The organism is Alsobacter sp. R-9, from assembly GCF_054612375.1.
This window is the reverse complement of record NZ_JBTSWJ010000023.1, coordinates 1-44,131: the sequence shown is the minus strand read 5'-3', so window position 1 is coordinate 44,131 and position 44,131 is coordinate 1. Positions and strand designations below refer to the sequence as shown.

40 protein-coding genes are annotated in these 44,131 nt (G+C 68.6%); 23 read left to right on the top strand and 17 right to left on the bottom strand.

The window, feature by feature from the left end; translation table 11 throughout:
* Positions 1–2,042: hypothetical protein (locus ACX9GQ_RS24000; RefSeq protein ID WP_459632142.1), on the top strand; the 2,042-nt coding region annotated here is incomplete at its 5' end.
* A 163-nt stretch (positions 2,043–2,205) separates the two neighbouring features.
* Here the strand turns inward: ACX9GQ_RS24000 and ACX9GQ_RS23995 are convergent.
* The 5 genes from ACX9GQ_RS23995 to ACX9GQ_RS23975 form a co-directional block, all read right to left on the bottom strand.
* Entirely contained in the window at positions 2,206–2,910 is a 705-nt protein-coding gene (locus ACX9GQ_RS23995) for a fumarylacetoacetate hydrolase family protein (RefSeq protein WP_459632141.1), read from the bottom strand.
* Positions 2,911–2,946: 36 nt separating this feature from the next.
* Complete coding sequence (locus ACX9GQ_RS23990; protein ID WP_459632140.1) at positions 2,947–3,699, bottom strand: ABC transporter permease; 753 nt, start codon at positions 3,697–3,699, stop codon at positions 2,947–2,949.
* A 9-nt stretch (positions 3,700–3,708) separates the two neighbouring features.
* On the bottom strand, positions 3,709–4,530 hold the full coding sequence (locus ACX9GQ_RS23985; protein ID WP_459632143.1) for an ABC transporter ATP-binding protein: 822 nt from the start codon (positions 4,528–4,530) through the stop codon (positions 3,709–3,711).
* A complete protein-coding gene (locus ACX9GQ_RS23980; protein WP_459632139.1) occupies positions 4,530–5,351 on the bottom strand; it encodes an ABC transporter permease in 822 nt (273 codons plus the stop codon). The genes ACX9GQ_RS23985 and ACX9GQ_RS23980 overlap by 1 nt, the downstream gene beginning before the upstream one ends.
* A gap of 76 nt (positions 5,352–5,427) precedes the next feature.
* On the bottom strand, positions 5,428–6,414 hold the full coding sequence (locus ACX9GQ_RS23975; RefSeq protein ID WP_459632138.1) for an ABC transporter substrate-binding protein: 987 nt from the start codon (positions 6,412–6,414) through the stop codon (positions 5,428–5,430).
* Between the two features lie 213 nt (positions 6,415–6,627).
* On the opposite strand from ACX9GQ_RS23975, the gene ACX9GQ_RS23970 reads away from it, so the two are divergent.
* From ACX9GQ_RS23970 to ACX9GQ_RS23935, 8 genes are all read left to right on the top strand, one after another.
* Complete coding sequence (locus ACX9GQ_RS23970) at positions 6,628–7,323, top strand: FadR/GntR family transcriptional regulator (RefSeq protein ID WP_459632137.1); 696 nt, start codon at positions 6,628–6,630, stop codon at positions 7,321–7,323.
* Between the two features lie 111 nt (positions 7,324–7,434).
* Complete coding sequence (locus tag ACX9GQ_RS23965; RefSeq protein WP_459632136.1) at positions 7,435–8,331, top strand: alpha/beta fold hydrolase; 897 nt, start codon at positions 7,435–7,437, stop codon at positions 8,329–8,331.
* 136 nt (positions 8,332–8,467) lie between these two features.
* The gene (locus tag ACX9GQ_RS23960) at positions 8,468–10,087 is read left to right on the top strand and encodes an ABC-F family ATP-binding cassette domain-containing protein (protein WP_459632135.1); all 1,620 of its coding nucleotides are present in this window, start codon (positions 8,468–8,470) and stop codon (positions 10,085–10,087) included.
* A 184-nt stretch (positions 10,088–10,271) separates the two neighbouring features.
* Positions 10,272–11,360, top strand: coding sequence for a class I SAM-dependent methyltransferase (locus ACX9GQ_RS23955; RefSeq protein WP_459632134.1), 1,089 nt, complete (start codon positions 10,272–10,274; stop codon positions 11,358–11,360).
* Positions 11,361–11,466: 106 nt separating this feature from the next.
* Positions 11,467–11,781: a GYD domain-containing protein gene (locus ACX9GQ_RS23950; protein ID WP_459632133.1), complete on the top strand. Its 315-nt coding sequence runs from the start codon at positions 11,467–11,469 to the stop codon at positions 11,779–11,781.
* A 40-nt stretch (positions 11,782–11,821) separates the two neighbouring features.
* On the top strand, positions 11,822–12,205 hold the full coding sequence (locus ACX9GQ_RS23945; protein WP_459632132.1) for a hypothetical protein: 384 nt from the start codon (positions 11,822–11,824) through the stop codon (positions 12,203–12,205).
* Positions 12,206–12,306: 101 nt separating this feature from the next.
* Entirely contained in the window at positions 12,307–13,182 is an 876-nt protein-coding gene (locus ACX9GQ_RS23940) for an MBL fold metallo-hydrolase (protein WP_459632131.1), read from the top strand.
* Positions 13,172–13,924 carry an ankyrin repeat domain-containing protein gene (locus ACX9GQ_RS23935; protein ID WP_459632130.1) on the top strand — a complete coding sequence of 251 codons (753 nt, stop codon included), beginning with the start codon at positions 13,172–13,174 and terminating at the stop codon, positions 13,922–13,924. Before ACX9GQ_RS23940 ends, ACX9GQ_RS23935 begins: the two co-directional genes overlap by 11 nt.
* Positions 13,925–13,945: 21 nt before the next feature.
* Here ACX9GQ_RS23935 and ACX9GQ_RS23930 read toward each other — a convergent pair whose 3' ends face one another.
* Positions 13,946–14,338: a hypothetical protein gene (locus ACX9GQ_RS23930; protein WP_459632129.1), complete on the bottom strand. Its 393-nt coding sequence runs from the start codon at positions 14,336–14,338 to the stop codon at positions 13,946–13,948.
* A 230-nt stretch (positions 14,339–14,568) separates the two neighbouring features.
* Here ACX9GQ_RS23930 and ACX9GQ_RS23925 point away from each other — a divergent pair, with 230 nt between their 5' ends.
* The 7 genes from ACX9GQ_RS23925 to ACX9GQ_RS23895 all read left to right on the top strand — a co-directional run bounded on the left by ACX9GQ_RS23925 (position 14,569) and on the right by ACX9GQ_RS23895 (position 21,566).
* Positions 14,569–15,720 carry a M24 family metallopeptidase gene (locus tag ACX9GQ_RS23925; protein ID WP_459632128.1) on the top strand — a complete coding sequence of 384 codons (1,152 nt, stop codon included), beginning with the start codon at positions 14,569–14,571 and terminating at the stop codon, positions 15,718–15,720.
* Between the two features lie 169 nt (positions 15,721–15,889).
* Entirely contained in the window at positions 15,890–16,420 is a 531-nt protein-coding gene (locus ACX9GQ_RS23920) for a GAF domain-containing protein (protein WP_459632127.1), read from the top strand.
* Positions 16,417–18,006: an ABC transporter substrate-binding protein gene (locus ACX9GQ_RS23915; RefSeq protein WP_459632126.1), complete on the top strand. Its 1,590-nt coding sequence runs from the start codon at positions 16,417–16,419 to the stop codon at positions 18,004–18,006. The genes ACX9GQ_RS23920 and ACX9GQ_RS23915 overlap by 4 nt, the downstream gene beginning before the upstream one ends.
* Positions 18,007–18,013: 7 nt before the next feature.
* Entirely contained in the window at positions 18,014–19,039 is a 1,026-nt protein-coding gene (locus ACX9GQ_RS23910) for an ABC transporter permease (RefSeq protein ID WP_459632125.1), read from the top strand.
* Positions 19,039–19,968, top strand: coding sequence for an ABC transporter permease (locus ACX9GQ_RS23905; RefSeq protein ID WP_459632124.1), 930 nt, complete (start codon positions 19,039–19,041; stop codon positions 19,966–19,968). The genes ACX9GQ_RS23910 and ACX9GQ_RS23905 overlap by 1 nt, the downstream gene beginning before the upstream one ends.
* Entirely contained in the window at positions 19,961–20,809 is an 849-nt protein-coding gene (locus tag ACX9GQ_RS23900; protein WP_459632123.1) for an ABC transporter ATP-binding protein, read from the top strand. Before ACX9GQ_RS23905 ends, ACX9GQ_RS23900 begins: the two co-directional genes overlap by 8 nt.
* Positions 20,802–21,566 carry an ABC transporter ATP-binding protein gene (locus ACX9GQ_RS23895; RefSeq protein WP_459632122.1) on the top strand — a complete coding sequence of 255 codons (765 nt, stop codon included), beginning with the start codon at positions 20,802–20,804 and terminating at the stop codon, positions 21,564–21,566. Before ACX9GQ_RS23900 ends, ACX9GQ_RS23895 begins: the two co-directional genes overlap by 8 nt.
* A 37-nt stretch (positions 21,567–21,603) precedes the next feature.
* On the opposite strand, the gene ACX9GQ_RS23890 is transcribed toward ACX9GQ_RS23895, so the two are convergent.
* From ACX9GQ_RS23890 to ACX9GQ_RS23855, 8 genes are all read right to left on the bottom strand, one after another.
* Entirely contained in the window at positions 21,604–21,888 is a 285-nt protein-coding gene (locus ACX9GQ_RS23890) for a hypothetical protein (RefSeq protein WP_459632121.1), read from the bottom strand.
* A gap of 65 nt (positions 21,889–21,953) precedes the next feature.
* On the bottom strand, positions 21,954–22,967 hold the full coding sequence (locus ACX9GQ_RS23885; protein ID WP_459632120.1) for a hypothetical protein: 1,014 nt from the start codon (positions 22,965–22,967) through the stop codon (positions 21,954–21,956).
* Between the two features lie 101 nt (positions 22,968–23,068).
* The gene (locus tag ACX9GQ_RS23880; RefSeq protein ID WP_459632119.1) at positions 23,069–23,731 is read right to left on the bottom strand and encodes an aspartate/glutamate racemase family protein; all 663 of its coding nucleotides are present in this window, start codon (positions 23,729–23,731) and stop codon (positions 23,069–23,071) included.
* On the bottom strand, positions 23,712–24,716 hold the full coding sequence (locus ACX9GQ_RS23875; protein WP_459632118.1) for an ABC transporter ATP-binding protein: 1,005 nt from the start codon (positions 24,714–24,716) through the stop codon (positions 23,712–23,714). Before ACX9GQ_RS23875 ends, ACX9GQ_RS23880 begins: the two co-directional genes overlap by 20 nt.
* Entirely contained in the window at positions 24,713–25,765 is a 1,053-nt protein-coding gene (locus tag ACX9GQ_RS23870; RefSeq protein WP_459632117.1) for an ABC transporter ATP-binding protein, read from the bottom strand. The genes ACX9GQ_RS23875 and ACX9GQ_RS23870 overlap by 4 nt, the downstream gene beginning before the upstream one ends.
* Positions 25,762–26,649 carry an ABC transporter permease gene (locus ACX9GQ_RS23865; RefSeq protein WP_459632116.1) on the bottom strand — a complete coding sequence of 296 codons (888 nt, stop codon included), beginning with the start codon at positions 26,647–26,649 and terminating at the stop codon, positions 25,762–25,764. Before ACX9GQ_RS23865 ends, ACX9GQ_RS23870 begins: the two co-directional genes overlap by 4 nt.
* Before the next feature lie 2 nt (positions 26,650–26,651).
* Positions 26,652–27,605 carry an ABC transporter permease gene (locus tag ACX9GQ_RS23860; protein ID WP_459632115.1) on the bottom strand — a complete coding sequence of 318 codons (954 nt, stop codon included), beginning with the start codon at positions 27,603–27,605 and terminating at the stop codon, positions 26,652–26,654.
* Positions 27,606–27,681: 76 nt separating this feature from the next.
* Complete coding sequence (locus ACX9GQ_RS23855) at positions 27,682–29,280, bottom strand: ABC transporter substrate-binding protein (RefSeq protein ID WP_459632114.1); 1,599 nt, start codon at positions 29,278–29,280, stop codon at positions 27,682–27,684.
* 195 nt (positions 29,281–29,475) lie between these two features.
* On the opposite strand from ACX9GQ_RS23855, the gene ACX9GQ_RS23850 reads away from it, so the two are divergent.
* The 3 genes from ACX9GQ_RS23850 (at position 29,476) to ACX9GQ_RS23840 (ending at position 34,121) form a co-directional block, all read left to right on the top strand.
* On the top strand, positions 29,476–30,660 hold the full coding sequence (locus ACX9GQ_RS23850) for a multidrug effflux MFS transporter (protein WP_459632113.1): 1,185 nt from the start codon (positions 29,476–29,478) through the stop codon (positions 30,658–30,660).
* 298 nt (positions 30,661–30,958) lie between these two features.
* On the top strand, positions 30,959–33,217 hold the full coding sequence (locus ACX9GQ_RS23845; protein WP_459632112.1) for a methyl-accepting chemotaxis protein: 2,259 nt from the start codon (positions 30,959–30,961) through the stop codon (positions 33,215–33,217).
* A gap of 79 nt (positions 33,218–33,296) precedes the next feature.
* The gene (locus tag ACX9GQ_RS23840) at positions 33,297–34,121 is read left to right on the top strand and encodes a universal stress protein (protein ID WP_459632111.1); all 825 of its coding nucleotides are present in this window, start codon (positions 33,297–33,299) and stop codon (positions 34,119–34,121) included.
* Between the two features lie 16 nt (positions 34,122–34,137).
* Here the strand turns inward: ACX9GQ_RS23840 and ACX9GQ_RS23835 are convergent, their stop codons facing one another.
* Entirely contained in the window at positions 34,138–35,202 is a 1,065-nt protein-coding gene (locus ACX9GQ_RS23835) for a histone deacetylase family protein (protein ID WP_459632110.1), read from the bottom strand.
* A gap of 123 nt (positions 35,203–35,325) precedes the next feature.
* On the opposite strand from ACX9GQ_RS23835, the gene ACX9GQ_RS23830 reads away from it, so the two are divergent.
* A complete protein-coding gene (locus tag ACX9GQ_RS23830; protein WP_459632109.1) occupies positions 35,326–36,231 on the top strand; it encodes a dihydrodipicolinate synthase family protein in 906 nt (301 codons plus the stop codon).
* Positions 36,232–36,297: 66 nt separating this feature from the next.
* Here the strand turns inward: ACX9GQ_RS23830 and ACX9GQ_RS23825 are convergent, their stop codons facing one another.
* Complete coding sequence (locus ACX9GQ_RS23825) at positions 36,298–37,644, bottom strand: dicarboxylate/amino acid:cation symporter (RefSeq protein ID WP_459632108.1); 1,347 nt, start codon at positions 37,642–37,644, stop codon at positions 36,298–36,300.
* 371 nt (positions 37,645–38,015) lie between these two features.
* Here ACX9GQ_RS23825 and ACX9GQ_RS23820 point away from each other — a divergent pair, with 371 nt between their 5' ends.
* Positions 38,016–39,818 (top strand): sensor histidine kinase, encoded by a 1,803-nt coding sequence (locus ACX9GQ_RS23820; protein ID WP_459632107.1) that lies wholly within the window; start codon positions 38,016–38,018, stop codon positions 39,816–39,818.
* Positions 39,815–41,170 carry a sigma-54-dependent transcriptional regulator gene (locus ACX9GQ_RS23815; RefSeq protein ID WP_459632106.1) on the top strand — a complete coding sequence of 452 codons (1,356 nt, stop codon included), beginning with the start codon at positions 39,815–39,817 and terminating at the stop codon, positions 41,168–41,170. Before ACX9GQ_RS23820 ends, ACX9GQ_RS23815 begins: the two co-directional genes overlap by 4 nt.
* An 18-nt stretch (positions 41,171–41,188) precedes the next feature.
* Here ACX9GQ_RS23815 and ACX9GQ_RS23810 read toward each other — a convergent pair whose 3' ends face one another.
* Positions 41,189–42,148: an acetamidase/formamidase family protein gene (locus ACX9GQ_RS23810; RefSeq protein ID WP_459632105.1), complete on the bottom strand. Its 960-nt coding sequence runs from the start codon at positions 42,146–42,148 to the stop codon at positions 41,189–41,191.
* A 157-nt stretch (positions 42,149–42,305) separates the two neighbouring features.
* Between ACX9GQ_RS23810 and ACX9GQ_RS23805 the strand changes: the two genes are divergently transcribed.
* Positions 42,306–43,463: a zinc-binding dehydrogenase gene (locus tag ACX9GQ_RS23805; RefSeq protein ID WP_459632104.1), complete on the top strand. Its 1,158-nt coding sequence runs from the start codon at positions 42,306–42,308 to the stop codon at positions 43,461–43,463.
* The last annotated feature ends 668 nt before the right edge of the window (positions 43,464–44,131 follow it).

Sequence of the window (44,131 nt, the reverse complement as noted above, 5' to 3'; positions counted from 1 at the left end):
TCCGGAGCGGCGCGACGTGGCTCGGGCAGGTCTATGCCGGCGCCGTGATGGATGAGGTGGGGTGGCCGGCGCAGGGATCGACGGGGGAGGGTATGTTCGGCGGACCATCGCCCACTTCCTCCCTGTCTCCGCCGCCGGAGCTGCTGGCGCCCTGCATCGCCTACGTCGAGGCCGACTGGATGTTGCGCCGCATCCAGGCACTGAGGGCACTCGTGCTCAAGGCCACACGCTCCGCCCTCGACGCAGTCGGCGTTTTCGAGGACGCCTGGCGCGAGATCGTTGGTCTCGCGACCCGTCTCAACGACGAGGCGCGGGCAAGTGGCGGGGCGCTGCCCTTCTGCGACATCGCGCTCGGCCTCGTGCTCGAGGCCGAGGCTCTGGACGCCGTCGGGATGCTCGCGCGAGCCGCCCGTGCCGGACCACGCCGTGGCCTCCTGCTCGTTCGGATGCCAGTAGCGGAAACGGTCTCGCCGGGTCCGGTGAAAGGGCCGGACCCGGCGTCGATCGCCATGGCCGCCGCCGCCGACCTCGCCACGCTCTCGGGCTATGAGCAGCGCACCGCCTCCCGCGCCCGCCGTGCGCGGCGCGCCATCGAGGCCTGGCGTCGCGATCACCGGACGAGCGCTCCTCTCCGCCAGGAACCGGCGGCGCCGCGCAGGACGCCCGAAGGCCTTGTCGCCGCCATCGCTTCGGCTCTCGGGGAGCCCGCCAAGGGCGACATGGCGTCTCGCCGGCGCCAGCAGGAGCGCAATCGGCAGGAGCGCGCCCGACAGGAGCGCTGCCTGCGTGACCTCGCGCCCGCCAAGGACCGCACCGGGCTCGCTGTGCGGGCGCTGGTGTGGGACGGTCTCCTGGAGGATGCGGGTTGGGCGCTGATCGCCGCCGCGCAGGAGGCCGTCCTCCTCGACCACGGCACGCTGTCCCGCCGCTTCATCCGCCTCGCCAGCATCGCGGTGGCGCGCCACGCCGCCTGGCGCGCAATGGTGTTCACGCTGGCCGACATCCAGAACTTTTGCGAACTGCAGGAGATCATGCGCAAGCGCCGCCAGGGGGAAGAGCTTATCCGCCAGGCGTTGGAGGCGTTCCAAGACATCGAACCGACGGTGCGTCGCCGCATTGAGGCAGAGCGCCGCCGCGAAAAAATCCGTGCAAACGAACCTGGGGGGGAGGGGGTGGACTCGGACGACGCCGGCACGACGGAGCAGCGCGCAGAGAAAACTGCGACGAACGAACCTGACTTGGAAGAGGGGGCGGCGATTGCGATCGAGGCCCTGTCAGGGTGGAGCGGCGACCTCTCGGCTGCGGTGATCACGCAGGACCGGGTAGAGTCGTTTGGCCTACAGGCTGCTGCCGCAGATCATTCCGTGAAAAAATCGCCGGTCGGAGAGAGCGATGCGGTTTCGTCGACGAGGGCGCCGCTCTCGCGCGAGGAACTCACGATCCTCGGATTCTGGCACCGGCCACACACGGCCCAGGAGATCGCCACGCTCCAGCACGCTCGCGAAGCGTGGGAGCGCGTTCGAGGTCCCTTGGACAATCGCATCGGAGGAGCGGGTGGGCAGGGGCTGGCTCTTGCCGTGGAGCGTGACAGACCTGATCTTGGCTTCCGTCCAGGCTCGGGAGAAAGTATGCGGACGAACGAACCTGGGGACGAGCCCGGGACGGAGGCCCTCGTTACTGACGGGCGCCTCAGCGGTCCGGCGACCCACCGCGGCCCCGACCCGCACGCGCCGGCCAGCAAGTCTCACCCCTGGGACGGCATCGTCCCGCCCGAGCGACGCGGGGCAGGGACCATGACCGACCCGCTCATCCGGCCCGAGCCCATACAGTGGGTGAGCGTTCCCTCCCGGATCCTGCCGGGCGCCAATCCCGTCGCCGCCGACAACTGGCGCGTGCGAGATCGCCAGCCCGCCCCACAGCGCCTGGCGTCCAGCCTTGGACCCACCGCGCACGATCACGCTGACGACGACGAGGATCACGAATGGGTCCCTCGGAGTGGCGATCGTCTCGGCTTCATTCGCGTCCCAAGGCGACGGAGATGAACTAAGTCTCTATGAATAAGACGAACACAACCTCAGCGTCGCCGTTCGCAGAAGGGGGGGTGCTGTTCGCCCAGCGGACGCAAAAATGCTTCGCGCCGGCTGAGGGCCGGCGCGACTGTATACGTGTGCCGCCAGTCTTGGGGCAGCGGTGCTTCGAGGTCGATCAGGACACGCGGGTGACGAGCGAGCCGAGCCCCTCGACGAAGCCCTCCATCACGTCGCCGCGCTGCACGGCGCCGACGCCCGAGGGCGTGCCCGACATGATGAGGTCGCCGGGGTGCAGCTCGAACAGGCCGGAGAGGTAGGAGATCATCTCCGGCACCTTCCAGATCATCTGGTTGAGGTCGCCCTGCTGGCGAATCTCGCCGTTGACCTTCAGCCAGATGGCGCCCTGCGTGAGGTGGCCGACGCTCGAGGCCGGGACGATGTCACCCATGGGAGCCGAGTGCTCGAACGCCTTGGCGATCTCCCACGGACGGCCGGCCTTCTTGCACTCGTCCTGCAGGTCGCGCCGCGTCATGTCGAGGCCGACGGCATAGCCGTAGACGTGGTCCATCGCCTTCTCGAGCGGGATGTCCTTGCCGCCCTTCGAGAGCGCCACGACCAACTCGATCTCGTGGTGCACGTTCTGGCTGCGCGGCGGGTAGGGGAAGTCGCCGCCCTCGGTGACCACGGTGTTCGGATTCTTCTGGAAGAAGAACGGCGCCTCGCGGTTGGGATCGCCGCCCATCTCGATGGCGTGCGCGGCGTAGTTGCGGCCCACGCAGTAGATCCGGTGCACCGGGAACCGGGAGGTCGTCCCGCGGACCGGCACCGAGACCGTCTGGGGCGCGGGCACGACATAGGCATGGGTCGTGGCGATGTTCATTGTGCGATGTCCTTGTTCTGCACGGTTCGAAAGGCGTCAGCGCGAGGCTGCGAAATAGCTGAACCGCTTCTCCAGCCGGGCCAGCATCTCGTTCAGGGTGAATGCGAAGGCGAAGAGCACGAGCAGCAGCGCCCAGAAGTGCTCCATCAGGAAGTGCGACTGGTAAACTTCGAACAGCGTGCCGAAGCCGACGACGGACACGAGCAGCTGGCCGATGATCACGCCCTTGACGGCGCGGATCATGCCGAGCCGCACGCCGGCCAGGATTTCGGGAAGGGCGGCCCACACGTAGATCTTCGTGAAGGCCTGCCAGCCGCTCGCGCCGAAGCTGCGCGCCATCTCCACGAGCGAGGGCGAGATCGCCCGCACGCCCGCCCGGGTGTTGAGCACGATGATCCACATCGCGAACAGGACGACGGTGAGGATGATCGTCGTCTCGCCGAGCCCGAACACCACCATGATGACCGGGACGAGGGCGCTGAGCGGCGCGGACAGGAACAGGTTGACCCACGGCAGCAGCAGGCGGTCCGCGATGACGTTGCGGCCCATGAGGATCCCGAGCGGAATGCCGACGACGAGCGCGATGGCGTTGCCGACGACGAAGGCCTTCCCGGTGATGTACAGCGCCTCGCCGAACGAGGCCGTCGGGACGATCTCGACGACGCGCCCGGCGATGGCCGAGAGGGGCGGCAGGATGAAGCCCGCCTCCGTGTGCCCGACAATTTCCCAAACGACGGCCCAGACGATCAGGGCCGCCATCATCGGGAGCTGGTATCCTGCCACGACCATGGGACGTCCTCAGTCCAGATAGCGCTTGAGCTGCTGCCAGATGTCCTCGACGGCGTCGAGGTAGGCGCTGTCGCGGCGGATCTTCTCGGGATCGTCGCCGCGCGCGATCTTCGGCTCGATGATCGCCGAGACGCGGCTCGGTCGGCGCGACAGCAGCACGATCCGGTCGGAGACGTAGACCGCCTCCTCGATGCTGTGCGTGACGAAGAGGAAGGTCTTTCCTTCGCGCGCCACGAGGTCGAGGAGCTCCTCCTGGAACTTGCGGCGGGTCTGCTCGTCGACGGCCGAGAACGGCTCGTCCATCATCACCACCTTGGCATCGACGGCGAGCGCGCGGGCGAGGCCGACGCGCTGGCGCATGCCGCCCGAGAGCTCGTGCGGGTACTTGTGCTCGAAGCCCTTCAGGCCGACGCGGGCGATGTGGCGCTCGGCGATGGCCTCGCGCTCCGAGCGCGCCATGCCGCGCAGCTCGAGCCCGAAGGCGACGTTGCGCAGCACGCTCGCCCACGGCATCAGCGCGAAGTCCTGGAACACGAAGGCCCGCTCCGGCCCGGGGCCGGTGACCTGCCGGCCGTCGACGATCACCGTGCCGCTGGTGGCGGGGATGAGCCCGGCGATGATCTTGAGGAGGGTGGTCTTGCCGCAGCCCGAGGGGCCGAGCAGGGTCGTCAGGCGTCCCTCGGGGAAGTCCAGCGTGATGCCGGACAGGGCCTCGATGCCCCCGGCATAGGTCTTGGTGATCCCCTTCACCTCGACGATCGCGCGCGGCGACGTCGCCGCGACGGCGGGGGAGGGCGGGGCCGGCTGCGCGGCGGCGAGCGAGGACGACATCATGAACGCTTCTCCGGCCGGAACAGGGTCACCTCGACCCGCTCCAGCAGCTCGATGAACAGGACGGCAAAGACGATGATGGACAGGATCGCCGCGTACATCTTCGGGTAGTCGGCGACGGACTGGTTGTAGGAGATGACGTCGCCGATGCCCGTGGGCGTGATCAGCAGTTCGGCCAGGATCACGCCGATGAACGCGGCGGCGCTGCCGAGCCGCAGCCCGGAAAAGATCATCGGGCTCGCCGACGGCAGGATGACGAGGCGGATCGACTGCGAGCGCGTCGCGAGGAAAGAGCGCGACATCTCGAGCAGCGACTGGGGCGTGTTGCGCACCGCGCCGAGCGTGTTCAGCACGATCACCGGCATCGCCATGATGCACACCGTCAGCACCTTGGCGGTGAGCCCGATCCCGTAGGCGAAGGTCAGCACCGGAATGAGCGCGGCGAGCGGAGCCGCCTGCGCGACGATGAAGATCGGCGCGATCAGCCACTCGGACGGTCGGTGCAGCCCCATGAGCACGCCGAGGCCCACGCCGATGAAGACGGACGCGGCCAGGCCGATGGCGAGAGGCTTCAGCGTCACCGCGAAGGCCTTCACGAGCGTCCCGTCGGCGATCAGCTCGCGGAGCGCCGCGAGCGTGTCGAGGAAGGTCGGAAACGCAGCACTGAGCGGGATGCGCCCTGCGTACTCCCACAGCCCCAGGACGGCCGCGAACGAGACGAACCGCAGAAGCAGCGGGTGCGTGGCGATGTCGAGCCAGCGGGTGCGGTCCGCCGGTGACGGAAGGGACGGGACGGCCGTTGCGACGTCGGTGGATTGCACGGGTTCGGGCCTGTTCACGGAGAGGGCCGGGGCGTGCGACCGGGGCAGGGCCCCGGTCGCCGATGTCGGGAAGGGCTCAGCTGCCGACGGCCTTGCGGGCGCGGTCGAGCGGCGCGAGGTACCAGAAGTCCTCGACCTTGAGCTCGCCGGCCGGGCCCTGCATCTGGCCGGCCTCGACGTAGAACTCGAAGTCCGCCTTGGCGACGTCCGCGTTGCCGCCGGCCGGCGAGTACACGCCTTCCTTGGTCGCCATCGTGTAGAACTTCGTGATGTTCTCCAGCACTTCCTTGGGCTGGTCGGCCATCAGCTTGCGCTTGGCGCGCTCCTGTTCGATCACCGTCGGATCCTTCGCCATCTCGGTCCACAGGCGCAGGAACTCGGTGACGATGATGTCGACCTGCTTCTCGTTCTTCTGGATCCACTCGATGTTGCCGAACAGCGTCTCGTCGGACGCCGGCTGGCTCACGCCCGGCAGCACGTGGAAGCGGTCGCCCGCCTTTTCCATGAGGAGGTTCTTGTTGGCGAGGTCGACGATGGTGGCGTTGATCTGCCCCTTCATCATGCCGATCACGCGGTTCTCCGAGCCCGGCACGTAGCTGCGCTCGCCGAACTGGATGCCCTCGCGCTTGGCGATGATGTTGCCGATGGCCTCCGTGCCCGTGGCGCGGGCGTGGAACGTGATCGGCTGGCCGTTCATGTCCTTCCAGGTCTTGTACTTCTTGTCGGCGACCGGGAAGAACACGAGGCGCGTGCCCTGGAACAGGATGCGCAGCGGCGCCTTCGACTTCTGCACCACGGCGTAGGGCGTGCCGACGCCGAGGTCGGCCTGGCCGTTGATGACGGCCTGGATCGCGAGATCCTCCTTCGAGAAGTGCGTGACCTGGTAGTCGACGCCCTTCTCCTTGGCGCGGTCGAGGGCGATCACCATCGCCAGGGTCTCGGTCGACAGCACGTCGCCGAGCGCCACCCTCACCTTCGTCTGGGCTTCGGCGGCGCCCACCGTGACAGCCACGATGCCCGCCGCTCCGCAGAACGCAGACAGCAATCCTCCATGCCAGGCCATGCGATCTCCTCCCGAATGGCGCCGATCGAATGCCCGATCGGTCGCAACCAATTCTGTTTTGGTTATGATGGAGAGCATGATTGGTCTGTCAAGGGGATCATTTCGGGGAATTTCAACGACGAGCTTCAGCGGAACGGCAACCAATCCGGAAATGGTTGAATTCATCCCGCGGCTGTGGCATGGGATGCCAAAGTAGAAGACCTGACCTTCGCCATGGATGACCGCGTCGATTCGCAGACGGAGTACGCCTTCTCGGGCGTCCTCGCCCAGCTGAGAGGCTACCTGGCCGCGGCCTCGCTGCCGGAGGACGGTCGCCTGCCGCCCGAGCGGGAGCTGGCGGACGCGCTGGGCGTCACGCGGACCGAGGTGCGCAAGGCCCTGGCGGTGCTGGAACGGGAAGGGCAGATCTGGCGGCATGTCGGCAAGGGCACCTTCCTGGGCAGCCGGCCGCCGCAACTCGTCGATATCGCCGACCTCGCCCAGCGCTCGAACCCGCTGCAGGTGATGAAGGCGCGCATCGCGCTCGAGCCTGAACTTGCGCGCCTGGCCGCGGTCAACGGAACGCCGGCGGACCTCGCTGCGCTTGCCGAACTCGCGGTCGCCTGCCGCGACGCGGAGACGTGGCGCGAGTACGAGGCCTTCGACTCCAAGTTCCACCACCAGGTCGCCGAGGCGGCGCACAACCCCATCCTGCTTGCGCTGCTCGAGACGCTGAATGCCGTGCGTCGTGCGGTGACGTGGGGACGCAGCCGCCCCGACCACGCGCGCCCCGCCGCCGACCACCACAGCTTCGACGACCATGACCGGATCGTCGCCGCGCTCAACGACCGGCAGCCGGGCCTCGCCGCCGACGCCATGCGCCGGCACCTGCAGAACGTCGAGGACCGTCTGGTCGGCCGGATCGGCTGAAGGCTCTCCGCCCGCGACACAGCCGGCCGCGCGCTCAGCCTCGACGCAAGCTCGTCACGAACCGCCGCAACGGGCACAATCAGGCTGTTGAACCAGCCTCCGGAGGTCGACATGACCCTGCCGCCCGTCCGCCATTCCGACGTCGTCGCGAACGGCGTCCGCCACCACGTCGCGGAGTGCGGCGAGGGGCCGCCGGTGCTTCTCCTGCACGGCTGGCCGGAGTTCTGGGCTGCATGGGAGCCGCTCTTCGCCCGGCTCTCCCATCGCTACCGGCTGATCGCGCCGGACTTCCGCGGTTTCGGCCTCTCCGAGAACCCCCATCCGGAGCCGACCGACACGGTCAACGCGCACTCGCTCGCCGACGACGTCGCCGCCCTCATGGATACCCTCGAGCTCAAGCAGGCCGGAATCGTCGGCCATGACGTCGGCGCCAACGTCATGCTGAGCTTCGGCGTTCGCCATGCGGCACGGGCGACGGGGCTCGTCTTCTTCAACTGCCCGACGCACGGCGTCGGCGCCCGCTGGCGCGCCCCCTCGCACATCAACGAGATCTGGTACCAGACCTTCCACCAGCAGCCCTGGGCGGCGGCGATGGTGACGTCGTCGCGAGAGAACTGCCGCCGCCACATCGGCCACTTCCTCCATCACTGGGCGCACCGGAAGGACGCGTTCGACGCCGTGCTGGAGCGGTGGGTGGACAACTTCATGCGCCCGGGAAACATGCAGGGCGGCTTCAATTGGTACATCGGCCAGAACGCCGGGCGCCTCGCCGTGATGGCGGAGACCGCGCCGAAGCCGCCGAAGATCACGGTTCCGTCGCGCGTGCACTGGGGTCGGCACGACCCCATCCTGCGGTCCGACTGGGCCGACGTCCTGCCCGCTTATTTCGAGAACGTCGAACTCTCCTTCGCCGAGGAAGCCGGCCACTTCGTGCATTACGAGCAGCCGGACGAGGCGGCGGCCGTGATCGACGGTTTCTTCAGGCGGCTCGCCGCCGCGCGGGACTGAGATGCCGGGTGGATCTGCGCCGTCGTCGCTGCACGCAGCTTGCGCGGAGGCTTCCCATCGAAACCCTGCCGCCCAGGCCTGACCGGACGCCTCACATCGTGCATAAGGGCGCCCGCAGCGACACGGCCGGGGTTCCATGATTCGACTCGAGAACATCAGCAAGCAGAACGGACACCAGATCCTCTTCATCGAGGCCGCCGCCGCCGTGCAGCAGGGCGAGAAGGTGGGCCTCGTCGGCCCCAACGGCGCCGGCAAGTCGACCCTGTTCCGCATGATCATCGGCACGGACGTCCCGGATGAAGGGCAGGTGATCGTCGAGCGCGGCGTCAGCATCGGCTACTTCAGCCAGGATGTGGGCGAGATGTCCGGCCGCAGCGCCGTCGCCGAGGTGATGGACGGGGCCGGGCCGGTCAGCGAGGTCGCAGCCGAGCTGCGCGAACTCGAGGCGGCGATGACCGATCCTGACCGCGCCGACGAGATCGAGGCGCTGGTCGAGCGCTACGGCGAGGTGCAGAGCCGCTACGACGAACTTGGCGGATACACGCTGGAAGGGCGCGCCCGTGAGGTGCTGGCGGGCCTCAGCTTCAGCCAGGAGATGATGGACGCCGATGTCGGTGCTCTCTCCGGCGGCTGGAAGATGCGCGTCGCCCTCGCCCGCATCCTGCTGATGCGCCCCGACGTGATGCTGCTCGACGAGCCGAGCAACCATCTCGACATCGAGAGCCTGATCTGGCTGGAGAACTTCCTCAAGGGCTACGAGGGCGCCCTGCTCATGACCTCGCACGACCGCGAGTTCATGAACCGCATCGTCCGCAAGGTGATCGAGATCGATGGGGGATCGCTGACCACCTATGCCGGCGACTACGTCTTCTATGAGCAGCAGCGGGCGTTGAACGAGCGGCAGCAGCAGGCGCAGTTCGAGCGCCAGCAGGCCATGCTCGCCAAGGAGCTGCGCTTCATCGAGCGGTTCAAGGCGCGCGCCTCGCATGCCGCTCAGGTTCAGAGCCGTGTGAAGAAGCTCGACAAGATCGAGCGTGTGGAGCCGCCGCGCCGGCGGCAGGTCGTATCCTTCGACTTCCCGCCCGCGCCCCGCTCGGGAGACGACGTGGTCAGCCTGCGCAACGTGCACAAGGCCTATGGCAGCCGCCGCATCTACGAGGGCCTGGACTTCCAGGTCCAGCGCCGCGAGCGCTGGTGCATCATGGGCGTCAACGGGGCGGGCAAGTCGACGCTGCTCAAGCTCGTGGCCGGCGCAACGGAACCGGACGACGGCACCGTCACCATCGGCAGCAGCGTGAAGATGGGCTACTTCGCCCAGCACGCGATGGACCTGCTCGACGGCGAGCGCACCGTCTTCGAGACTCTGGAGGGCACCTTCCCGCAGGCGAACCAGGGGTCGCTTCGGACCCTGGCCGGATGCTTCGGCTTCTCGGGCGACGACGTGGAGAAACGGTGCCGCGTCCTGTCCGGGGGCGAGAAGGCACGGCTCGTGATGGCGCTGATGCTCTACGACCCGCCGAACCTGCTGGTGCTCGACGAGCCGACGAACCACCTCGACATGGCGACGAAGGACATGCTCGTGCAGGCGCTGTCCGAGTACGAGGGCACGATGCTGTTCGTCTCGCACGACAGGCACTTCCTCGCCTCGCTGTCGAACCGCGTGCTCGAGATCACGCCGGACGCCGTGCACCAGTACGGGGGCGGCTACCTCGAATACGTCGCGCGGACGGGGCACGAGGCGCCGGGCGTAGGCTGAATTTCCCGTCGAGCTTGAGCTGCCCCGACTGCGGCGACACTGCCCGTCGGCGAGTACGCTTTCACGCATTCACATTTTGGTGATCGGACCGAACCGAGCCGTGGCGGGCGTACAATGAACGGCAAGGCGGCCCAGACGGGATCGTCCGGCCGGCATATCGCTCCAACCCGCGTGGAGGTTCGCCGTGTCCGCTTCCCCCGAACCGTCTTCCAACGTTTCACCCGTCGACGAAACCAGGCTGAACGCCTTCGTCGGACGCATCCTCGACGACCTCGGCGGCGCCACGTCCGCCGCGCTGGCGCTCGTCGGTGACCACCTCGGTCTCTTCAAGGCGCTGGCGGAGGGGGCCTGCGGCTCGCAGCAACTCGCGCTTCGGACGGGTACGTCCGAGCGGATGGTCCGTGAATGGCTCGCCGCCATGGGTGCGAGCGGCTATCTCCACTACGATCCCGCCACGCTTCAGTACGGCCTCTCGCCAGAGGCGGCGATGGTCTTCGCCGACGAGTCGAGCCCCGTCTTCATGGGCGGTTTCTTCGAGTGCATCGCCGACATGTATGTCAGCGAGCCCAGGGTCGAGGCCGCGTTCCGGTCGGGCCGTGGCATGGGCTGGCACGAGCATCACGAGTGCCTGTTCAGGGGCACGGAGCGCTTCTTCCGGACGAGCTACAACCATCATCTGATCGACGAATGGCTGCCTGCTCTGGACGGCGCGGTCGAGCGCCTCGACAAGGGCGCGCTCATTGCCGACGTCGGCTGCGGCCACGGCGCCTCCACGATCCTGATGGCGCGGCGCTTTCCTCGCTCGCGCTTCTTCGGCTTCGACTATCACGCGGCTTCTGTGGAGGCGGCGCGTCGCGCGGCCGAGAAGGCAGGGGTCTCCGACCGGGTGACCTTCAAGGTCGCTGCCGCCAAGGACTATCCCGGCCGGGGCTACGACCTCGTGACCTTCTTCGATTGCCTGCACGACATGGGCGACCCTGCGGGCGCGGCGCGGCACGTGCATCAGACACTGGCGCCGGACGGCTCCTGGATGATCGTCGAGCCCATGGCCGGCGACGCGGTGGAACAGAACTTCAACCCCGTGGGGCGCGTCTACTACGCCGCCTCGACGATGATCTGCACACCCGCCTCCATGGCCCAGGAGGGAGCGGTCGCCCTCGGTGCCCAGGCAGGCCCCGCGAAACTCGGGGCCGTGATCCGGGACGGAGGCTTCCGCGACGTCCGCATCGCGGCCAGCACTCCGTTCAACCTCGTGCTGGAAGCGCGACCGTAGAACGACTCCGCGTCGACCCCGTCGATTCCTGCATTCATTTCATCCCGGTTCCGATTCTCGCTCCGCATGGCCTGCGTCTGTGATCAAGCAAACGGGAGGAACGGCAATGCGCGTGATGTATCTCGCCACCTACGGACCCAACGCCATGAAGGGCGTGATGAACGGCGCCGACCGCGAGCAGGTGATGCGCTCGACCTTCGAGGCGGCCGGCGGGAGGTTCGACGGCATCGCCTTTACCCGGGGTGCGTACGACGTGGTGGTCTTCGGCGATGTTCCGGACCGGACGGCGAGCATGGGGATCGCCATGGCCGTCCGGGCCACGGGTTCGGTTTCCGACCTGTGCGTCCTGGAGGAACTGGACCTTCCCGCCGTCGCGAAGGTGGCCGGCAACGTGGCGAGGGCCTATCGGCCCGCGGGGTGACACCCCGGGCGCAGCGAGAGGATGGTCGCGGAGCACAAGGATGACCTGCGGCGGCATTCGAAGCGGGGTCACCGTCCTGGTCGTCTTGCTGGCCACTTGTGCCCCGGCGTGGCCATGCGAACCGCCGTGCCCCTCGCGGGCGGAGTTCCAGCATCGGCTCGCGCTGGCCGAGGAACATCGCGGTTGGGTGGAGTTCTGGATCGACCTCGACGACCCGGAGGCACGAGCCGAGCTGGGCTTCTTTGCCCATGAAATGCGGCAGGCGGCGGAGGTCCTTTCCGCCGCCCTGCTCGTCGAGGGCCGCCAATGGGAGGTTCAGCGCTCGCGCGTCGCCGTGGAATGGGCATGGTACGAGCGCAAGCGGCGGCAGTTGTCGACGACAGGTGCCAGCGTCACCGGAGTGGTCCGGCGCGGAGGTCGTTAGCGCACAGGCGCTCGTTCGCCGAGGCGCGACCCTGCGAGTGGCGGCGTTGTCCTGCATGCGCTACCGTTTCCGACGCCGGCAAGGCTGCAGGGGGGATACGCATGCCGCTCATCGACGCCTTCTTCGACGATGCCACCAACACCATCAGCTATCTCGTCGCCGACCCGAAGACCGGAAAGGCAGCCATCATCGACCCGGTGCTCGACTACGACATGCGGGCGGGGACCGTCGACATCCGCTCGGTCGAGACGATCCTCTCGGCGGCAAGGGAGAAGGGATACGAGATCGTCTGGACGCTCGAGACGCACGCGCACGCCGACCACCTGTCGGGCTCGCCCTACGTGAAGGCGAAGACCGGCGCGAAGATCGGGATCGGCGACCACATCAAGGACGTCCAGCGGATCTTCCGTCCGATCTTCAATGCCACCGACCTCAGGACGGACGGCAGCGACTTCGACCACCTGTTCAAGGATGGCGAACACTTCTCGATCGGCGACCTCGACGTCGAGTGCATCTACACGCCCGGCCACACGCCGGCCTGCCTCTCGTACCGGATCGGCGACGCGGTGTTCGTCGGCGACACGATGTTCATGCCCGACTACGGCACCGCCCGTGCCGATTTCCCCGGCGGGGATGCGCGAAAGTTGTACGAGTCGATCCGCAGGCTCCTCTCCCTGCCGCCCGAGACGCGCCTCTTCATGTGCCACGACTACAAGGCTCCGGGCCGCGACCACTATGCGTGGGAGACGACGGTTGCCGAGCAGCGGGAACGCAACGTCCACGTGAAGGACGGCGTCACGGCCGACGACTTCGTCGCCATGCGCACCGCACGCGACGCGAAACTCTCGACGCCGGCGCTGCTGCTGCCGTCCATCCAGACCAACATCCGCGCCGGCCGTTTCCCGGCGGCCCAGTCCAACGGGGTCCGGTACCTGATGATCCCGGTGACCTTCAAGGCGGGAGCCGATGCGTTCTGAGCCGGGCGGAACCCGGAGACGCACGACGCTGGCCGGCTTCCTCCGTGGCGCCCTCGCTGTGGCCTGCGGGACGATCCTCGCGTCAGGCTGGTCGCCGCCGGCGGGCGCGCAGACGCCGCCGACTGCGGCCGAGTTACGCGCCTATTCGGGCCTGTTCGCGGCTGCAGCCAGCGGCGACGCCCCCGGCATCGCGCGCCTGATTGCGCAGGGCGCGCCGGTCGACGCCCGCGATGGGCACGGACGCACGGCCCTGCACGTCGCCGCCCATGGCGGTCACCAGGATGCGGTCAGGGCGCTGGTCAAGGGCGGCGCGGACCCGAAGGCGCTCGACTCCCGCCGCTACGACATCGTCACCATCGCCGCGGTGCGGGATGACGAGGCCATGGTACGCCTCGCCATCGCGCTCGGCGCGGACCCGCGGGCGATCACCAGCCCTTATGACGGTACGGCGCTGATCGCCGCGGCGCATCTCGGTCATGACGGTGTCGTCAGGGCGCTCGTCGAGGCTGGTGCACCCCTCGACCATGTCAACAACCTCGGCTGGACCGCGGTGATCGAGTCGATCGTCCTCGGCGACGGCGGCCGGCGCCATGCGGCGACGTTGAAGATTCTCCTCGATGCCGGTGCCGACCCCAACCTGGCGGACCGGCAGGGCGCCACGCCGCTGACGCTCGCCCGCTCGCGCGGATACGACGCCATGGTCGTGATGCTCCAGGACAGGCTTGCGAAGGGCAGGCCCTGACGGGGCGGCGCGGCTCGAAAGTCAGCGGACGGTGACGGTCACCTTGATCGCCTCGAGCACCTCGCCGTTCGAGACGTAGAGCGTGAACTTGTCCTCGCCCGGGGTCGGCCCGGCCTTGTACAGCACGCCGCTGAAGGGAATCTTCGCGGTCTTGCAGCCGAGTTCGGGGTGATTTTCCTCTCCCTCCACGAACTCGAGCCGGCCGAGCCTGGGATCGGGCCGAACGGCGATCCGACCGATGTAGAGCGGCTGGCAGAACGGCCCGTACAGGATCATCTTCATCAGGCCGGTCGTCTTGTTCCGCGGGACCGTGACGCTGATGCTCTCTCGCCAGGCCAGCGACGGGCTGCTGCCCTGGGCAACGAGGACCAGGGCGGCCAGAAGGCTCAGGGCGGCTCTGCGCAAGGCTTTCATGAAGGCCTCCCGTGCTGGCTTGGGCTCGGCATCTTCCGCCCGCCGGCCTGGCGGGCGTTGATCGCTGTCAACGTGGGATCGCGGAAGTTGAATGAACCGAGCCCTATGCAGGACGCGCACTCACGACATGGACGAGCGCCGGCTTCTGAAGGAGGATCGGAATCGATGCCGCCGGCGTCAGGCTCTCCTCCCAGAGGCCCGCGGGCGGTCGAAACAGCGTGAGGCTCAGCATGGCATCAGATCCCTCGAGGCTGCGGCGTTTCCAGGCGCTGCTGGCGGGGAAGGCCGACCTGGCGTTTGTCCCGGTCTGCACCGATCTCGACTATCTCGCGGGCATCCCGCGCGACATTCCCAACTACGGGGTGACGCTCCATCCGGGTGGGTGGCTGGAAGGGGCGTGGCTCACGCCGACGCACGCGCCGGTGCTGGCGCTGCCGCGGATGTCCGCGGAGTACGGAGGCCTCGGGGCCGCGCAGGGCATCGACATCCGCGTGCTGGGCGACTGGGACGATCCCGAGCAGCTGGCGCGGGACATCCTGCAGGGGTTCGACCTCCCGGCGCGTCCGCGGATCGCGGTCAGCGACAAGGCCGAGGGCGAATCGCTGATCCACCTGCAGCGGATGTTGCCGGACGCCGTGTTCGTGTCCGCGACGCAGATCCTGCGAACGCTGCGCACCGTGAAGAGCCCCGAGGAGATCGCGTTGATGAAGGAGGCCGGCCGCATGACGGAGGCTGCCTTCGCCGAGGTCCTGCCGAAGCTCAAGCTGGGCATGACGGAGCTCGACGTCATCGCGGAGGTCGACTTCCAGATGAAGCGCCAGGGATCCCTCGGCGCGACCTTCACCACGTCCCTCTACAACACGGGCCCCAACCATCCCCTGCTGCTGGGGAACCGTCTCGAATCCTGGAAGAGACGCCTCGACCCGCCGGTCTCCGTGCTGTTCGACTTCGGCGCCTCGCACAAGGGCCTCTGCTACGACTATGGGCGGACGGTCTCCTTCGGCGAGCCCTCCGCCGAGCAGGTGCGGGTGCATCGCCTGATCATGGACGCGCAGCGCGCGGGCATTGCGGCCCTGAAGGCCGGCGCCGCGACCTGTGAGCAGGTGGACCAGGCCGCGCGGCAGGTCATCGCGGACGCCGGCTACGGCGGGTTCTTCCGCCACCGGCTCGGCCACGGCATCGGATGGGACGTACACGAGCCGCCCTTCCTCACCAAGGGCGACGCGACGCCGGTGAGCGAGGGCATGATGTTCACGATCGAGCCGTCGATTCTCCAGGCGACGGGCGCCAGCGCACGGGTCGAGGACGTCATCGTCGCCCGGCCGGGCGGCGGCGAGCCGCTCACCGGCGGCTTCCAGGACCTCTACGTCGTCGACCGCTGAGCCGGTCTGCGCACGCGGCCCTGATGACCGGCGTCCTCATCATGCACGCGGCTGAGGCCTGCGGCACGGCGAAGCCTGTGCGCATCCCCGGTTGCAGTCTACGCTGCGCCGGCGATGATGCGGCTGCGGTGCAGGTGCGTCCGTCCGAACCGCCATGGAGCCTTCCGGGATGAGTCCCCCGCTGACCCTGAGCCTTGCCCGCGTCGCCCGCGCGTGGCGTGACGCGTCCCAGCCAGCCGCGACCTTCGAGGCCGCGGGAGAGGCGTTCCGTGAGCAGGTCGGGTTCGGCCTCTACACGGTCACGCACATCCTTCCGGGAGGACGCGAGGTCGAGCGGCTGCATTCGACCAACCCGGCTGCCTACGCCGTGGGAGGGCGCAAGCCGGTGATCCCGAACGCCTTCCGCGAGCAGATGTTCGGGACGGGGCAGCCCTTTCTCGGGCGGACCCCGGTCGACTTCAGCCCCTATTTCCCCGATCACGCGTTCATCGTCAGCCTCGGCCTCGGCTGCGTGATCAACCTTCCGCTGTTTTTCGCCGGCGCCCCGCTCGGCTCGGTCAACCTGCTCGACCGCGAGGGCGCCTACGACACGGAACACGTCGAACCCGCGCTCGCCATCGCGCAGATGGTGGTGCCGGCGCTGATCGCCCGCGGCCTCGCGGTCGCGGAACCTACGTCTGTGGAGGGAGAAAGCCCATGAAAAGACTTGGAAGCCTGCTCGGCGCCGCGGCCCTGATGCTGGGCGCCGCCGTCACCCCCCTGATGGCCAAGACGCCGCCGGGCGTGCTCGTCGTCGCCAAGAACATCGACGACATCGTCAGCCTCGACCCGGGGCAGGCCTACGAGTTCACGGGCGGCGAGATCGTCTCCCAGATCTACGAGCGGCTGGTGGAGTACAACCCGGCCAAGATCGAGGAGCTGAAGCCGGGCCTCGCCTCCGCCTGGAAGATCTCCGACGACGGCAAGAGCATCGCCTTCACGCTGCGCGAGGGCGCGAAGTTCGCGTCAGGAAATCCGGTGCGGCCAGAGGACGTCGTGTTCTCGTTCCGCCGCGTCATCGTGCTGAACAAGCCGCCGGCGTTCATCCTCAAGCAGTTCGGCTGGACGCCGGAGAATGTCGAGCAACTCGTCCGCAAGACCGCGCCCAACGAGGTGACGATCACCGTCAACGGCAGCTTCGCGCCGTCCTTCGTGCTCAACGCGCTCGGCGCCCGGGTCGGCTCGATCGTCGACGCCGAGACGGCAATGAAGAACGCGAAGGACGGAGATCTCGGCAACGCCTGGCTGTCCCGCAACTCGGCCGGCTCGAACTCCTACCGTCTGGAGACCTGGCGTCCGAACGAGACGGTCGTGCTCGTCGCCAATCCCAACGCGAACCAGAAGCCGAAGACCCCTCAGGTCGTCTTCGCCCACGTGGCGGAGGCGGCGACACAGCGCCTGATGCTCGAGGCCGGCGACGCCGACATGGCCCGCAACCTCGGCCCTGACCAGATCGCGGCCGTCTCGGGCAAGCCCGGCATCGTCGTGGAGACGTATCCGCAGGCCGCGGTCCACTTCCTCTCCCTCAACGTGAAGCACGAGAAGCTGAACAAGCCCGCGCTTTGGGAGGCGATGCGCTACATGATCGACTACGACGGCATGGCCGACAAGCTGCTCAAGGGGCAGATGAAGGTCCACCAGACCTTCTGGCCGGTCGGCTTCCCCGGCGCCGTCGAGGACCGTCCCTACAAGCTCGACATCGAGAAGGCGAAGTCGATCCTCGAAAAGGCTGGCATCAAGGACCTGTCGATCGCCGTCGACATGATCTCCTCCTCGCCGTTCACCGAGATCGGCCAGTCGATCCAGGCCACCTTCGGGCAGGCCGGCGTGAAGGTGACGCTGGTGCCCGGGGCCTCGACGCAGGTCATTACCCGCTATCGCGCCCGCCAGCAGGAGGCCGCGATCCTCTACTGGGGTCCGGACTTCATGGATCCCCATTCGAACGCCAAGGCCTTCGCCTACAACGTCGACAACTCCGACGGCGCCTACCAGAGCACCACGACGTGGCGCAACTCGTGGATGCCGGCTCCGGAGGTGTCTGCGAAGACCATGGCCGCGCTCGTCGAGCGGGACCCGGCGAAGCGCCTCGAAATGTATCGGGAGCTGCAGCGGGAGATCCTGCGCAACTCGCCGTGGGCCATGACCTTCCAGGCCCAGGCGCAGGTCGCGCTCCGCGACAACGTGAAGGGCTTCGTCCACGGCGCGACGAACGACCTCATCGTTTATCGCGACGTCGAGAAGAAGTGACGGACGGATGAGCGGTCCCGCCCGCGTCCTGCCCGTCCTGCTGCGAACCGGCTTCGGCCTGGTCAGCACGCTGGCGGGACTGCTCCTCGTCACCTTCGTGATCGGCCGCGTGATGCCGATCGATCCCGTCGTGGCCGTGGTTGGCGACAAGGCCTCGGCCCAGACCTACGCCGCCGCGCGCGAGCAACTGGGCCTCGACCAGCCGCTCCACGTCCAGTTCCTGCGCTACATCGGCGGCGTGGCGCGCGGCGACCTCGGCACCTCGACGGTATCGAACCGCCCCGTCGCCGAGGACATCGCGCGGGTCTTCCCCGCCACCATCGAGCTCGCGACGCTGGGAATCCTGATCGGCGTCCTGTTCGGCGTGCCGCTCGGCGTCTACGCGGCCTACCGGCTCAACCAGTGGCCGGACCACGTGATCCGGGTCCTGGCCCTGTTCGGCTTCTCGACGCCGGTGTTCTGGCTCGGCCTGCTCGGCCTGCTCGTGTTCTATTCCTGGCTCGGATGGATCGGCGGCCCCGGTCGCATCGGCATCGCCTACCGCTTCACCGTGCCCTCGCGGACGGGCTTCATGCTCGTCGACACGCTGCTGGCGGGAAGGCCGGACGCGTTCCTCAACGCCCTTTCCCACATCGTGCTGCCCGCGACCCTGATCGGGTACTACGCGATGGCCTACATCGCCCGCATGACCCGCGGTTTCATGATCGAGGAACTGAACAAGGAGTACGTCACCACCGCGCGGATCAAGGGAGCCAGCGAGGCGCGTGTCCTGTGGCGGCATGCCTTTCCCAACATCCTCGTTCCACTGGTGACGGTGATCGCCCTGTCCTACGGGCTGCTGCTCGAGGGGACGGTGCTGATCGAGACGGTGTTCTCGTGGCCGGGCCTCGGCCTCTACATCACCAACGGGCTGTTTACGGCCGACATGCCGGCCGTCCTCGGCGGGACGCTCGTTGTCGGCCTCGTCTTCGTGGTCCTCAACAAGGCGAGCGAGTTCAGCTACGCCTTCCTCGACCCGCGGACGAGCCGCTGATGTCGGCCCCCGCAGCCTCCGCCTCGCCGTCGCCCGCCGAGCAGCAGGGGATCGCCGCGTCCGTGCCGACCTCGCGGCGCGAGGCCGGGATCGCGCTGGCGCGACAGCGCTTCCGCCGCGTGATCGCAAACCCGTCGTCCCTGACGGGGCTCGTCATCGTCGTCCTGTTCGTGCTGGTCGCGGTGTTCGCGCCGCTGCTCGCCCCTTACGATCCGGACGCACAGGACTTCGCCGTGCGGTTGAGCCCGCCCTCGGCGGCGCACTGGCTCGGGACCGACCAGTTCGGGCGCGACGTCTTCAGCCGGCTCGTCTACGGCGCGCGCCCGACGCTCCTGATCGTGCTGATGGTCGTGCTGCTATCCGCTCCGTTCGGGTTCGTCCTCGGCCTGGTGGCAGGGTATGCGGGCGGCTACCTGGAAGCGGTGCTGATGCGGGTGACGGACATCGTCATGGCCTTCCCGCGGCTCGTGCTCGCCCTGGCGCTCGTGGCGGTGCTCAAGCCCGGCCTGATCAACGCGGTGATCGCCATCGCCATCACGGCCTGGCCGCCCTATGCGCGCCTGGCGCGCGCCGAGGCGCTGGCCCTGCGCCATGCCGACTTCGTCGAGGCGGCGCGGGGGCTGGGCATGAGCGCCAGGGGCATCGTGTTCGGGCAGATCATGCCGCTGTGCATGGGCTCCGTCTCCATCCGCGCCACGCTCGACATGGCCGGCATCATCCTCACCGCGGCCGGGCTCGGCTTCCTCGGCCTGGGCGCCCAGCCCCCTCTGGCCGAGTGGGGCGCGATGATCGCGCAGGGGCGCGACCAGGTGTTCGACGCGTGGTGGGTCGCCGCCGCCCCGGGCCTCGCCATCGTCGTCGTCAGCCTCGGCTTCAACCTGCTGGGCGACGGCCTGCGGGACGTCCTGGACCCGAAGCATCATGGCTGAGGCTCCGCTGCTCGACGTCGAGGGGCTCAACGTCGACTTCCCGTCGGCGCAGGGCGACGTGCGCGTGGTCCGCGACGTTTCGATCCGGATGGGACGCGAGAAGGTCGGGATCGTCGGGGAGTCCGGCTCTGGCAAGTCGATGACGGCGCGCGCGCTCGTCGGCCTCGTCCGGCAGCCGGGGCGGGTGACGTCGCGGCGCATGCGGCTCGCCGACGTAGACCTCGCCGCGCTGGACGAGAAGGGCTTCCGCGCCATCCGAGGCAAGCGGATCGCGATGATCCTGCAGGACCCGAAGTTCTCCCTCAACCCGGTCCAGACGGTCGGCCGCCAGATCGAGGAGACGCTTCTGCTCCACGCCACGATGAGCGCGGCCGAACGACGGGACCGTGCCCTCGACATGCTGGCCGAGGTGGGGCTCGATGACCCGCCGCGCGTCTATCGCGCCTATCCCCACGAACTCTCCGGCGGCATGGGCCAGCGCGCCATGATCGCCGCCATGCTGGTGGGAAGCCCCGACCTTCTCATCGCCGACGAGCCGACGAGCGCGCTCGACGTCATGATCCGCGACCAGGTGCTCGCGCTCATGGAACGGCTGGCGGCTGAACGAGGCTTCGGCCTGGTCATCATCAGCCACGACCTCAACATGGTGGCCCGCTTCTGCGACCGCATCGTCGTGATGTACCGCGGTCGCGTCGTGGAGACGCTGGGGGCGGGCGAACTGCACGCAGCGCAGCATCCCTACACGCAGGGGCTCGTCGCCTGCCTGCCCAGCCGGCACACGCGCCACCGCGACCTGCCGGTGCTCTCCCGCGATGCCTCCTGGGAGGCCGGCCTTGGCTGAACCGGCAATCACGGTCGAGAACGTCGACGTCTGGTACACGGGCCGTGAAGGCCGCTTCCAGGCCGTGGCCGGCGCCGGCTTCGACGTCGAGGCGGGCAGCGTGTTCGGGCTCGTGGGCGGCTCGGGATCCGGCAAGTCCACCTTGCTGCGGACGCTGGCCGGACTGTGGTCCGGGTTCTCCGGCCGGGTCCGCATTGCGGGCTACGACCTCGTTCCCGGACGTCGGCCGCCGAGGTCCTTCCACGCCAGCACCCAAATGGTCTTCCAGGATCCGTTCGCGTCGCTGAATCCGCGTCATACGGTCGATCGCACGCTCGCCGACGCGATGCTGCTGCACGGCTTCGGTGACATCGATGTCCGGGTGCCGAGGTTGCTCGACCAGGTCGGCCTCGGCCCGGCCTTCCGCTTCCGATACCCGCACGAGTTGTCGGGAGGTCAGCGCCAGCGCGTCGCCATCGCCCGGGCACTGGCCGTCGAGCCGGCGATCCTGCTGCTGGACGAGCCGACGTCCGCGCTCGACACGTCCGTGCAGGCGGAGATCCTCAACCTGCTGGTCGCCATCAGGCGCGACCGCGGCCTGACGATCGTGCTCGTCACCCACGACCTGGGCGTCGTCGAGCACATGAGCGACCGCATCGCGGTGATGCGGAAGGGTCGCATCGTCCGGCAGCTCGACGTCGAGGCATGGCTGGCGGCGGGCGACGGGGACGGCGAAGGACTGGGGGCCCTCATCGAGGGAAACGAGGCCGTCGTCTAGTCCACCTGGACAGGGTCTTTCATCCGGTCCCGTGCGCTCACGAGGCGACCGCAAGCCTGTGCGGCGCCAGCCAGAAGGGGGGCAGGCACGCCGGCGTGTTGGACAGTGGCAGCACGCTGTCGCGCAAAGGGATGCCGATGACGGAGCGCACGAAGTCCCGTCGCGCGTCGATCCGAGCGGCGACACCGGGATGTCGCGCGGCGAGCTCGGCGCGCAGACCCTCGTCGGCGAAGACGATCCCGTCCTCGCAGTTCAGCGCCCAGCCGTTCGGCATCGGCACCGGGATGACGTCCACCTGGAAGGGCATCCCCGAGCGGATCACCTCGTCTGATCCCGTGCGGATCGGACTGTGGATCCACTCGTCGTGGCCGGTGAGATGCCCCGGATTCAGCGCCGAACGCAGGCGTCCCCGCGCCAGCGCGCCGCTGACCCGCTCGTGAACCGTTCCGCCCGCGACGCCGATGTCGGCGGCGTCGTACCATTCGGCGAGGGCGGACGCGTAGGTGAGGGCGACGGTGAAGAAGGCGTCGTCGTGCTCCGCCAGAAGCCCGGCCCTCGACGAGAGCCCGCCCAATACCCGACGGCGGTCGAGACGCCGTCGCCGCGCTTGAGGAGCCGGCCGGATGGGCTCGACAGACCGACGACGGGCCCGCCGGCGTCGCTCGCCGTCATCATCACGTGGCAGGTGAGCGGCTCGCCGGCGTAGGCCATGCGGGCCGCTGCGGCCAGTTCGCTGTCCCCCGGCCGTGCGCCGGTCACGATCCGCCAGACGGCCGCGGACGCTCGCGCCATTCCCCATTCGTGGAGGGCGATCTGGTCGGCGTCGATGACGGCGCGCAGGCCGTCCGCAGGGTGCATCAGCACGGTCGTGGCGTCGCTAACGCCTGCCGTGTCCCCGACGAGGCGAGCAAGGCCTCCGACGAGCCAGGCGGGGGCATGAAATCCCGAGGCAGGATCGTCCCACTCCTCGGGCTCGAAATACTTCCACCCGACCAGCCCGACCGTCTGCCCCTTGGCGAGGCCCGCCTCGCGGACGATGTCCATCACCCGCGGCCGGCGGCTCCTGTCCTGTGCCATCAGGCTGAGCGACTGCGCGAGCGCGACATCGAGGCCGGGAAGCCCCGCGACACAGGCGTAGCTCTCGTCCTCGTTGCCCACGACGAGGATCCGGCGGCCTCCCGGCCCGAGCAGCAGGAGCGCCTCCTCGAAGCGCGGCTCGAAGCCGGACAGGAATGCCATGTTGGCGTTGTGCTCGCGGTCCGCATAGACGACGAGCCAGTCAGTCCCGGCCCGTGCCAAGGCTTCGGTGCACCGCTCGGCAAAGGTCGTGGCCGGAATGGAAGGTGGACCCAGCGGCAGGCCGAAATCGGGCAGGGTGATGTCGGCGAGGCGAAAGCGCATGGCGGTCATCCGGCGTGATCGGGTGCACAGCCTGGATCGCGGCACCCTGGCCACGTCATGGTGCCCGCGGACCGGTTAACGCCTCGCGCGGGAGGCGGCCTTCAGGTGCGTGCAGCCTTGTCCCGGGCCCGCCGGATGGCGAACCGGACTGCCGCCGGCACCGGCGCGACAATGGGCACGTCGAGTTCGTCCTGGAGCGCGCGTGCTGCCGTGGCCAGCGGCCCGCCTCCGATCACGACGGCTTCCGCGCCCCCTGCGCGCGCGTCGAGGACGAGGCGAGCGAGCGTCGCGTGGAGCCGCTCGGGATCAGACATCAGCGCCCTCGGCGTCTCGCGGGGAACGTACACGCCTGTGAACTGGGGACCGAGACCGAGAAGGCGCGCCTTGCCTTCGATCGAGGCGACGAGCCGGGGCGTGGTGGTGGCGACGGCGAAACGGCGTCCGCCAGCCGCGGCCTCCAGCATCCCGGCCTCCGCCAACCCGGTCACGGGAACGGGCAGCACGGCGCGCAGGTGGCCCAGGCCCGGATCGCCGAATGCGCCGACGATGATGCCTGACAAACCGACGAGGTCGAGCCGGGACGCGGCGTCCAGGACGGCATCGACCGACAGTGTAAGCTCGTCAGGCGTGGTGATGAGCGGCGTGCCGAAGGCTGCGGTCATGCCGTCGATGGCCACGCCCTGCCCGGCGGCCTCGCGCGCGATGGCCACCATCGTGTCGGTGGTCCGCCGCGTCGTGTTGGGATTAATCAGGACGAGGCGCATCGTCCTCTCCGGCGAGGGCGGGCTCGCGCATGCGGAGGCAAGCCGCTTCGTGTCCGGGCGTCACGGCCACCAGCGTGGGAACGATGCTCCGGCAGTCCGCGCCAGCCTGCCCGCAGCGGGCCGCGAAGGCACAGCCCGGCGGCAGGGCCGACAGGTCCGGGGGCGATCCCGGGATGGTGACGAGGCGCATGCCTTTCGGCGCCCGGTCGACACGCGAGGAGAGGAGCCCCCGCGTGTAGGGATGGCGCGGGTCGCGGAGCACGTCGCGCACCGGGCCCGTCTCGACGATACGGCCGGCATACATGACCGCGATTCGATCGGCGACTTCGGCGGCAACCCCGATGTCATGCGTGACGAAGATCACCGAGAGACCGAGTTCGCGCTGCAACTCGCGCAGCAGGAGGAGGATCTGGATCTGCACGGTCGCGTCGAGCGCCGTCGTCGGCTCGTCGGCGAGGAGGACGGACGGGCGGCACGACAGAGCCAGCGCGATCATGGCCCGCTGCCGCATGCCGCCGGACATCTCGTGGGGATAGGCGTCGAGCCTCTGGCGTGGCGACGGGATCCGCACGCGCTCGAACAGTGCGAGCGCGCGCGCACGCGCCTCGGCATGGGACACGCCCTCATGCCTGCGGATCGCCTCGCTGATCTGCTCGCCGACCGTATACACCGGGTCGAGGGCCAGCATGGGCTCCTGGAACACCATGGAGACGACGGCGCCCCGGTAGTCGGCGAGCTCGGCCGGCGACATCGCCATGACGTCGCGCCCCGCTACCGCGATGCGACCGCTCATGACGGTGCGCGCGGGAGGGTTCAGCCTCAGGAGCGAACGCAGCGTCACGCTCTTTCCGGAACCCGACTCTCCCAGCAGCGCGACGATTTCGCCCGGAGCGACCCGCAGCGTGATCCCGTCGAGAGCGCGGACGGGGGCCCCCCGTCCGGTGAAGGTGACGACGAGATCGTCGATGGCGACGGCATCGGTCATGCGGCCGCTCCGCGGACGAGAGTGTGCCCGGAACCCGGAGCCTCGATCAGGCAGGCAGCCCGGTGCGAAGGCAGGGAGGCCGTGACGAGCTCCGGCACCGAACGGCTGCAGACGGGTTCGGCGTAGCGGCAGCGCGTGTGAAAGCGGCATCCGGGAGGCGGGTCGATCGGGTTCGGCGGATCGCCGCTCAGCGGCGCGTCCTGCGTGCGCTGGTCCGGATCCATCGACGGCATGGAGCCGAGAAGCGCTGCGGTGTACGGATGCGCCGGTGCGGCAAAGACCTCGTCGCCCGGGCCGATCTCCGCGACCTTCCCGAGGTACATCACCATCACCCGATCGACCATGTAGCGCACGACGTTGAGATCGTGGGAGATGAAGACATAGGTCAGGCCGAAGTCCGCCTTGAGGTCCTGGAGCAGGTTCAGGACCTGAGCTTCGACCGACTTGTCGAGCGCGGACACTGCCTCGTCGAGGATCACGAGGCGGGGCTCGAGCGCGAGGGCCCGGGCGATGTTGACGCGCTGGCGCTGACCGCCCGACAGCTCGTGCGGATACCGTCCGGCAAAGCGCGCCGGTTCCAGCCCCACGCGGTGCAACAGGTCGTGCGCGCGCGTCCGCGCCACCCGGTCGGAGATGCCGTGCACCTTCGGCGAGAAGGCGATGCTCTCCTCGATGGTCAACCGGGGATTGAGCGAGGCGTAGCTGTCCTGGAACACCATCTGCACCTGCCGCCTGTAGGCGGAGAGGGGCAGCGTGTCGCCGACGCTCTCGCCATCGAAGACGAGTTCGCCCGAGTCCGGCACGATCAGGTGCATCAGCAGCCGCGCCGTCGTCGACTTGCCGCAGCCGCTCTCGCCGACAATGCCGAGCGTCTCGCCCTTCCGGATGTCGAAGGAGACGCCGTCGACGGCGCGTACCACCTTTCGCGGTCCCATCCAGCTCCCGCCGCGCACGGCGAAGTGCTTGACCAGGTCGCGCGCGATGAGGAGCGGCTGCGCAGGCCCGCCACGATCCTCGGCGGCGGCGACGGCAGGAAAGATGGTGCTCACTTGACCTCCATCGCTGTCCGCAGGCCGTCGGACAGCATGTTGAAGGCGATGGACGTGATGAAGATCATCACGCCTGGAAGGGCCGCGACGAGCGGCTGCGTGTAGATCGCGGTGCGCAGGGTGTTGAGCATCAGGCCCCACTCCGGCTCGGGCGGACGCACGCCGAGGCCGAGGAAGGAGAGCCCCGAGGCGAGGATCATCGACACGGAGACGAGGCTCGTGGCGTAGACGAAGACGGGCCCCAGCACGTTGCCGAGCACGTGCACGCGGATGATCGTGAGCGCGCCTGCGCCCGACGCGCGCGCGGCCTCGATGTAGTCGAGCGAGCGGACTTGCGTCGTGACGCTCTCCGCGACGCGGGCAATGGGCGGCACGAAGACCAGCGTCAGCGCGACCAGCGCGTTGGCGAGGCCCGCCCCCAGCGCCCCGGACAGCGCGACGGCCAGGAGTACGGACGGGAAGGCGTAGAACACGTCCACCGTCCGCATGATGAGCGTGTTCACGAGCCCGCCGGCGAAGCCGGCGATGACGCCGAGCGTGCCGCCGATGATGAAGGCAATGGGCACGGGCGTGACGCCCATGATCAGGGAGAGGCGCGACCCCCAGATGAGGCGCGAGAGCATGTCGCGGCCGAGTTCGTCGGCCCCAAGCGGATACCCCGGTGTCCCGATGGGGCGCAGACGCCGCAGCATCGAGCCCTTGGCTGGATCGGCCGGTGCGAGATAGGGGGCGAAGATTGCCATCAATACGATCAGCACGATCACGGCGAGGGCCACCATGGCGACCTTGTCGCGCGAGAGACGACGAAGCACGCCGGCCCAGTAGCCGGGCGAGCGCTGGATCGGCGCCTCGGCCGGAAGGGTTGCGGTAGCGGCCAGCGTCATGGTCAGGCCCTCTGGACGCGGGGATCGATGGCGGTCTGGACGACGTCCACGAGAAGGTTCAGGACGACGAAGAAGAGCGCCAGCACGAGGATCGTGCCCTGCAGCAGCGGCAGGTCGCGCTGGAAGATTGCGGCATTGAGCAGGAACCCGGTCCCCGGCCACGCGAACACCGTCTCGATCAGGATCGATCCGCCGAGGAGATAGCCCAGCTGGAGACCCATCACGGCCAAGGCCGTGGGAGCGGCGTTCTTGATGACGTGGCGGAACACGCCGCGCCGGGTGAGGCCCTTCGCCGCCAGCGCCTGCACGAACTCCTGGTTGAGGATTTCGCCGACGAGCGCCTTCACGGTTCGCGCCACGATGCCCATCGGGATCACCGACATGGTCACGGCGGGAAGCACGAGATAGCGGATGTAGTCCCAGCTGAGCGCACGGCTCTCGGAGCCCGCCGGCCCGCCACCCGTCGCCGGCAGCCAGTTGAGCTGGACGGAGAAGACGATCACCAGCACCATGCCGAGCCAGTAGTGCGGGACGCTGACGCCTAGCACCGACGTCAGCGACGCGACGCGGTCGATCCAGGTGCCGCGGAAGTAACCCGCGAGGATGCCGAGCAGGCAGCCGAACACGAAGCCGATGACGGTGGCCGCGGCCGCCAGCACGAGCGAGTTCTGGACGGCGCGGAACACCTCGGAGGCAACCGGTCGGCCGGTCGCGATCGAGACGCCGAGGTCGCCCTGCAGCACGCGCCACGTCCACAGGCCGTACTGGACGGGCAGGGGCTTGTCGAAGCCGTAGAGCGACCGCATCTCGCGCTGCAGTTCGAGGGACGCGTCGACCGGCAGGACAGCGGTCAGCGGATCGCCCGGCGCGATGTGGACGAGGAGGAAGCAGACTAGCGTCACGCCGACCGCGACGGGCATCATGTAGACGACGCGCTTCAGGGCGTAGGCGAGCATGCGGGGGACTCCGTCCCGGATGGGTCGGACGCGCCGAAAGGCGCGTCCGCTGGTGCGATGGAGCGGGCGCCTTGCCTCACTTCGCCATCGAGATCGGCGAGAAGTCCTGGAACCAGTTCTGAGCCTGCACGAAGCCCTGCACCTTGGGGCTCATGGCGCGCGGGTTCACGTCGTGCGTCACCATCAGGAAGAGAGCGTCGTCGACGTACTTCTCGTGGATCTTCTGCAGGGTCGCCGTCTGCTCCTTCGGGTCGAAGGTGTTGCGCACCTGGTCGAAGAGCTTGTCCATCTCAGGGTCGCAGTAGTAGCCCCAGTTGGTGCCCGCCGGCGGCGCGAGGTTGCACTGCAGGTGCCGGATGAAGCCGGTGAACGGATCCTGGATGAAGTAGGTGTAGTTCATCCCCGTACCGCCGCGGGAACTCTCGTGCTTGGCACCGGCGCGCCAGATGTTGATGAGCGTGTTCCACTCGACGACCTCGAACTCGACCTGGATGCCGATCTCCGCGAGGTTCTGCTGCACGAACTCGTTCATCGGCAGCGGCTGCATCTGGCCAGACCCCGAGGCCGAGATGAGGATCTTGGTCTTCAGCGGCTTCCCCGGGCCGTAGCCGGCCTCGGCCATCAGCTTCTTCGCTGCTGCGACGTCGTGCGTGAGCTTGAACGTCGGCTTGCCGAACCACTGGTGCCCCGGCGGGAAGAAGCCCTCGGCCGGGATCATCATCCCCGAGAGAAGCTCCTTCAGGCCCTGCCGGTCGACGGCGAGGTTCGCGGCCTTGCGCACCCGGATGTCATTCCAGGGGGAACCATCGGCGCGTGAGAGATGCCACGTCCAGTTGTGCGGATAGGCGTTGGTGACGATGCTGAAGCCGGCCTTCTTGAGGGACTCGACGGCGTCGGGCGCCGGAGCTTCAATCCAGTCCACCTGGCCAGAGCGCAGCGCTGCGACGCGGGCATTCGGCTCCGGCAGCGGCACGAGGACGAGCCTGTCGAGCTTCGGCACGCGCGCCTTATCCCAGTAGTCCGGGTTCGGGACGAGCTCCACGCGCTCGCGCGGCACGAAGTTGACGATCTTCCACGGCCCGGTGCCGGACGGCGCCTTGGCGACGTTGTCCCAGTTCTTGCCCTGCTTCTCCCAGTTGGCCGGCGACGACATCATGATCCATGCCAGCTGGTAGGGCAGCGTGGCGTCGGGTGTCTTCGTGACGATCTCGACCGTGAGCGGATCGACGGCCTTGTAGCTCGCGATGGCCGGGATGCGGGAGCGGCCCTGGGCCGACTGGCGCGGATCGAACTGCGGGGCCTCCTTCACGAGCAGCTTGTCGAGGTTCCAGACCACCGCGTCCGCCGTGAAGGCGCTGCCGTCGTGGAACTTGACGCCGTCGCGCAGCTTGAAGGTCCACTTCGTCTTGTCGGCCGGGTCCACGGTCCACGATGTCGCGAGCCCGGGCACGAGGTCGGACGGCTTCGTGGCGCTCGACAGGTCCCAGTTCACCAGCGCGTCGTAGGCCGTGAAGCCGAGGAAGCGCTGTCCCTCGCCGCCGTTGTCGGTCTGCCCCGTCGTCAGCGGAATGTCGGACGCCGTCATCCCGATGCGCAGCGTGCCTTGTGCATAGGCAGTGCCCGAGAAGCAGGCGGTCGAGAGGGCGAGGGCCAGGGCCAGTCGCTTGAGGGTCATGAAAGGGCTCCCAGAAAAACGTCGGGAGCCGTCCAGCAACATTCGGGCCAAGTGGTGGGATGAGCGGTTGGAGGATGCCGCGCCGCGCGGCCGCGCTTCATCTGCGTCCCGGGACCCTGCACCCGCCATTGTGCCGAAGCGCCTCTCCGGTTAACTGCGGTTCGCGTCCCCCGCGGCACGAGCGCCCGACCGCCGATGAAGCAACGGCTCGATCCGAATTCCATCGGCTTCCTGGCGCTCATCGCGCTGTTCGGCGGCCTCGCTGCACTGGGCACCGACATGGCACTGTCGGCGGTCCCGGAGATCGCGCGACACTTCGGCGTGCCGAGCGGGCAGGTCGGCCTGACGCTCAGCGCCTTCATGGTCGGCTTTGCCCTGTCGCCCCTCGTCTACGGACCCCTCAGCGACCGGCTCGGCCGCAAGCCCGTGATCCTCGCGGCGACAGCGCTCTATAGTGTTGCCGGACTGGCCTGCGCCTTCGCGCCGAGCTTCGACGCGCTGATCGTGCTGCGCTTCATCCAGGGATGCGGCGCAGGGGCCAGCCGGACGCTCGCAGCCGCGATCGTGCGCGATCTCTTCGTCGGTCCCGCCGCGCGCTCGAAGCAGTCCTACCTGACGGCCATGCAGTTGCTCGCGCCGCTGTCGGCCCCGGCGATCGGCGCACTGCTCCTGCTGGTCACCGGTGACTGGCGCAGCATCTTTCTTGCACTCGCGATGACCGGCGGGGTCAGCTTCGTGCTGATGGCGTTCCTGTTCGCCGAGACCTTCAAGCCGTCGGACGAGAACCGGCTCACGCCGCGCCAGCTGGCAACCAACTACTGGTCGGTCTTCAGGACCCCGCAGAGCCGCAAGTTCCTGCTCGTCCAGACACTGATGTTCGGGTGCTTGTTCTCCTACGTGTCCGGCTCGCCGCTCGTCGCCATGGAGGTCTTCGGACTGTCGCCCGAACTCTACGGCGCCAGCTTCGCCCTCACCGCGTCCGGGATCGTGGCCGGGAGCCTGATCAACGGACGGTTGAACGCCCGGGGCGTCAGTCCGCGTGTCCCCCTCTCCGTGGGGCTCGTCATGGGCATGGTCTGCACCGCGCTGCTGGTCGGCCTGACCCTCTCGGACGTCCTGACCTTTCCCCTGATGCTCGCCCTTGTCGTGCTGGTCTGCCTGTCCTTCGGACTGGTCGGGGGGAATGCGGTGCAACTGGCCCTCGAGCCGATGGGCAGGATCGCCGGGCTGGCGTCCTCGGTGATCTCGTCGAGCTCTCTCGGCTGCGGCGCCCTGATGGGAGCGGGCGTGTCTCTCCTGCATGGCGGAACGCCCCTTGCGACCGTCGCAGCCATGGCGCTTTGCGCGTGGTCTGCGGCGGCGGTCTATCGGTGGTCGTGACGACCGATCAATGGACAGGGCTCGCTCAATTGAAGTCTTGATGGTTTTGAAGGGTATCAGTATTGATCCGAATGCAGTCGTTGTTTGAATCGTTGCTTGCATTATGAAAGCATTCACAGGCCCGACGTAGTCTTCGTCCAAGGCCCGCGCCGGCTCAGCCGAGCGGACCCGGCCGCAGCGGGCGTTCCGGCGCGGCCACCGGCACGCCGCGGCCCAACGATGCGCCCCGGCCCCACGCGACATCCTTCAGCCCAGCGAGCGTCGGCCCGGCCGGCGCGGCAAACTCGTCGAGCCACCCATGTTCAGCACGTTGCGCATCGGCCAGAAGCTGGCCATCCAGGCCGGGTTCGGAGTCGTCCTGGTCACTGGACTGATCGGCGTCCAGCAATGGTCCTTCTCCGCCATCGATGGACTGAACTCCCTCTCCCATCGCACGGCGGTGGTCGCTCAGGACGTGCTGGAACTCGACGGCATCGTCTCGGGGTTGCAGATCGTCAACCGCGACTTCCGCCTCGCGACGGACGATCCGGCGATCGACGGGGCGGCGAACCGGCTTCCGAAGCTCGCCCAGTCGGGCCGCGACTTGCTCGACTCCGCCATGAGTGCGGCGATCATCGAGGCGAACCGCGCCCGGCTGGCGTCGGCGCGAGCCCTCTTCGATGACTACGCGGCTGCGATCGAACGGATCGGAGCGACCCAGCGCGAGCGCATCGGGCTCCGCAGGCGGCAGGTCACGCTCGCGGCCAACTGGGACGACGCGCTGAAGACCCTTCTGTCGCAGGGGCGGTCGGGACTGGATCCGTCGTTCATCCTCGAGCTGAGCGAGGCCGTGAAGTCAGCGCGGACCGCGGCCTGGCGGCTGGAGGCGACCGGCGAACCCGGACTGGAACAGAAGGTCCACGCGGGTCTCTCGGCTGCATCCGCGCAACTCGAAGAGGTTCGCAAAAGCGCGCCCGACGGGGCGGCTCGCCGCGCCCTCGACGGCCTCGCGACGACCCTCCAGGCCTTGCGCGACGTGACCCAGGGCATCGGCGACCGGACGCGCGAGCAGCAGGAGCTCTTCGACCGCAAGAGCACGCCCCTGCGCGACCAGCTCGTCGCACTCGTCCGCGAGACGAAGGCCGCCGCGGAGAAGCGGAACGAGGAAATCACCGCCGATCTCGCCAGCGCGATCCGGCGGGCGACGTGGCTAGGACTGGGCTTCGGCGTTCTCGCCCTTCTCGTGTTGATCGGCACCGCCGTGTCGACGACCCGCTCCGTCGCAAGGCCCATCCGCGCCATCGCTGACGTGCTATCCGCCCTCGGTCGCGGCAAGGTCGACGTCACTGTACCCTTCACGGATCGGGTGGATGAGGTCGGCGACGCGGCCAAGGCGGCCGACGCGTTCCGCCAAAATCTCGTTCGCACGTCGGCGCTCGAGGAGCAGGACAGGGCCCAGTCGCGGCAGAGGGAGGCCGTGGCCGCCGAGATGGCGACCGTTGTCGGCGTCGTCGGCAGCGTGGTGGAGGCCGCTGCGCGCGGCGACTTCAGCCGCCGCGCCAGCATCGAGACGACGCAGCCGGACCTGGGCAAGCTGGTCGAGGGCGTCAACCGCATCAATGCCGTCGTCGACGGGGCCACGAGCGAGTTCGCGAAGGTGATGGGCGCGATCGCCCGGGGCGATCTCACGGCAACGGTTACCCACGCCTACGCAGGCCGGCTCGACGAACTCAAGACCGCCATCAACACGACCGTCACGCGACTGTCCGAGACGGTGCGGGTGATCCAGTCCACCACCGTGGACGTCACCAACGCTGCCGGCGAAATCAGCGTCGGTGCCAACGACCTGTCGAGCCGGACCGAGGGACAGGCCGCGTCCCTCGAGGAGACCGCCGCCACGACGGAGCAGCTCGCCGCCTCGGTCAAGTCGAGCGCCGGCGCGTCGCGTCGTGCCGTCGGCCTCGCCGAGGAGGCCATGTCCGTCGCCGAGCAGGGGGGCGCCGTCGTCCGGCAGGCCATCGACGCCATGAGCCGCATCGAGGGCGCATCCCAGCGGATCACGGCGATCACGTCCGTCATCGACGACATCGCCTTCCAGACGAACCTTCTGGCCCTCAACGCGGCCGTGGAGGCCGCGCGAGCCGGGGAGGCGGGCAAGGGCTTCGCCGTCGTGGCGAGCGAAGTGCGCACGCTGGCGCAGCGCTCCTCGGAGGCGGCCAAGGACATCACGGCGCTGATTTCGTCCTCCGCGTCCGAGGTCACGCAGGGGGTCGAACTGGTTCGCACGGCCGGCGTTTCCCTCGATCGCATCGTCAGCGCATCGAGCCGCGTCGCGGCGACGGTCAGCGAGATCTCCACCGCGACGGCCGAACAGGCCAATGGCATCGAGGAAATGAGCCAGACCGTGGCCCACATGGACGAAATGACGCAGCAGAATGCGGCACTGGCGGAGGAGTCCGCGGCATCCGCCGCGTCGCTGACGGCCCAGATCCGCAAGCTGGAGGACCTGATCGCCGCATTCCGGACCGACAATTCCACCCGCGGCGGCCTGCGGGCGGTGCAGGGGCGCGCCGCGTGACGACGACCGCTTGAGACATCGCAACGAGTTCCGAGGCGTCGCGCGTTAAGGAGTGCGCGACGCATCACGGAGGCTCGCCATGGCTCTCAAGGACATCCTGGTTCTCACCGGCGAGGGCGACGCCACGGCGCCGCCCTATGCGGCATCCCTCGCCTCGCTGTGCGGGGCCCACCTCACAGGGGCCATCGCAGTGCCCGATCCGCTGCCCGGCGCCTATCGGGCGGACCTCTCCCGCAGCCTGCTGGAGCAGGCCACGGAGACCGTGAAGCGCACCCGTGCGGAGGTCGAGGCCACGTTCCGCGGCCTCGCCCAGACCCGCGGTGTCGCGGCCGAGACGGTGGTGCTCGACGGGCGCCAGAATACCGTGGCCAGGAACTTCGCGATGCTGGCACGCCATTTCGACCTGACGGTGCTGCCCCAGCCGGGGGTCGAGTGGTTCGAGACGAGCGAGGACATCCTGTTCGAGTCGGCACTGTTCCGCTCGGGGCGCCCTGTGCTCGTCGTGCCCTCGGTGCACCGGACGCCGGCGGCGCTCGACCGGATCATGGTCGCCTGGGACGGCAGCGAGGTCGCCACGCGGTCCATTGCGGGTGCGATGCCGCTGCTGGAACGGGCGCGGTCGATCCTCGTCGTCACCATTCCCACCGCCCGCTATGGCGCCGTGGATTACCCGGGGTTCAACATCGCGCGGCATCTCGCGCGGCACGGCCTGCCGGTCGAGCTCAAGGTGACGCCGAGCACCATCGACGCCGGAAACACGCTGCTCTCGCTGGCCGCCGACGAGGGATCCGACCTGCTGGTGATGGGCGCCTATGGCCACTCGCGCATGCGCGAACTGGTACTCGGCGGCGCGACCCGGCAGGTGCTCGGCACGATGACGCTTCCGGTCCTCATGGCCCACTGACGGCGAACCGCGGCACTCAAACGCCGCGGTCGGACCTGAAGGCGGAGAGGAAGGCCTGCGAGGCCTCGCCGATCGCTTCGAGAGAGTAGCCGCCTTCCTGCACGATGACGGTCGGCAATCCCAGCCGGCCGTAGAGTTCGCCGATCCTTGCATAGGCGTCGGTCGTCACCGCGAGGCGTGACAGCGGATCGAGCCGATGCGCGTCCCAGCCGGCGGAGATCACCACCGCCTCGGCACCGTGTCCGACGGCCGCAGCGATTGCGGCGCGGTTCGCCTCGATGAACGCCGCGTCGTCGGCGCCGAACGGCAGCGGCAGGTTGAGGTTCGCACCCTCGCCGGAGCCGTGCCCGCGTTCGTCCGCATAGCCGCTGAAGTGCGGGTAATACGCCGAGGGATCGGTGTGGACGGAGGCGACGAGCACGTCGGCTCGCCGGTAGAAGATGGCCTGCGTGCCGTCGCCGTGGTGGGTGTCGAAGTCGAGGATGGCGACGCGGCCGAAGTGCCGGCGCAGGCGCTCCGCCGCGATGGCGGCGTTGTTCAGGAAGCAGAAGCCGGCGCAGCGGTCGACATAGGCATGGTGGCCCGGCGGTCGACACAGCGCGTGCGCCGCCGCCGCGCCGGAGACGACCGCATCCGCGGCCGCGATTGCGGACGCCGCCGATGCTCCGGCCGCGCGGAACGTCCCCTCCGTGATCACGGCCGAGAGATCGCCCATGTACCACCCCGCACGCCCGATGATGCCGGTCGGGCGTGCCGGGCCGCGCGGCCCGAAGTCGGGGCCGGAGCCGCGGTAGGACATCACGTTGGGCAGCGCCTCGGGGCCGTGGTTCGGCAGCGCCATGAAGTCGTCGTAGGCCGTGCGCAGGAAGTCGACGAAGTGGTCGGCATGAACGGCGAGGATGGCGCGAGTCAGGTCGGCCGGATCGGACTCGGCCGCGGCGTGACCGATGCCGCAGGCCTGCAGCGCTGCGCGGAGCACGGCCACCCGCTCGGCGTTCTCCAGTGGCCGGACGATCCGGCCGTGCACCATGTACTGCGTCGGCACGTGCGCCAGCTGATGGTCAATGTAGTAGTAGTGCATGGTACCTCCGCGCGTATGGCGTCGTGACGATAGCGCAGGCCGGGCAAGTCGGCCCACCGCTTTCATCCCGCGGGGGTGTCGCTAAAGTAGCGTGCCGCTTTCCCTCCCGAAGGACACGCCGCCATGGCCCGCTGGACCGGAGTCTTCCCCGCCGTCACCACCAAGATGACCCGCGACGGCGAGATCGACGTCGGCGCCACGCAGGCCTCGATCGACCGCTTGATCAAGGCGGGCGTCGCCGGGGTCATCGTACTGCCCATGCTGGGCGAGAACGCGTCCCTCACAATGGCAGAGCGAGAGCGCATCATCCGGGCCGGGGCGGAGGTGGTGGCCGGGCGCGTACCGATGCTGTCGGGGCTTGCCGAGACGACGCTCGCCTCGGCGCAGGCCAACGCGCGCGCCTACCAGCGCTTCGGAGCGCAGGGGCTCATGGTCTTCCCGAGCCTCGGCTACAAGACCGACGGGCGGGAGACGGCGGAATGGTACCGCGGCATCGCCGCCGCCTCGTCCCTCCCGATCATGATCTACAACAACCCCATCGCCTACGGGGTCGACGTGACACCGCGCGTCCTGGAGGACCTCGTCGCGACCCCGGAGATCGTCTGCATCAAGGAGGAGAGCGGCGACATCCGCCGCGTCACCGACCTCTTCATCGCGCACGGCGACCGCTTCAGCATCTTCTGCGGGGTCGACGACCTGATCGTCGAGAGCTGCGCCCTCGGCGCGACCGGCTGGGTCTCCGGGATGACCAACGCCTGGCCCGCCGAGTGTGTCGAACTGTACGATCTCTGCCGCGCAGGTCGGTTCGAGGCAGCGCGGGCGCTCTACCGCATCCTCACGCCGTCCTTCCACCTCGATACCCACGTCAAGCTCGTCCAGTACATCAAGCTCGCCGAGCACCTCGTCTACGGCGCGCCGGAATGGACCCGCGCGCCCCGCCTGCCGCTGGTCGGCGATGAGCGGGAACGCGTGATCGCGACGGTGAAGACAGCCACCGCGGCGCTTGCCGAGCGCCCGAGCCGGGGCTGAGCCGTCCTGAAACGGCGAAGGCCCGGGCGTCGGCCCGGGCCTTCCTGATCGTTGATGCTGCGGGCCTCAGGCGGCCTGCGGAACCGGCAGGATGACCGGACGCTCCTCCACCGCCTCGACTGGCGGCAGGCGGCCGTCGAGCGCCGCGTGCAGCTTGTCCATGTCGCACTCGCCCTCCCAGCGCGCCACGACCACGCAGGCCACGGCGTTGCCGATGAAGTTGGTCAGCGCCCGGCACTCGCTCATGAAGCGGTCGATGCCGAGGATCAGCGCCATGCCGGCGACCGGCACGCTCGGCACCACCGAGAGGGTGGCGGCGAGGGTGACGAAGCCGGATCCCGTGACGCCGGCCGCGCCCTTGGAGCTCAGCATCGCGACCAGGAGAAGCAGGATCTGGTCGCCCAGCGTCAGCGGCGTGTCGGTGGCCTGCGCGATGAAGAGCGCCGCCATCGTCATGTAGATGTTGGTGCCGTCCAGGTTGAACGAGTAGCCCGTCGGGACCACGAGGCCCACCACCGGCTTCGAGCAGCCCGCGCGCTCCATCTTCTGCAGCAGCGAGGGCAGGGCCGACTCGGACGACGAGGTGCCGAGCACGAGGAGGAGTTCCTCCTTGATGTAGCGGATCAGCTTCAGCACCGAGAAGCCATTGTAGCGGGCGACGAGGCCGAGCACGCCGACCACGAAGATGATGGCGGTGAGGTAGAAGGCGCCGACGAGGAAGAACAGGTTCTTGATCGAGCCGATGCCGTACTTGCCGATGGTGAAGGCCATCGCGCCGAACGCGCCGATGGGCGCCACGCGCATGATGATGTTGACGACGCCGAAGATCGCCTCGGACGCCACCTTGATGAAGTCGAGGACCGGCTTGCCCTTGTCGCCCATGAAGGCGAGGCCGAAGCCGAACAGGATCGAGAAGAACAGCACCTGCAGGATCTCGCCCGAGGCGAAGGCCCCGACGACCGTGTCCGGGATGATGTTCATCAGGAACCCGGTGATCGACTGGTCGTGCGCCTTGGCGGCGTAGGTCGCGACCGACTTCATGTCGAGCGACTTCGGATCGATGTGCAGGCCCGCGCCGGGCTGCAGGACGTTGGCGACGATGAGGCCGACGACCAGCGCCAGCGTCGAGAAGGTGAGGAAGTAGGCCAGCGCCTTCACGCCGACGCGCCCGACCTTCTCGAGGTTGGTCATGCCCGCGATGCCGCTGACGACCGTGAGGAAGATCACCGGCGCGATGATCATCTTGACGAGCTTGATGAAGGCGTCGCCGAGCGGCTTCATCTGCTCGCCGAGCTGCGGGTAGAAGTGGCCGAGCAGGATGCCGAGCGCGACCGCGAACAGCACCTGGACGTAGAGCACCTTGTAGAGCGGCTTGCGCGGCGCGACGGCGGCGCCGGAGATGGCATGGGCCATGGTCGTCCTCCTTCGTCGGCGCGGCGGTCGAAGGCGATCCGGTTCTCCGGCTGCGCGATCGTCTGCTGGGGCGCCTGGGTTTCCTCGACCGCCGGCGGACCGGCGGCCCAAAATCCCCGGCAACCGGCGTGCCACCGTGCCGCAACCGGAAAAGCGAGTGTTTTCAGAGGGCGTCTTCGGTCACTGCAGAAACGGGTGTGTGGCAATGGTGACTCCAGCCCTGCGGCCCGTGCCGAAATCCGCACGGCGGGTTCGGATGGCATGGCCGAGCAGGAGCCCGTATGCTTTCGCGTCATTCACGCGGGAAAGGCATGGTCGCGGTTTCACCATCCCGGGCCGGATCCTTCGAGGGGGCGGTGCAGAGTTCCCCGATGCTTCGCCGCGGCTGGCCACTCCTCGCCGCGGCGGCCCTCATCCTGTTCGTGGCGTCCGTCTGGTGGGCCGGCCGTCTCGGCCAGGACGTGGCGCTGGCCGACGTCCGGCGGACGGCCTCCACGGCGACCACGCTGCACGTGACGGCCCTGCGCAGCGAGATCGAGAAGCAGCGTGCACTGCCCTCCATTCTCGCCGGAGACGGCGAACTGGCGCGCGTCCTGCGCGGAGAGGCGACACCCTCTGGGCGGCAGCATCTCGACGCGAAGCTGGAGGACCTCGCCCGCCTCACGCGCGCTGCCGTCATCTACGCCATGGACGCAAGCGGCCTGACCGTGGTGTCGAGCAACTGGCGCGAGCCCACCTCCTTCGTCGGCCAGAACTACGCCTTTCGCCCCTACTTTCGCGATGCCATCACCAGCGGGGCCTACGAGCAGTTCGCCCTCGGGACCGTCAGCAACAGGCCCGGCCTCTATCTGTCCCGGGCGGTCGTGGACGAGCGCGGCATCGCCGGCGTCGTGGCCGTGAAGCTGGAATTCGACGCGATCGAGACGGAGTGGCGCCAGGGTCGTGAGCGGACCTACGTGGTCGACCGCGACGGAATCGTCGTCGTCACCGACTGGCCCGGCTGGCGCTTCCGCACCGTCGCTCCCCTCGACGATGACACGGCGCGCCGCGTGCAGGCCGAGTTCCGGATCGGCCGTCCCGAACTCGCCCCCCTGCCTGTCTCCTCGGGCCGCGATGCCGATCTCGTCACGGTGACGGGCGGCGGCCTCGACGGGCCCGCGCTTCACCTGGCCTCTGCCGTTCCGGGCACCGCATGGACCCTGCACACGCTGACGCCGGTGGAGCCGACGCTGGAACGGGCGGCATGGCAGGCGCGGGCCATTGCGGGACTGGCGTCGCTGCTGGCAGCAGCAGCCGCGGGGCTGTGGCTCGCCGGCCGCAACCGCCAGGCCCAGCGGGCACGGCGACAGGAACTCGTCCGGCAGGAGCTGGAGCAGCGTGTCGCCGAACGCACGCATGAGCTGAGGGAGACCAACACGCGCCTCGAGACCGAGGTCGAGGAAAGGCGCCGCACCGAGGCGGCCCTGCGCCAGCTCGGCGACGAGTTGGTCCAGGCCAACAAGCTGGCGACGATGGGCCAGATCGCAGCGAGCGTGGCGCACGAGGTCAACCAGCCGCTTGCGGCCATCCGCAGCTACACCGACAACGCGGCTGTCCTGATTGACCGGGGCCGCGTCGAGGATGCCCGGGGAAACCTGGGCTCGATCGCGACTCTGACCGACCGGATCGGGCGGATCACGCAGGAGCTGAGGGGATTTGCCCGCAAGGCGGCAGGCGTCGTCGAACCTGTCTCCCTCGCGGCGGCCCTGGAAGGCTCCCTGCTTCTGATCGAGCATCGTATCCGCAGGCAGGGCGTCACGCTGGACCTGCGGGTGCCCCCGGGCGACGTGGCGGTGCTGGGCGAGACGGTGCGGATTGAGCAGGTCATCGTGAACCTGTTGCAGAATGCGCTCGACGCCGTGTCCGGGACAGAACGGCCTGCCATCGCGATCGAGATCACCGAGGAGGCGGAGACTGCAGTGCTGACGGTCACGGACAATGGCCCCGGCCTGCCGGGCGGTGAGGTGGACGTGTTCACGCCATTCGTCACCACCAAGGCCGACGGCCTCGGCCTCGGCCTGGCCATCTGCCGGGACATCCTGAAGGACTTCGGGGCTGGCATCGCCTCGGGACATGCTCCGCAGGGGGGCGCGCGTTTCGTGGTGACCTTCAGGCGCGTGGGGGAGGGGGCATGACGCCGGGCGGAACCATCGCCTTCGTCGACGACGAGGAGGAAATCCGGCGGGCCAACGCGCAGAGCCTGGAGCTCGCGGGCTTCGAGGTCCTGCCCTTCCCGTCGGCGCAGGAGGCGCTGAAAGTCGTCGGAAGGGACTTTCCCGGAATCGTCGTCACCGACGTCCGCATGCCGGTCATAGGCGGGCTCGAACTCTTCCGCACCCTGCAGAAGGCAGATCCGGACCTTCCGGTCATCCTCATTACGGGCCATGGCGACATCGCGATGGCCGTGGAGGCGATGCGCGAGGGCGCCTACGATTTTCTGGCGAAGCCCTACCCTGCAGATCGCCTCGTGGCCTCGGTGGCGCGGGCCCTCGAGAAGCGGCGCCTCGTCCTAGACAACCGCAGATTGGCACGTGCGTTGGCGCAGGCGCGGGAGGACGACGTGGTCTTCCTCGGCGAGGCTCCCGCCGTCGCCTCGCTGCGCCAGACCATCCGCGGCATCGCCGACGCCGCCGTGGATGTGCTGGTGCTCGGCGAGACGGGCACCGGCAAGGAGGTCGTGGCGACGGCCTTGCACCGGTGGAGCACCCGTCGCGACCGCCCGTTCGTGGCACTGAACTGCGGTGCGCTGCCGGAAAGCGTGATCGAGAGCGAGTTGTTCGGCCACGAGGCGGGGGCGTTCACGGGGGCTCAGAAGCGGCGCGTGGGAAAGATCGAGCACGCGAGCGGCGGAACGCTTTTTCTCGACGAGATCGAGAGCATGTCCCCGGCGCTTCAGGTGAAACTGCTGCGCGTTCTGCAGGAGCGCGTCGTCGAGCCGCTGGGCACCAACGAGGTGCGTCCCGTCGACATCAGGGTGGTGGCGGCCACGAAGGTCGATCTTGCCCAGGCGAGTGCCGAAGGACGCTTCCGGGCCGATCTCTACTACCGGCTCAATGTCGTCGCGCTGGCGCTGCCGCCGCTGCGCGAGCGGCGGGACGACATTCCGCTGCTGTTCGAGCACTTTCTCGACCGTGCTGCCGTGCGGTTCGGGCGACCGCGGCCGCAACTGGATGTCGCCTACCGCTCGGCCCTCGCCGCGCGAGACTGGCCGGGCAACGTGCGCGAACTGGCTCATGCGGCCGAGCGTGCGGTGCTCGGGCTGGAGCCGGGCCTGCGAAACGGGGACCAGGGGGCCGACGCCGGTTCGAGCGACGACTCGCTCGCCGCCCGTGTGGATGCCTTCGAGGCGGGACTGCTGCGCGAGGCTCTCCTCCGCCACCGGGGGGACGTGCGGGCCGTTGGCGAGGACCTCGGAGTTGCCCGCAAGACCCTGTACGACAAGTTCGCCCGCCATGGGTTGGAACCCGCCTCCTTCCGGCGGGCCTGAGCACGGGCAGAGGCTGCGTCAGCCGGTCCGCACCCCGTCGAGCAGCGCCTTGGGCAGCATCATGTGCACGCCCTTGTTGCCGTCGACCGTCTGCGTCACGTGCAGGTCTCCGGCGAGCGAGCACAGCATGTAGGCTTCCTCGCGGGTCAGACGGGTGCGCCGCGTGACGTGCGTGATCATCTCGCGGAGCGCCTGCCGCGCGGCGTCGTCGAGATCCTCGTTCATCCCCATCGAGATCATGTGTGTGGTGTTCTCGGCATAGGGCCAGGTCCATCCGAGTCCCTTGTGGAGGGTCAGGCGGAACGTGCCGCTGAGCCCGGTCTCGAGCCCGGTGAGGCAGACCTCTCCGTCTCCCTGCGCTCCATGCCCGTCGCCTGCCGAGAAGAGGCCGCCGGGTGCCCATACGGGAAGATAGAGGCTCGTTCCAACCCTCAATTCCTTGTTGTCGAGATTGCCGCCGAAGGCCTGCGGCACCATCGTCGGTTGTGTCCCCCACGCGGGCGGGGGCGCCACGCCCATCACGCCGAAGAAGGGATCGAGCGGAACGTCGACGCCCGGCAGCATGCGGATCAGCCCGGCGCCATGGTCGATGCGCGGATGAATGAGCACGGCCTCGGGAAAGTCGTCCGGCAGCGTGCCCTTGAGGGGCTGGATGGTCATGTAGCCCCAGTCCATCCAGCAGGATACGGCGAGGATGTCGACTTGCAGCACGTCGCCCGGCTCGGCGCCGCGCACGGCGATCGGCCCCGACACGAAATGGGAGGACGGTCCCGGCTTCAGCCGTTCCATGGCTTCCAGAAGAAGCGGAGGCACGACGAACGAGGGGTCCGCCGGCAGGCGTGGCCGGGTGCAGGCGGGCAGCGCGGAGAGGCTCACCGTGTCGCCGGACTCGATCGTCAGGACCGGCGCGATCGCCGCATCGAACACTCCCCAGACCATCGTGTCGGGGCGGAACGGGAGGTCGTGGTGCTGGCTCATCGGATCGATCCTCGGTGTCTGGCGCAGTCGAGCAGGAGCGCCCTGGGATTGGCAAGGCATGGCCGCCTTGCGCCGCGCGTCGGTCGTCGCGCTTTACACGACCGCCGGCTCTCCGCACAGTCGCTGGACAAGATTGAATTCACAGGGAGAGAGCGCCATGGCCAGGGCCTCAAACATTCGCGTCGCAACCTATGACGGACCCGGCGCAGAGCCCGTCATCCGCACGGTCCCGTGGCCCGAGGTACCCCGAAAGGCCGCCCTGCTGAAGATCGGCGCCTGCGGTGTCTGCGGCACCGACCAGCACATCCTCAAGGGCCATTGGCCGAAGCCTCTGCCGTGGCCGTTCACGCTGGGCCACGAGATCGGCGCCGTGATCGTCGAGAAGGGCGACGAGTTCACCGAGGACTTCATGGGCAAGCCCCTCGAGGTCGGCTCCAAGGTCATGATTCCGCCGCTGATGCCGTGCGGGCGGTGCCACTGGTGCCTGCACTACCCGCAGACCGCCAACAAGTGCCTCACGCCGGTCTACTACGGACGCTATCTCGGCTTCGACAAGGCGCCCCACCTGTGGGGCGGCTGGGCCGAGTACGTCTATGTCGATCTCGACATGCTGCCGGGCACGAAGATCTACAAGCTGCCCGACGACATGTCGCTGCGCCTCGGTTCGCTCTCCGAGCCGCTGACCTCCTGCATCCGAGGCTTCAACCGGGCCATGCGGGCCGGCGGCTTCACCTGGGGCGACACGGTGGTCATCCAGGGCTCGGGGCCGATCGGCATCCTCGCCGTCGCCGCCGCGCAGGAGATGGGCGCCGGAAAGGTGATCTGCGTCGGTGCTCCGGAGAAGCCGCGGCTCGAACTCGCCCGCCGCTTCGGTGCCCACGCCACCGTCGACATCGAGGCGGCGAAGACCAGCGAGGAGCGCATCCGCGCCGTTCGTGAACTGGCCGGAGGCTATGGTGCCGACGTGGTCATGGACTGCTCCGGCCATCCGACCGCGGGCCCGGAGGGCATCGAGTTCCTGCGCGACGGCGGCACCTACATCGAGATGGGGCAGTTCACGGATGCGGGCTCGATCAACACCAACTGGCATCGGTTCTGTACGAAGGATCTCAACATCCTCGGGTCGTGGGGCTTCACGGCCAACGACCTGCCCCTTGGGGTCGACATGCTCTACCGCACCCGGGACAAGTATCCGTGGCTGGACATGCAGACGGTCTATCCCTTCTCGGAGGACGGCCTGAAGGCGGCCGTCGCCGACGCCATGGCGATGCGGACGGTGAAGTCGACCATCATTCCCTTCCCCGAACTTGCCTGACAGCCGTCGCCCGCCGATCGGACCAAGGGGCCGGGGCCAGCGCTCCGGCCCACGTCTTTGGTCTGAGCCTTCTGCAAGTCCTTCGTCCGGCTGGACGGCCCATCGACCAGTAGAGAGGCAGACTTCAGACGGATGAAGTCTTGGTCCTTGTGGAGATTGACGGATCTGCACAGATTAAAAACTTGCAATTGAGTAATTTGGTTTAATTATTCATTGAGCTTGTCCGCTGCCCTGGTGGGTCACACAGTGGATTCTGAGGACCACCGTAGCGGCAGGCATGGAGCGGGAAACCTCTCCAGATCGTCTCAAGAGCGCATGGTCCAGGGGCCGCTTCTGGCGCTCGGAGGTGTTTCGATGGCGTTCATGTGCGTTTTCTCGCAAGCAAGGGGCGTCCGGGCAGAGCCGGTTTCCGTCTTCATCATTAAAATGAGATCGACTTTCCCTGAACCGCGTCGGCTGGTTTTGTCGGCTCCTGACAACTTCCAGATGTAAGGGCGCGGCGGCCCCGGCAAGACGGGGTCGTCGCTCCGGGATCCCCCACAGCGCCGGCAGAGGCGCAACGCGGACGGTGCGGCGATGGCTCAGGACAAGGACATATCGACGGCGAAGCGTCGGGCTGGTGAGGCTTTGACGCGTGGGCTGGGTCCGACGGTTGCGTTCCTGTTCCT

Bases quoted from the DNA above. Each gene is read 5' to 3' on its own strand.
- ACX9GQ_RS23995 (WP_459632141.1), bottom strand. From the start codon at position 2,910: ATGAACATCGCCACGACCCATGCCTATGTCGTGCCCGCGCCCCAGACG.
- ACX9GQ_RS23970 (WP_459632137.1), top strand. From the start codon at position 6,628: ATGGATGACCGCGTCGATTCGCAGACGGAGTACGCCTTCTCGGGCGTC.
- ACX9GQ_RS23835 (WP_459632110.1), bottom strand. From the start codon at position 35,202: ATGCACTACTACTACATTGACCATCAGCTGGCGCACGTGCCGACGCAG.
- ACX9GQ_RS23910 (WP_459632125.1), top strand. From the start codon at position 18,014: ATGAGCGGTCCCGCCCGCGTCCTGCCCGTCCTGCTGCGAACCGGCTTC.
- ACX9GQ_RS23900 (WP_459632123.1), top strand. From the start codon at position 19,961: ATGGCTGAGGCTCCGCTGCTCGACGTCGAGGGGCTCAACGTCGACTTC.
- ACX9GQ_RS23865 (WP_459632116.1), bottom strand. From the start codon at position 26,649: ATGACGCTGGCCGCTACCGCAACCCTTCCGGCCGAGGCGCCGATCCAG.
- ACX9GQ_RS23855 (WP_459632114.1), bottom strand. From the start codon at position 29,280: ATGACCCTCAAGCGACTGGCCCTGGCCCTCGCCCTCTCGACCGCCTGC.
- ACX9GQ_RS23975 (WP_459632138.1), bottom strand. From the start codon at position 6,414: ATGGCCTGGCATGGAGGATTGCTGTCTGCGTTCTGCGGAGCGGCGGGC.
- ACX9GQ_RS23945 (WP_459632132.1), top strand. From the start codon at position 11,822: ATGACCTGCGGCGGCATTCGAAGCGGGGTCACCGTCCTGGTCGTCTTG.
- ACX9GQ_RS23990 (WP_459632140.1), bottom strand. From the start codon at position 3,699: ATGGTCGTGGCAGGATACCAGCTCCCGATGATGGCGGCCCTGATCGTC.
- ACX9GQ_RS23885 (WP_459632120.1), bottom strand. From the start codon at position 22,967: ATGCGCTTTCGCCTCGCCGACATCACCCTGCCCGATTTCGGCCTGCCG.
- ACX9GQ_RS23960 (WP_459632135.1), top strand. From the start codon at position 8,468: ATGATTCGACTCGAGAACATCAGCAAGCAGAACGGACACCAGATCCTC.
- ACX9GQ_RS23840 (WP_459632111.1), top strand. From the start codon at position 33,297: ATGGCTCTCAAGGACATCCTGGTTCTCACCGGCGAGGGCGACGCCACG.
- ACX9GQ_RS23985 (WP_459632143.1), bottom strand. From the start codon at position 4,530: ATGTCGTCCTCGCTCGCCGCCGCGCAGCCGGCCCCGCCCTCCCCCGCC.
- ACX9GQ_RS23940 (WP_459632131.1), top strand. From the start codon at position 12,307: ATGCCGCTCATCGACGCCTTCTTCGACGATGCCACCAACACCATCAGC.
- ACX9GQ_RS23860 (WP_459632115.1), bottom strand. From the start codon at position 27,605: ATGCTCGCCTACGCCCTGAAGCGCGTCGTCTACATGATGCCCGTCGCG.
- ACX9GQ_RS23965 (WP_459632136.1), top strand. From the start codon at position 7,435: ATGACCCTGCCGCCCGTCCGCCATTCCGACGTCGTCGCGAACGGCGTC.
- ACX9GQ_RS23845 (WP_459632112.1), top strand. From the start codon at position 30,959: ATGTTCAGCACGTTGCGCATCGGCCAGAAGCTGGCCATCCAGGCCGGG.
- ACX9GQ_RS23825 (WP_459632108.1), bottom strand. From the start codon at position 37,644: ATGGCCCATGCCATCTCCGGCGCCGCCGTCGCGCCGCGCAAGCCGCTC.
- ACX9GQ_RS23925 (WP_459632128.1), top strand. From the start codon at position 14,569: ATGGCATCAGATCCCTCGAGGCTGCGGCGTTTCCAGGCGCTGCTGGCG.
- ACX9GQ_RS23850 (WP_459632113.1), top strand. From the start codon at position 29,476: ATGAAGCAACGGCTCGATCCGAATTCCATCGGCTTCCTGGCGCTCATC.
- ACX9GQ_RS23820 (WP_459632107.1), top strand. From the start codon at position 38,016: ATGCTTCGCCGCGGCTGGCCACTCCTCGCCGCGGCGGCCCTCATCCTG.
- ACX9GQ_RS23880 (WP_459632119.1), bottom strand. From the start codon at position 23,731: ATGCGCCTCGTCCTGATTAATCCCAACACGACGCGGCGGACCACCGAC.
- ACX9GQ_RS23935 (WP_459632130.1), top strand. From the start codon at position 13,172: ATGCGTTCTGAGCCGGGCGGAACCCGGAGACGCACGACGCTGGCCGGC.
- ACX9GQ_RS23950 (WP_459632133.1), top strand. From the start codon at position 11,467: ATGCGCGTGATGTATCTCGCCACCTACGGACCCAACGCCATGAAGGGC.
- ACX9GQ_RS23930 (WP_459632129.1), bottom strand. From the start codon at position 14,338: ATGAAAGCCTTGCGCAGAGCCGCCCTGAGCCTTCTGGCCGCCCTGGTC.
- ACX9GQ_RS23815 (WP_459632106.1), top strand. From the start codon at position 39,815: ATGACGCCGGGCGGAACCATCGCCTTCGTCGACGACGAGGAGGAAATC.
- ACX9GQ_RS23905 (WP_459632124.1), top strand. From the start codon at position 19,039: ATGTCGGCCCCCGCAGCCTCCGCCTCGCCGTCGCCCGCCGAGCAGCAG.
- ACX9GQ_RS23920 (WP_459632127.1), top strand. From the start codon at position 15,890: ATGAGTCCCCCGCTGACCCTGAGCCTTGCCCGCGTCGCCCGCGCGTGG.
- ACX9GQ_RS23805 (WP_459632104.1), top strand. From the start codon at position 42,306: ATGGCCAGGGCCTCAAACATTCGCGTCGCAACCTATGACGGACCCGGC.
- ACX9GQ_RS23810 (WP_459632105.1), bottom strand. From the start codon at position 42,148: ATGAGCCAGCACCACGACCTCCCGTTCCGCCCCGACACGATGGTCTGG.
- ACX9GQ_RS23830 (WP_459632109.1), top strand. From the start codon at position 35,326: ATGGCCCGCTGGACCGGAGTCTTCCCCGCCGTCACCACCAAGATGACC.
- ACX9GQ_RS23875 (WP_459632118.1), bottom strand. From the start codon at position 24,716: ATGACCGATGCCGTCGCCATCGACGATCTCGTCGTCACCTTCACCGGA.
- ACX9GQ_RS23915 (WP_459632126.1), top strand. From the start codon at position 16,417: ATGAAAAGACTTGGAAGCCTGCTCGGCGCCGCGGCCCTGATGCTGGGC.